This window comes from Hungatella sp. SL.1.14, from assembly GCF_024460495.1.
In the GTDB taxonomy this organism is placed as follows: Bacteria; Bacillota; Clostridia; order Lachnospirales; family Lachnospiraceae; genus Hungatella; species Hungatella hathewayi.
In genome coordinates this window covers 57,672-115,342 of sequence record NZ_JANFYJ010000007.1, presented here as the reverse complement: position 1 = coordinate 115,342, position 57,671 = coordinate 57,672, and the positions used below count along the sequence as shown (strand labels likewise).

51 protein-coding genes and 1 pseudogene (2 of these 52 cut by a window edge) are annotated in these 57,671 nt (G+C 47.3%); 19 read left to right on the top strand and 33 right to left on the bottom strand.

The features are described from left to right. From NE473_RS09755 to NE473_RS09710, 10 genes are all read right to left on the bottom strand, one after another. Window positions 1–950, bottom strand: the 5' portion of a protein-coding gene (locus tag NE473_RS09755) for a nucleoside hydrolase (protein WP_022030453.1). It extends 34 nt beyond the left edge of the window; the window shows 950 of its 984 coding nt (coding positions 1–950); the start codon lies at window positions 948–950; its stop codon lies off the left edge, out of view. A gap of 118 nt (window positions 951–1,068) precedes the next feature. Then, a complete protein-coding gene (locus NE473_RS09750; RefSeq protein ID WP_006774236.1) occupies window positions 1,069–2,001 on the bottom strand; it encodes a transketolase family protein in 933 nt (310 codons plus the stop codon). Window position 2,002: 1 nt separating this feature from the next. Next, on the bottom strand, window positions 2,003–2,797 hold the full coding sequence (locus NE473_RS09745) for a transketolase (protein WP_006774235.1): 795 nt from the start codon (window positions 2,795–2,797) through the stop codon (window positions 2,003–2,005). Between the two features lie 340 nt (window positions 2,798–3,137). Further along, window positions 3,138–3,917, bottom strand: coding sequence for a Cof-type HAD-IIB family hydrolase (locus NE473_RS09740; protein WP_305148628.1), 780 nt, complete (start codon window positions 3,915–3,917; stop codon window positions 3,138–3,140). Window positions 3,918–4,020: 103 nt separating this feature from the next. Beyond that, window positions 4,021–5,625 carry a phosphoenolpyruvate carboxykinase (ATP) gene (gene pckA / locus NE473_RS09735; RefSeq protein ID WP_006774232.1) on the bottom strand — a complete coding sequence of 535 codons (1,605 nt, stop codon included), beginning with the start codon at window positions 5,623–5,625 and terminating at the stop codon, window positions 4,021–4,023. A gap of 201 nt (window positions 5,626–5,826) precedes the next feature. Beyond that, on the bottom strand, window positions 5,827–6,636 hold the full coding sequence (locus tag NE473_RS09730) for a response regulator transcription factor (protein WP_006774231.1): 810 nt from the start codon (window positions 6,634–6,636) through the stop codon (window positions 5,827–5,829). Further along, window positions 6,636–8,237, bottom strand: coding sequence for a glycoside hydrolase family 43 protein (locus tag NE473_RS09725; RefSeq protein WP_242866152.1), 1,602 nt, complete (start codon window positions 8,235–8,237; stop codon window positions 6,636–6,638). Before NE473_RS09725 ends, NE473_RS09730 begins: the two co-directional genes overlap by 1 nt. A gap of 12 nt (window positions 8,238–8,249) precedes the next feature. Beyond that, window positions 8,250–9,080: a carbohydrate ABC transporter permease gene (locus NE473_RS09720; protein WP_006774229.1), complete on the bottom strand. Its 831-nt coding sequence runs from the start codon at window positions 9,078–9,080 to the stop codon at window positions 8,250–8,252. Between the two features lie 24 nt (window positions 9,081–9,104). Then, the gene (locus NE473_RS09715; protein ID WP_006774228.1) at window positions 9,105–9,983 is read right to left on the bottom strand and encodes a carbohydrate ABC transporter permease; all 879 of its coding nucleotides are present in this window, start codon (window positions 9,981–9,983) and stop codon (window positions 9,105–9,107) included. A 90-nt stretch (window positions 9,984–10,073) separates the two neighbouring features. Next, on the bottom strand, window positions 10,074–11,435 hold the full coding sequence (locus tag NE473_RS09710; protein ID WP_055650488.1) for an ABC transporter substrate-binding protein: 1,362 nt from the start codon (window positions 11,433–11,435) through the stop codon (window positions 10,074–10,076). 341 nt (window positions 11,436–11,776) lie between these two features. Between NE473_RS09710 and NE473_RS09705 the strand changes: the two genes are divergently transcribed. The 3 genes from NE473_RS09705 to NE473_RS09695 all read left to right on the top strand — a co-directional run bounded on the left by NE473_RS09705 (window position 11,777) and on the right by NE473_RS09695 (window position 16,055). After that, window positions 11,777–13,477, top strand: a complete 1,701-nt coding sequence (locus NE473_RS09705) for a sensor histidine kinase (RefSeq protein WP_055650487.1) — start codon at window positions 11,777–11,779, stop codon at window positions 13,475–13,477. Window positions 13,478–13,496: 19 nt separating this feature from the next. Further along, window positions 13,497–14,762, top strand: a complete 1,266-nt coding sequence (locus NE473_RS09700) for a Gfo/Idh/MocA family oxidoreductase (protein WP_256265218.1) — start codon at window positions 13,497–13,499, stop codon at window positions 14,760–14,762. Between the two features lie 393 nt (window positions 14,763–15,155). Next, window positions 15,156–16,055 carry a hypothetical protein gene (locus NE473_RS09695; protein ID WP_055650485.1) on the top strand — a complete coding sequence of 300 codons (900 nt, stop codon included), beginning with the start codon at window positions 15,156–15,158 and terminating at the stop codon, window positions 16,053–16,055. A 189-nt stretch (window positions 16,056–16,244) separates the two neighbouring features. On the opposite strand, the gene NE473_RS09690 is transcribed toward NE473_RS09695, so the two are convergent. After that, window positions 16,245–16,448, bottom strand: coding sequence for a hypothetical protein (locus tag NE473_RS09690; protein WP_055650484.1), 204 nt, complete (start codon window positions 16,446–16,448; stop codon window positions 16,245–16,247). Window positions 16,449–16,545: 97 nt separating this feature from the next. On the opposite strand from NE473_RS09690, the gene NE473_RS09685 reads away from it, so the two are divergent. From NE473_RS09685 to NE473_RS09675, 3 genes are read left to right on the top strand one after another with little or no spacing between them, the layout of a single operon-like run. Then, window positions 16,546–17,592, top strand: a complete 1,047-nt coding sequence (locus NE473_RS09685) for an ROK family transcriptional regulator (RefSeq protein ID WP_055650483.1) — start codon at window positions 16,546–16,548, stop codon at window positions 17,590–17,592. Further along, window positions 17,589–18,872, top strand: coding sequence for an MFS transporter (locus tag NE473_RS09680; protein ID WP_055650482.1), 1,284 nt, complete (start codon window positions 17,589–17,591; stop codon window positions 18,870–18,872). The genes NE473_RS09685 and NE473_RS09680 overlap by 4 nt, the downstream gene beginning before the upstream one ends. Continuing rightward, a complete protein-coding gene (locus NE473_RS09675; RefSeq protein ID WP_055650481.1) occupies window positions 18,859–19,764 on the top strand; it encodes a PHP domain-containing protein in 906 nt (301 codons plus the stop codon). The genes NE473_RS09680 and NE473_RS09675 overlap by 14 nt, the downstream gene beginning before the upstream one ends. Here the strand turns inward: NE473_RS09675 and NE473_RS09670 are convergent. The 13 genes from NE473_RS09670 to NE473_RS09610 form a co-directional block, all read right to left on the bottom strand. Continuing rightward, complete coding sequence (locus tag NE473_RS09670; RefSeq protein WP_055650480.1) at window positions 19,718–21,022, bottom strand: sensor histidine kinase; 1,305 nt, start codon at window positions 21,020–21,022, stop codon at window positions 19,718–19,720. The two genes, NE473_RS09675 and NE473_RS09670, sit on opposite strands and share 47 nt — an antisense overlap. Next, entirely contained in the window at window positions 21,019–21,744 is a 726-nt protein-coding gene (locus NE473_RS09665; RefSeq protein WP_242866151.1) for a LytR/AlgR family response regulator transcription factor, read from the bottom strand. The genes NE473_RS09670 and NE473_RS09665 overlap by 4 nt, the downstream gene beginning before the upstream one ends. Window positions 21,745–21,748: 4 nt before the next feature. Beyond that, entirely contained in the window at window positions 21,749–22,813 is a 1,065-nt protein-coding gene (locus tag NE473_RS09660) for an LCP family protein (protein ID WP_256154819.1), read from the bottom strand. 481 nt (window positions 22,814–23,294) lie between these two features. Further along, window positions 23,295–23,549 (bottom strand): Txe/YoeB family addiction module toxin, encoded by a 255-nt coding sequence (locus NE473_RS09655; protein WP_055650478.1) that lies wholly within the window; start codon window positions 23,547–23,549, stop codon window positions 23,295–23,297. 3 nt (window positions 23,550–23,552) lie between these two features. Further along, a complete protein-coding gene (locus tag NE473_RS09650) occupies window positions 23,553–23,804 on the bottom strand; it encodes a type II toxin-antitoxin system Phd/YefM family antitoxin (protein WP_055650477.1) in 252 nt (83 codons plus the stop codon). A gap of 237 nt (window positions 23,805–24,041) precedes the next feature. After that, window positions 24,042–25,226: an NAD(P)-dependent malic enzyme gene (locus NE473_RS09645; RefSeq protein ID WP_055650476.1), complete on the bottom strand. Its 1,185-nt coding sequence runs from the start codon at window positions 25,224–25,226 to the stop codon at window positions 24,042–24,044. A gap of 22 nt (window positions 25,227–25,248) precedes the next feature. Beyond that, window positions 25,249–25,884, bottom strand: coding sequence for a beta-phosphoglucomutase (pgmB, locus tag NE473_RS09640; RefSeq protein WP_055650475.1), 636 nt, complete (start codon window positions 25,882–25,884; stop codon window positions 25,249–25,251). Window positions 25,885–25,888: 4 nt separating this feature from the next. Next, complete coding sequence (locus NE473_RS09635; RefSeq protein ID WP_055650474.1) at window positions 25,889–28,228, bottom strand: glycoside hydrolase family 65 protein; 2,340 nt, start codon at window positions 28,226–28,228, stop codon at window positions 25,889–25,891. An 87-nt stretch (window positions 28,229–28,315) separates the two neighbouring features. Continuing rightward, window positions 28,316–29,953, bottom strand: coding sequence for an alpha-glucosidase (locus tag NE473_RS09630; protein ID WP_055650473.1), 1,638 nt, complete (start codon window positions 29,951–29,953; stop codon window positions 28,316–28,318). 69 nt (window positions 29,954–30,022) lie between these two features. After that, window positions 30,023–31,375, bottom strand: a complete 1,353-nt coding sequence (locus NE473_RS09625; protein WP_155560755.1) for an extracellular solute-binding protein — start codon at window positions 31,373–31,375, stop codon at window positions 30,023–30,025. Window positions 31,376–31,414: 39 nt separating this feature from the next. Further along, window positions 31,415–32,236, bottom strand: coding sequence for a carbohydrate ABC transporter permease (locus NE473_RS09620; RefSeq protein WP_055651746.1), 822 nt, complete (start codon window positions 32,234–32,236; stop codon window positions 31,415–31,417). A 13-nt stretch (window positions 32,237–32,249) separates the two neighbouring features. Beyond that, the gene (locus NE473_RS09615; RefSeq protein WP_055651747.1) at window positions 32,250–33,152 is read right to left on the bottom strand and encodes a carbohydrate ABC transporter permease; all 903 of its coding nucleotides are present in this window, start codon (window positions 33,150–33,152) and stop codon (window positions 32,250–32,252) included. A gap of 12 nt (window positions 33,153–33,164) precedes the next feature. Further along, complete coding sequence (locus tag NE473_RS09610) at window positions 33,165–34,841, bottom strand: glycoside hydrolase family 13 protein (RefSeq protein WP_055651748.1); 1,677 nt, start codon at window positions 34,839–34,841, stop codon at window positions 33,165–33,167. A 226-nt stretch (window positions 34,842–35,067) separates the two neighbouring features. On the opposite strand from NE473_RS09610, the gene NE473_RS09605 reads away from it, so the two are divergent. Next, window positions 35,068–36,075 carry a LacI family DNA-binding transcriptional regulator gene (locus tag NE473_RS09605; RefSeq protein ID WP_055651749.1) on the top strand — a complete coding sequence of 336 codons (1,008 nt, stop codon included), beginning with the start codon at window positions 35,068–35,070 and terminating at the stop codon, window positions 36,073–36,075. 441 nt (window positions 36,076–36,516) lie between these two features. Here NE473_RS09605 and NE473_RS09600 read toward each other — a convergent pair whose 3' ends face one another. Further along, on the bottom strand, window positions 36,517–37,044 hold the full coding sequence (locus NE473_RS09600; RefSeq protein ID WP_055651751.1) for a nitroreductase family protein: 528 nt from the start codon (window positions 37,042–37,044) through the stop codon (window positions 36,517–36,519). 34 nt (window positions 37,045–37,078) lie between these two features. Beyond that, window positions 37,079–37,795, bottom strand: a complete 717-nt coding sequence (locus tag NE473_RS09595) for a nitroreductase family protein (RefSeq protein WP_055651752.1) — start codon at window positions 37,793–37,795, stop codon at window positions 37,079–37,081. Between the two features lie 164 nt (window positions 37,796–37,959). Here NE473_RS09595 and NE473_RS09590 point away from each other — a divergent pair, with 164 nt between their 5' ends. Beyond that, window positions 37,960–38,538 carry a TetR/AcrR family transcriptional regulator gene (locus NE473_RS09590; protein ID WP_022031870.1) on the top strand — a complete coding sequence of 193 codons (579 nt, stop codon included), beginning with the start codon at window positions 37,960–37,962 and terminating at the stop codon, window positions 38,536–38,538. 158 nt (window positions 38,539–38,696) lie between these two features. Here NE473_RS09590 and ppdK read toward each other — a convergent pair whose 3' ends face one another. Then, window positions 38,697–41,321 (bottom strand): pyruvate, phosphate dikinase, encoded by a 2,625-nt coding sequence (gene ppdK, locus NE473_RS09585; RefSeq protein ID WP_022031869.1) that lies wholly within the window; start codon window positions 41,319–41,321, stop codon window positions 38,697–38,699. 278 nt (window positions 41,322–41,599) lie between these two features. After that, the gene (locus tag NE473_RS09580; RefSeq protein ID WP_055651753.1) at window positions 41,600–42,280 is read right to left on the bottom strand and encodes a hypothetical protein; all 681 of its coding nucleotides are present in this window, start codon (window positions 42,278–42,280) and stop codon (window positions 41,600–41,602) included. Between the two features lie 106 nt (window positions 42,281–42,386). Between NE473_RS09580 and NE473_RS09575 the strand changes: the two genes are divergently transcribed. Continuing rightward, a complete protein-coding gene (locus NE473_RS09575) occupies window positions 42,387–43,823 on the top strand; it encodes a B12-binding domain-containing radical SAM protein (RefSeq protein ID WP_055651754.1) in 1,437 nt (478 codons plus the stop codon). Here NE473_RS09575 and NE473_RS09570 read toward each other — a convergent pair. The 4 genes from NE473_RS09570 to NE473_RS09555 form a co-directional block, all read right to left on the bottom strand. After that, complete coding sequence (locus tag NE473_RS09570; protein ID WP_055651755.1) at window positions 43,801–45,144, bottom strand: MATE family efflux transporter; 1,344 nt, start codon at window positions 45,142–45,144, stop codon at window positions 43,801–43,803. The two genes, NE473_RS09575 and NE473_RS09570, sit on opposite strands and share 23 nt — an antisense overlap. Window positions 45,145–45,331: 187 nt before the next feature. Beyond that, window positions 45,332–46,525, bottom strand: a complete 1,194-nt coding sequence (locus NE473_RS09565) for a site-specific integrase (protein WP_256265217.1) — start codon at window positions 46,523–46,525, stop codon at window positions 45,332–45,334. Between the two features lie 78 nt (window positions 46,526–46,603). After that, window positions 46,604–46,807 carry an excisionase gene (locus tag NE473_RS09560; protein ID WP_002610247.1) on the bottom strand — a complete coding sequence of 68 codons (204 nt, stop codon included), beginning with the start codon at window positions 46,805–46,807 and terminating at the stop codon, window positions 46,604–46,606. Next, window positions 46,807–47,868 (bottom strand): replication initiation factor domain-containing protein, encoded by a 1,062-nt coding sequence (locus tag NE473_RS09555; RefSeq protein WP_330639025.1) that lies wholly within the window; start codon window positions 47,866–47,868, stop codon window positions 46,807–46,809. Before NE473_RS09555 ends, NE473_RS09560 begins: the two co-directional genes overlap by 1 nt. A 486-nt stretch (window positions 47,869–48,354) precedes the next feature. On the opposite strand from NE473_RS09555, the gene NE473_RS09550 reads away from it, so the two are divergent. The 10 genes and pseudogenes from NE473_RS09550 to NE473_RS09510 all read left to right on the top strand — a co-directional run bounded on the left by NE473_RS09550 (window position 48,355) and on the right by NE473_RS09510 (window position 56,207). Then, the gene (locus NE473_RS09550; RefSeq protein WP_003127055.1) at window positions 48,355–48,990 is read left to right on the top strand and encodes a helix-turn-helix domain-containing protein; all 636 of its coding nucleotides are present in this window, start codon (window positions 48,355–48,357) and stop codon (window positions 48,988–48,990) included. Window positions 48,991–49,130: 140 nt separating this feature from the next. Further along, a pseudogene (locus NE473_RS32820) lies at window positions 49,131–49,220 on the top strand (conjugal transfer protein); the annotation flags it as partial. Window positions 49,221–49,364: 144 nt separating this feature from the next. Beyond that, on the top strand, window positions 49,365–49,679 hold the full coding sequence (locus NE473_RS09545; protein WP_256265216.1) for a DUF6442 family protein: 315 nt from the start codon (window positions 49,365–49,367) through the stop codon (window positions 49,677–49,679). 1 nt (window position 49,680) lies between these two features. Further along, window positions 49,681–49,890, top strand: coding sequence for a helix-turn-helix transcriptional regulator (locus NE473_RS09540; protein WP_003127053.1), 210 nt, complete (start codon window positions 49,681–49,683; stop codon window positions 49,888–49,890). A 13-nt stretch (window positions 49,891–49,903) separates the two neighbouring features. Next, a complete protein-coding gene (locus NE473_RS09535) occupies window positions 49,904–50,233 on the top strand; it encodes a hypothetical protein (RefSeq protein WP_003127052.1) in 330 nt (109 codons plus the stop codon). 430 nt (window positions 50,234–50,663) lie between these two features. Beyond that, window positions 50,664–51,848: a BMP family lipoprotein gene (locus tag NE473_RS09530; RefSeq protein WP_006773995.1), complete on the top strand. Its 1,185-nt coding sequence runs from the start codon at window positions 50,664–50,666 to the stop codon at window positions 51,846–51,848. A 101-nt stretch (window positions 51,849–51,949) separates the two neighbouring features. Further along, a complete protein-coding gene (locus NE473_RS09525; RefSeq protein ID WP_006773996.1) occupies window positions 51,950–53,488 on the top strand; it encodes an ABC transporter ATP-binding protein in 1,539 nt (512 codons plus the stop codon). Then, a complete protein-coding gene (locus NE473_RS09520) occupies window positions 53,485–54,594 on the top strand; it encodes an ABC transporter permease (RefSeq protein WP_006773997.1) in 1,110 nt (369 codons plus the stop codon). Before NE473_RS09525 ends, NE473_RS09520 begins: the two co-directional genes overlap by 4 nt. Then, window positions 54,591–55,544, top strand: coding sequence for an ABC transporter permease (locus tag NE473_RS09515; RefSeq protein ID WP_006773998.1), 954 nt, complete (start codon window positions 54,591–54,593; stop codon window positions 55,542–55,544). Before NE473_RS09520 ends, NE473_RS09515 begins: the two co-directional genes overlap by 4 nt. A 153-nt stretch (window positions 55,545–55,697) precedes the next feature. Beyond that, window positions 55,698–56,207: a Fic family protein gene (locus NE473_RS09510; RefSeq protein ID WP_242866237.1), complete on the top strand. Its 510-nt coding sequence runs from the start codon at window positions 55,698–55,700 to the stop codon at window positions 56,205–56,207. Between the two features lie 51 nt (window positions 56,208–56,258). Here NE473_RS09510 and NE473_RS09505 read toward each other — a convergent pair whose 3' ends face one another. Then, window positions 56,259–57,671 carry the 3' portion of a DUF5054 domain-containing protein gene (locus tag NE473_RS09505; protein WP_055651757.1) on the bottom strand. It continues 651 nt past the right edge of the window, so the window shows 1,413 of its 2,064 coding nt (coding positions 652–2,064); its start codon lies off the right edge, out of view; it ends in the stop codon at window positions 56,259–56,261.

Genomic DNA, 57,671 nt, shown 5'->3' with positions numbered 1-57,671 from the left:
CATTTCAGAGCATCGAAATAGATCTTCAAAACGCCGTCTCTGTCAACGGAACTGATAAAGGTCACGTTCCTCTCTTCCTCCGGTACCTGTCTGATATTTTCGTAGTCCAGAACCGTAAATCCCAGAGTCAGCTCCCCTTCCGTCTCCACATCTCCCTGATATTTCACGGTTGTAAAAAGCTGTGGATCCGTCACGTACACCGCCGCGCAGAGGTCGTGGATACACAGGCCTTTAAACCGTTTGTCCGCGTTGTTGTTCTTATTTACGGCATCGTTATAAAAACGGCACATCTCGTAGTTCATCCGGGCAACCGGATTGCCAATCGCTCCGATGGCTTCAATGTCATCTGCGGTCAGATACACCTCTCTGGTCGTATCCAGCGGACACATATGGAAGGGAACACCGCTCTTCATCACATATCTCGCAGCTTCCGGATCCGCCAGCACATTGAAGGTGGAAACCGGTGTGGGGTTGCCGGTTCTTAAGGAACCGCCCATAAACACGATCTTATCGATCTTCTCTCCTGCCTCCGGATGGTCCATCAGCAGTCTGGCTACATTGGTCAGCGGGGCAATCGCAAGAATCACCACCTTCTCTTCCGATGCGGCCAGCAGGCGTCTCATCAGCTCCACCGCGTCCTCAGTCTCCGGCTGTTTTACCGTTTTTTCAGCGAACTGATACGTTCCCAGGCCAGTTTCGCCGTGTATGTATCCGGCATCCCGAAGCGGTCTCGACAGCGGTTTTTCCGCTCCTTTCGCTACCGGAATATCGGTTCTTCCCATGATTGCAACTCCGTTTAATGTATTCTGTGTCGTGATATCCACCGTCTGATTTCCAGCCACTGTCGTGATCCCCAGGATGTTGAGCTTATCCGAGGTGAGTGTTACGGCGAAGGATATCATATCGTCGATTCCTGTATCGCAGTCTATGATTACCGGGATCTTTTTCATTGTTCTTCCTCCTTGTTATGAGCACTTAGCGGACGTCCTTTGGCCGCTTACGTGCGATACATGTCATCTCCACTCAGCGTGCCCCGCTTTATCGGGTATAGTGAGGTCTTTCACGAACTTACGTGGAGTGACAAAGCAGTAATGCGGTCTCCATAAGATTTTCTGCCGTCAGTCCATAGCTCTCCATCAGCTCTCCCAGATCACCGGACTGTCCGAATTTATCCTGAATACCAACGCGTTTCATACGGCAGCCGCCGCATTCGGCAAGCACCTCCGCCACCGCTGATCCTAAGCCCCCGATGACGGAATGTTCCTCGGCCGTTACCATCCGTTTGCAGGATTTTCCGTAACGGATCAGGGTCTCCCGGTCAAGAGGCTTGATTGTATGTACGTTTAACACCGCGGCGTGTATTCCCTTTTCCTCCAAGGCCTCCGCCGCATGCAGCGCTTCCGCCACCATAACCCCCGTAGCTGCGAAGCATACGTCCCCGCCTTCGCGGAGCACGTCGATCTTGCCGATCTCCGTATGGCTTCCCTCAGCCGTTACCGTCTCCACCGGGTGTCTCGACATCCGGATATAAGCGGGATGATCCATATCTTTCATCTGCAGCACCATATCAAACGCCTGTCTGTAATCACACGGGCTCAAAACCGTCATACCCGGGAGCACCCGCATCAGCGCGATATCCTCGATCGTCTCATGGCTTCCTCCATCGGAATTCGGAGAAAGTCCCGCATGGGTAGCCACGATCTTCACCGGAGCCTTCGCATAACAGACCGCATTGCGGATAGGCTCATAAGCACGGCCCGCCGCAAACAGGGCAAAGGTCGATGCAAATGGCTTCAGTCCGCTGATCGCCATACCAGCCGCCGTTCCCATCAGATTCTGCTCCGCGATTCCCATATCGAAAAACCGTTCGGGATACTTCGCAGCAAATTTTCCGGAGGATGTGGCCTTCGCCAGGTCTGCATCCAGAACTACGACGCGTTCATCCTCCCCCATCTCAAGCAGGGCGTCTCCATAAGCCTCTCTCATTGCCGGTTCAGCCATCTCATCTTCCTCCTTTCAGTTCTTCCATCGCATTCTTATAATCTTCACCGCTTACCTTCTGTCCATGCCATCCGGCCTGGTTCTCCATGAAGGAAACGCCTTTTCCCTTAACCGTCTTTGCCAGTATGCAGACCGGCACACCGTTCTCTCTCACCGCAATGGCCGCGTCCAGCGCCGCAAAATCATGTCCGTCCGCTTCCACCACCTTAAAACCGTAATCCAGGAATTTTCCCTTTAGATTACCAAGTCCCATTACCTTTTCCACCGGACCGTCGATCTGAAGTCCGTTTAAATCCACAATCACCGTCATGTTATCCAGCTTATGGTGAACCGCCGCCGTCATGGCTTCCCATACGATGCCTTCCTGCAGCTCCCCGTCTCCCAGAATCGCATAGACGTGATAGTCCTTCTTTCTCACCTTTCCGGCCAGTGCGATTCCGCAGGCGGTCGATACCCCAAGTCCCAGGGAACCGGTACAGACATCGACACCCGGAGTCTTATTCATATCCGGATGGCCCTGAAGCATGCCTCCGAGTTTTCTTAAACGTTTAAATGCATCTTTTGAAAAAAAACCGTGTTCCGCGAGCACGGCATACAATGCGGGGGCTGCATGTCCCTTGCTGAGTACCACCCGGTCACGGTCTTCCATGTCCGGCTGCTTTTCATCCACGCGGATCCGGTTGTACAGGCACACCAGAATATCCGTCACCGACAGGGAACCGCCGGGATGACCGCTTCCCGCCTGGTAAAGCATTTCAATAATGTCTCTGCGCACTGCCAGAGCTTCTTCTTCCATTGCTTCATAAGATTTCAAATCACGACCTCCTCAAAAAGTATGCATTATCCACTTTCAACTAACTACTGTTATCCTATGGACACATTATAGTTCGTTTACACGTTTAAATCAATAGGCAATATTTTTTTTGTAAATTTTTGACAGCAATATGATATTTCTCAAGATGTATTCAAGGGTATTTTTATGCATTCTGTATAATTTCATTTTTATATTATTCTTATCCCGTCCAATAAAGTGTAATTTCTCCTTAAACATGTAAAGTCCTGTCCGGAGTCAAATCTCCGGAGAAAGCTTACGGGAAAATCCAGAGATTTTCCCACATCGTCGTGACAGCTTCCGTTCATATCAGGCCATGCTCCATACAATAATGATAGATCCCATCCTCTGCCGCGTCACCGCAGAGACCATACGCTGCTTCTTTCAGTCTGTCTGAGGCATTTGCCATTGCAATCCCTTTTCCAACCGCCTGAAACATTTCAATATCATTGTTTCCATCTCCAAAGGCCATCGCCTCTGATTGATTTAAATGATAATATTCCAGTACCTTTTCAATCCCAATGCCTTTTCCGCCGTCGGCAGGGATAATATCCACGGCCCGGTCCCACCAGGCTGCAATTTTGGCACGGTGCACACCGTTCAGCAGGGAAAGATGGTCTCTTTCACGGCATCCCAGCATGATCTGGTATACTTCCTCTTTTGCCACTTCCTCAAAATCATCCGCAACCTCCACTTCACGGTTTGCAAAACCATAATACTCCACTAGATCATCGTCCTTTCCATTTGCCGCCTGTCTGTCTTTTGTGGCAAGTGACAAAGGCCTGTGAATGGTCTCCGCATTTTTTATAATGGTACCAACATCATCGGTCAGCAGCGGATTGCTGAAGATGGTCTGATCACGATTATAGCAATACGATCCGTTAAAGGTCAGATACACATCAAATGCAATATCGCCAAACACGGGAAGCGCTGAAGGCGCTCTGCCCGTAGCAATGCAGATCATCACGCCCTTTTCTTTTAGCCTTTTCAGCATTTCCATGGTCTTGCCGGAAATCTGCTTTCGCTTCATATCAATCAGCGTTCCATCGATGTCAAAAAAGATAATTTTTGTGTTACTCACCATGTTTCCCCCCATCTGCTTTGTCAATTCCGCGGGGTATCCCGCCTGATTCCTATATCAAAAGCCCCCGGCAAAAACTGCCGGGGGCCAACAACTCATTTTACTCTTATAACTGAGGACCTGCAGAAACTAAAGCTTTTCCTGCTTCATTTCCCTCATATTTTGCAAAGTTCTTGATGAAACGCTGAGACAGATCTTTTGCCTTTGTCTCCCACTCAGAAACTTCTGCATAGGTATCACGAGGATCAAGGATCTTAGGATCTACGCCCGGAAGCTCTGTCGGAATCTCAAAGTTGAAGTATGGAAGCTGCTTGGTCGGTGCACTTGCGATAGAACCATCCAGGATCGCGTCGATGATTCCACGTGTATCCTTGATAGAGATACGCTTGCCGGTACCGTTCCATCCGGTATTAACAAGGTAAGCCTTAGCGCCGCTCTTCTCCATCTTCTTAACAAGCTCCTCTGCATACTTTGTCGGGTGCAGCTCTAAGAAAGCCTGGCCGAAGCAAGCGGAGAATGTAGGTGTAGGCTCTGTGATACCACGCTCTGTACCAGCAAGTTTTGCTGTAAATCCAGACAGGAAGTAGTACTGAGTCTGCTCTGGTGTCAGGATTGATACTGGAGGAAGTACGCCGAACGCATCTGCTGACAGGAAGATTACATCTTTTGCTGCAGGAGCTGCGGAAACCGGGCGAACGATCTTCTCGATATGGTCGATCGGGTAAGATACACGTGTATTCTCTGTCACGCTCTTATCGTCGAAGTCGATCTTGCCGTCTTTGTCAAGGGTAACGTTCTCTAACAGCGCGTTGCGCTTGATTGCATTGTAGATATCCGGCTCGGATTCTTTATCCAGGTTGATAACCTTAGCGTAGCAGCCGCCTTCGAAGTTGAATACGCCGTTGTCGTCCCAGCCGTGCTCGTCATCACCGATCAGGAGACGCTTCGGGTCTGTGGACAGTGTTGTCTTTCCTGTTCCGGAAAGTCCGAAGAAGATAGCGGTATTCTCGCCGTTTAAGTCTGTGTTGGCAGAACAGTGCATGGAAGCAATGCCCTTTAACGGCAGATAGTAGTTCATCATGGAGAACATACCCTTCTTCATCTCTCCGCCGTACCATGTATTTACGATTACCTGCTCGCGGCTGGTGATATTAAACATAGAGGTTGTCTCAGAATTCAGACCTAATTCTTTATAATTTTCTACTTTTGCTTTGGAAGCATTGTATACTACGAAATCCGGTGTAAAGTTCTCAAGTTCTTCGGCTGTAGGCTGAATAAACATGTTCTTTACGAAATGAGCCTGCCATGCAACCTCAACGATGAAACGGATTGCCATACGGGTATCCTTGTTTGCACCGCAGAATGCATCTACAACAAAAAGTCTTTTTCCGGAAAGCTCTTCCAGAGCGATCTTCTTAACGGTATCCCATGCTTCCTGGCTGGCCGGGTGATTATCATTCTTATACTCATCAGAAGTCCACCATACAGTGTCCTTAGAATTCTCATCCATGACTATGTACTTATCTTTAGGTGAACGTCCTGTATAAATACCGGTCATAACATTAACTGCGCCGAGTTCACTTACCTGGCCTTTTTCATAGCCTTCCAGTTCTGGTTTCGTCTCTTCTTCAAATAATGTTTCAAATGAAGGGTTGTAGACGATCTCTGTAGTTCCGTTGATACCATACTGACTTAAATCGATTTCTGCCATTTTATTCAACCTCTCTTTTCTGTAATATTGTATAGTAACCAAATAGTTTATTTGATGTTACTTATACCTTGTAAGTTACATGCCATAGGCTAATACTTACTTTATTACATTTACTCGAAATAGTCAATATTCCATTTCATTTCTTTTGTTATTTTTTTTACAATCTTCCAGATTCATCCGCAAAAACAACACTACTGCTGTTCATTCTGCCTTCCATTTCTTCCTGTAGGCCAGCGGCGTGATCCCCTCCAGTTCCTTAAACACCTTGATAAAATACTTATCGCTCTGGTACCCTACCTTCAAATAGATCTCAGATACCAGCATATCGGTCTCCAGAAGGAGCTTTTTTGCCTCTTTCATCCGCTGCTTCGTGACAAAATCCGTCACAGTGGTGTTCATCTCCCGCTTGAACAGCGTGGATAAATATGCCTTACTCACATGGAGTGCCCCGGAAATGTCATTTAATGAAGCAGCGCCGGCCAAATGACTGCCGATGTACTCCACGGCCTGGGAAATCAGAAGGTTTTCGCTGGAAGGCGGGATCTCCACCAGTTCCGGGAACTCCTTCACGATCTTCTGTGCCATCTTCATCTGACTGCGCTTCTTCAGTTCTCCGATCGCCACCTCCGTCTCCTTTAAAATTTCCTCAATCGAGAAGGGCTTTACGATGTAATTCTGAATTTGATAATGGATCAGATCACGGGCAATCGCAAAGTCTGTCAGAGCCGTCAGTATGATCACGGGCATCTCATACCCCTGTTCACGGATCCGACGGACCAGCTCGGTACCGTCAATTTCAGGCATACGGATATCGGTAATGATGATATCCGGAACCCGCTCCTCCAGAAGTTCCAGAGCCTCCCTGCCGTTTTCAGCAGTCAGAATCTCTGAAACGAGAGCATTATGGCAGAGGATGGCATTCTTCATGCCGTACAGAATATTCCGTTCATCCTCTACCAGCATTAATGTATAGGTCCGTTCCATGGTCTCCCCCTCTCCGTCAGTCTCCATCAGCCTCTTTCCATTCCGTTCCCTTCCCTGCGGTACACTGCATACTTAAAATACGCTTTTGCACTGCGGTACGCCATATCGTGACACCCCAGACCGACCATGGCTCCTGTGTACGCTCCCTCCTCCGGGTACTCGTCAGAGAGGAGCGAGGCATCCAGCGTATCTCCTGCCTGCTGCCACACGCCCTCCTCCAGACTGTAGGAAAAACAGGCCTCCGTCCGGTGCACCTCCAGCCGGAGCCGGATGCTCCGACCCTCAGGCACCGGAGTACCGCAGTCAGGTGTATACTCAGCCTTTCCCCGGTTCATCCGCATCACATCGACAATCTTCTGCCCATCCTGGCTGTACGTCACACGAAGGTAATAAAAGTCGCATTCGTCATAAAAATACAGAATCCCTGCCATCTGCCGCTCCGAGGACGGCTCAAATTCCAGCTCTGTCTCAAAACTGAAATCGAAGTCCTCCTGTCTCCGTGCAATCAGACTCTGTTCGAATCTGGAATTCGGCGAATCTTTTCCCGTCAGCCGCAGGTACCCGGGACGTTCGGTCAGCGACACAGACTCCCCCAGAGGCACTCTGAGCGAAAAGAAATCCGGGCTTAACTCTGTTTCCTGAAAGGAATACCGGATCTCCTGCTCCCTTTTTCGTTCCACCGGCCATGATACCGGGACGCGTAAACGCGGTTCATTTCCTCCGTCTGCAAGGCAGAGCCATCCATCCTCCGTCCATTTCACATGCTGGACAGCCGTCTCTCTCCCGAGAATACACCGGCGAAACGGAGGCAGCGGCCGGCCGCATAAATGCACCATATACCACTCCCCATCCGGTGCCTCCACCAGATCGGCATGGCCGGCTTTCTGTAAAGGAAGTGTCATATTATGCCTCGCTGTCAGTACCGGATTATAAGGTGATAACTCATAGGGACCGCCAATCTTCTCCGACCGGCCCATGGTAACCGCGTGACCATATTCTGTTCCGCCTTCCGCCGTCATAATATAATAACAGCCGTTTCTCCGGTAAAGGTGAGGCCCCTCCGGAGCCGTCAGCCCGCTGCCCTCGAATATCTCCCTTAAAGGCCCTGTCATTTTCTTTAAAACAGGGTCGTATTCCTGCAGGGCAATCCTCTGAACGCGGTTCTTCCGGTAATGTCTCACGATACTGACTACCCACTTTCTCCCGTCCTCATCATGAAACAGAGACGGATCGAAGCCCAGGCTGTGCAGATAAACAGGTTCTGACCATTCTCCCCGGATATCCGCGGCCGTAACCAGATAATTGTGGCAGTCCATAAAGTCGTACCAGTGGGTCCTCACATTGGTGTAGACCAGATAGAACACGCCGTCGGCATAGGAAAGGCAGGGAGCAAATACACCTCCGGAGGCGTCATTGCCCTTCATGTCCAGCTGGGAAACACGGTTTAACGGTCTGGCCGCCAGTTCCCAGTTCTGTAAATCTGTGGAATGGTAAATACAGACTCCCGGAAACCATTCAAAGGTAGACACGGCCATATAGTAATCCTCTCCCACCCGTATGACCGACGGATCCGGATGAAATCCGGGTAAAACAGGATTTTCAAGACAGTTTTTCATTTGATTATCCATTCTCTCCCCCACTTAACTCTTCACCGCGCCGGAAACCATCCCTGCCTGAATCTTTCCGGACATCAGGATATAGACTATGATAATCGGTATCGCGGAAATAGTCAACGCTGCGCTGACCGCCGCATAGTTCGTATTATACGTCCCCTTTAACGCCAGAAGTCCTACCGGCAGCGTCTTCTTCACCGGGTCCGAAATGATGATATTGGCAAATATAAATTCGTTCCACACGCTGATCGCCGTCAGGATCCCGATGGTGGAAATCACCGGCTTCGCCAGCGGAAGAAAGATGTAGAGGAACATCCGGATCACACCACATCCGTCCATTCTCGCCGCCTCCTCAAGCTCCATCGGGATCTGCTGATAGTGGCCGTAGGTCAGGAAAATGGCCAGAGGCAGTCCCGACGCCACATAGGGAAAGAGCAGGGCCCATAAGCTGTCCAGCCATCCCAGTCCGTTCATCATGCTGTAGAGCGGAACCAGGGTACAGTGGACCGGAATCATCATCCCGGCAAAAAACATTCCTACCAGAAGCCCGGCCCCTTTAAACGGAAAACGAGCGACCATAAAGGAGAACGCACAGCTTAAAATAATGACGATAAAAAGCGTTGCAATGGTGATCACAATGCTGTTTACCATATAGTCCTGGATTCCCTCTTTCCAGGCTGTCACATAATTGACAAACTGGGGATTTTTTGGAATGGACCACGGGTCTGCAAAAAAAGATACATTGTCCTTTAAGGAGGACACAATCATCCAGATTAAGGGATACATGGTAACCACAGCCTGAACCGCCAGAATGAGGTACAAAATTATTTTACCGGGTGATATACTGCGTTTATTCATATGGAAACCTCTCCTTCGGTAATATTAATCGCCGGCTGATGACGGAGCCAGGATCCTGTTATAGAGTATGATAAAGAAGATTCCCAGCACCAGCAGAAGCACTGCCACCGTGTTCGCATAGCCGATTCTCATGGAATTGAACGCGTTCTTTACCACGTAGGAAGCCAGAACCTCGCTGGCATGGTTAGGTCCTCCGTTTGACATGATATAGACCAGGTCGAAATATTTTAAGGAATTAACCGTAGCCAGAATCAGGGTCAGACGGATCACCGGCCACATCAGAGGCAGTTCGATGTAGCGGAACAGCTTCCACACCCCGGCACCATCCAGCCTGGCGGACTCCAGCACATCCTCGGAAATATTGTGCAGAGCCGTATAGTAAATCAGAATATAGTTGCCGATAAACTGCCAGACCACAACGGCGATAATACAGCCCAGCGCCAGTTTCATATCTCCCAGCCAGATCTGCTGCAGCTGTTTCAATCCCACCGCCTCCAGAAGACCGTTTAAAAGGCCGAAGTTGGGATCGTAGATCTGCCCCCATAAAATACCGATCATGGAGGAGGACAGCACTACGGGAAGGAAGTACACGGTTCGGAAAAATCCCCGTCCCTTTAGCTTCCGGTTAAACAGAATGACAGAAAACGCCATGCCGATGGGCAGCTGAAGCAGTACGCACCAGAAGGCCATCTTCAGGGAGTTGGTAAGGGACTTCCAGACGACCGGGTCCCGAAACAGTTCCCTGTAATTATCGAAGCGGATAAACACCCTGGCAGTCACGCCATCCCAGCTGAAAAAGCTGTAATAGACCGCCATCAAGACCGGCACGATCACCGCCGCAAAAAACCACAGGACCGCAGGCAATATAAAGAGGCACCGCACCGCAGGATGTATTTTTCTCATACTCTGCACCTATTCCTTTCGGGGCCGCGCAACCGGTTCATGCACCGTGCGCAGCCCCACTTCCTATTTGATAATTTCACTCTGTAATTTCTATTTGATCTTTGCAAGCTCTGCCTTCACATCGGCGTTGTCTTCTGCTACAATGGCCGTTAATGCATTCAATAAATTCTCCGCCTGTTCCGGAGGCAGGGCCTGATCCGTATACGGAATGAAGCCCTCCACACCGTCGGATACGTACTGGCTGAACTGGTAAGCCAGCGGATCCATGTTCTCTTCCTTCGGTGATACCTTTACGGTTGAGAAGGTTCCTGTACGCTCTACGTTTACGGTCTGTTCTTCCTCGCTCATCATATATTTTAAGAATTTTACGACCGCATCCTTATTCTTTGCAGATTTGCTCACTGCCAGCGTATTGGCGACACCGCCGTATAAGTAACCGGCCTCATCCTCTTTTCCGCCCTCCACCATCGGGAATGGAAAATAGGAGAAATCCTTTGCGCGCTCCGGGTCTTCCGTAAATGTCGGAATCGACCAGGAACCGGTGATCAGAATCGCGCCCTTGCCGGCCGCAAACAGTGCTTCCGCCGTCGTAGCGTCTACGGACATACAGCCATTGATAAAGCCCTTCTTTGCCAGAGTCTTGATTTCCTCGCCGGCCTGTACATATGCGTCTTCCGTAAAGTTTTTATCTCCGGTGCACACCTTATTGTACAGATCGACGCCGCCGATTCTCTGTGCAAGGTAGGAGTACCAGCCGAGAAGCGGCCAGCGGTCCTTGGCTCCCACGATAATCGGAGTCACTCCCTTGTCGGACAGTGTGTCAATTACGCCCTTCAGTTCCTCATAGGTCTTCGGCACTTCCACTCCGTTCTCCTCAAAGATGGCTTTGTTGTACCAGACTGCCATACAGGTAATGGAGGTCGGCGCGCCGTAAACCTTACCGTCATAGGAGACTGCGTCTAAGCTGCCCGGTACGAATGTATCACGGAATGCCGTATCTTCCTCAAAGACAGAGGATAAATCTTCCACATTCCCGGAGTTCACAAGAGTCTTGAACTGTTCTCCCACCCAGTATCCAAAGATATCAGGCAGGTTGTTGGCGCTTACCACAGTCTTAATCTTTGTCTTGTAGGCCTCTCCTTCCATTCCCTCATACTTTACCGTAATTCCCGGATTCTGTGCTTCGAACCGCTCGATCATGGCCAGCTTGGCCTCGCGGTCCGACACGCTGCCGACCGTATCCCAGTATGTAATCTCTGCTGCCTCCTGCCCGGCCGCTGTTTCCCCGGCCGTCTCACTCTTACTCTCTTCTGCTGCCGGCTTCTCCCCGGACACTGCTGCGGTCGTCTCTGTACCTGCTGCTGTAGTCTCCTGCTTTCCTGCTGCACATCCGGTGAGTGATGTAATCCCCAGTGCCGCTACGCAGAATAATGCTGCTGCTCTTTTTTTCATCTGTTAAATTCCTCCTTTTTGTGAGCACTCAGCGATCCCCGTTTCGTCGTGCATAGCGGACGTCCCGGGGCCGTTTCCGTGCGATCCATGTAATCTCCGCTCCATGTGCTTCGTATCATCGGGCATGACAAGGTATTTCACAAGCTTAATGGAACGGTGTTTGAAGATATATTTAGTATATAATAGACAACAAAGAAAGAAACCACACTATTTTTTTGTAAAATTCCACTATTTTCTCCTCTTGCTGCATATCTTTTGATTTTACCATATGAATTTGATATGATGAAGCTGTACGAAAGTTATTCCATGTAATTTACCATTCTGATCATACCGGAGGCGTCATGAAACAAAAGCTGAAATTATTGGGGAACACCACGTCGGGGCAGATTTTTATTTCATCCATGCTGGTTATGGCTATCGCCTTTCTCTGTATCGGCGGTTACTTATATAAGAATATGTCCGGTTACATTCTGCAGCAGTCTTCCAAATACATTGAGACTACTGTCAAACAGGCTCAGGAGCGTTTTAACTCCTCACTGACTGAGATGGATTCCGGCATTCAGCGGTTCTGCAATGATCTGGCAGTTCAGACCATTTTAAACGACTACAATCACAATGCTTCGTTTTCCTCAGAAAATTTTTCCACGCTTCGTTTAAAGACCATGAATACAATCAACTACGCAGATAATCTGGAATCCATCGAGCTCTACAGCAAAAAAGCACAGATCTATCCGTACACAAAAGAACCGTTAACCACCGCCATCCCGGAATCCGCTCTCGCCATGGCCGACGAATACAATGGAAAGGCCGTATGGCTGCTGTCCGATTCTGAATCAGAAGGCGGTCATACCATCATGGCCGTCAAACGAATCCTTCTGGCGGACTACGCGTTTGAGCACGGCGGATACGTTGTGGTTTATTTAAAACCGGATCTCATGGATTCTATTGCCCAGGACCTAAACGCCCTGGGCGACTGCACACTGGAATTGACCGACTGCGCCGGCACCCGCGTCTCCTACGGGAAGACCTTAAAGGACATGAATCCGGATTCCTTCGACCGGAATTATCAGCTGGCCGACTCCACATCGCCGTATTCCGGCTGGACCTTTTCCATCTATATTCCGAAGGAACTGACCTCCAATGATATCTCCTGGATGAGCGGCATTGTGATCTGCGGTTTTCTTATTGGCACCGGAGTATTTTTAATCTGCAGCCTCTTTATTGCACGTATGATTTCAAAGCCGCTGTCCGACATGAGAAAATCCATGGTAATCGCAGACGGAAAGCTGCAGGCCAATGACAGACATTACTCCAACTCCGACATCAATGAACTGAATATCCACTACAATGCTCTGGTGGAAAAGAATAATCGTTTAATCGAGCAGGTATTTGAAAAAGAACTTTTGCGGACCAAGGCGGAAATCACCGCGCTTCAGTCCCAGGTCAACCCTCATTTCATCATCAATGCCCTGGAATCGGTCTACTGGAGTCTGATCCAGAAAAACGATATGGACAATGCCGGTATTCTCATGGCCATGGCCAAGCTGTTCCAGTACATTTTAAAGGAGAGCGACCGTATCACCATTGAACAGGAGCTGACCTTTGTAGAACAGTACCTGCAGGTGGAAAAGTTCCGCTTCGGAGACCGTCTGACCTGGGAATACCAGGTGGAACCGGAAGTCCGCTCCATGCAGATTCCCAAGCTGCTAATTCACCCGCTGGTGGAAAATTCCATGAAATACGCGGTAGAAACCACCTCGTCGCCGGTTCACATCGTCGTACGCATTGCGGAAAGCGGCGACGGCTGTGTCATATCCGTCACAGACAACGGACCGGGTATCGACAGAGCAACCATGGAACGAATCCAGGAATCATTTAAAAATACGAATCCGGTAGGCTCCGTCTCCAAAAGCTACGGGCTGGCCAATCTCTACAAGCGGATCAAGCTCTATTTTGAAAAGTCGTCGGAGCTTACGATTGAATCGGAACCGGAAAATCACCGCACCACCGTAACCATGAGGATTCATACAATCAATTCATAAGAAAACAGGAGGACATCACATGAAAACAACCGTAGCCATCGCCGGCCTTGGAAGCCGGGGAAGAATCACCTATGCGCCGTTTGCGTCGCTCCATCCGGACAAAATGGAGATTACCGCAGCCGCAGATATCGATCCCGGAGCCCTCCGGGAGACCGCGAAGACGTACCACATTCCGGAGGAGCGCTGTTTTACCAGCGCAGAGGAGCTGCTGGCCCAGCCTAAGATGGCTGACGCCGTCTTTATCTGCACTCAGGACCGCGACCACGTCTCCCAGGCGCTTACCGCCCTGGAAAGAGGATACCACATATTAATGGAAAAAACCATCTCCCCCGATCCCTCTGAATGCCGCCGGCTGCTGGAGGCTTCCAAAAAATATGACCGGAAAATCGTTGTCTGTCACGTACTCCGCTATACGCCGTTCTTTTCCAGGATGAAGGAGTTAATTGCCTCCGGCATCATCGGAGATGTGGTCACGATCCAGGCCATTGAAAATGTTGGCTACTGGCATCAGGCCCACAGCTTTGTCCGCGGTAACTGGAGAAACAGTGAGACGACCAGCCCCATGTGCCTTCAGAAGACATGCCACGATTTCGACCTCTATCTATGGCTGGCTGACAAGACGCCGCTCCGTGTTTCTTCCATGGGAAACACCTGGCTCTTTAAAGAATCCTGCGCCCCCGAAGGCTCCGCGCTCCGCTGTCTCGACGGCTGCGCCGCAAAGGACTCCTGCCCCTTCGACGCAGAAAAGATCTACGTTACAAACGAAAAGACCGGCATTGCCTGCGGCCACACCGAATGGCCGGTGGATGTATTGGCTCTCCATCCGACTCCGGAGACGATCTATGATGCCATAAAGACAGGCCCGTACGGCCGCTGTGTCTACCACTGTGACAACAACGTGGTGGACCACCAGGTGACCAACATCGAAAACACCGACGGAAGCACCATAAACTTCACCATGAGCGGCTTCACCAGCGACGGCGCTTCCCGTTACTGCAAGATCATGGGGACAAAAGGCGATCTCACAGGTGACATGTACAAGAATACCATCGAGGTTGGACTCTTCGGAAAGCCTCGCCAGATCATCGATATCTCCCAGTTGGCCGAGGACTTCAGCGGCCACGCAGGAGGCGACAACCGCATGGTGGAAGAATTCCTTGACATGCTTCAGACAGGAAAGGAACCGGAGGGGATTACCTCGCTGGAGCAGTCGATTAACAGCCATCTTGTAGCATTTGCCGCGGAAGAGTCCAGGCTTTCTAATGGGAAGGTAATTGAAATTTAGAACGTAATATCCCAGTGTTTCCAGTAATGGGAGGGGAACAGAAACCATTTGGAGTTTCCCTCCCATTTTTTATGATCTCCTAATATAAATTTACTACAAGACATTACCAAAAATTTATGTTATAATTACTACATCTGTATTCATATTCTGTCAATCTCCTGACAGTACTGATTTCTCATAGTCCTTCGGACAATCTCTCGTACATGAAGTACGACAACAGACCGTTTCGGTCAAACTTCCAGATAACCGGTCAAGTATATGCCGTTCACCCCTGGCAGCGGCCAGGTTGTAATCTTGAGCCAAAAACTCAAAAAACAATGCAGAAGGGAGGAAATGCCTATGAATGCCTATTGCTGTTCACTCAAACATTTTATATAATAAAAGGAGAACTGTATGGAGCACAAACCATTACAATGGCATCCGGCATTTCAGGCCGTGCTGCAGATTGAATTGGAGACTGAGAAAGAGTATCTGCAGTTTCATGAGGAGTTTAATCTGACAAAAAAACCTCTTCAGATTGATACTTTAATCATCAAGGAATCCGGTAGAAAAATCGAAAAAAATTTCGGACGCATTTTCAGCCGGTATAATATCGTAGAATATAAGAATCCTGAAGTTTCGTTCGGGATCAATGATTTTTTCAAAGTAAATGGTTACGCCTGTCTTTATCAGGCAGCTGCGGAACGGGAAGTGAAAATCCTGCCTTCCGAGATCACCATAACGCTGGTTGTCAATCAGTATCCGGGTAAGCTGATTAAGTTTTTAAGGGAGACATATGGCAGTGTAATTACAGAAGAATTCCCCGGAATCTATTACATATCCAAACTGCTGTTCAAAGTTCAGCTGTTAATTATCCATCAGCTTTCACCTGAGGAAACCATATGGCTCAGCCGTCTGCGCTCTGATTTAGAGATACAAAAGGATATCGAACCTCTGGCAAAAGCTTATAAAGGGAAGGAACAGGACCCGGTCTATGAGGCCGCCATGGATTTAGTCATAAGAGCAAATTGGAAAAAATATAAGGAGGGATGCGATTTGTGTAACGCACTGGAAGAACTTTTTGCTGACAAACTGGAACAGAGAGAGCAATTGGGGATTGAACGAGGCATTGAAAGGGGCATCGAAAGAAGCATTATAGAACTGCTTTCTGAATTAGGCCCTGTTCCTGACGCACTTCGTGAGAGAATCATTTTACAAAAAGACGTAAATGTCCTGACAGCCTGGCTGAAGTTAGCCGCCCGATCGAAAAGTATTGCAGATTTTCAAAAAGATACCGGCAGTTCCACATCATAGAATGAAACAAATCCTTTCCGCCATTTATGTGGTAATTCGTTACCATTCACGGCCCGCTGAAAGTTTCCGCCGGCGTTCCGGTGCGTGGGAGGGGCAGCAGAAGGTAGCGTTTCCTTTTCCAAGGTTCGCAGGAGCTTAAGCAGAAAGACGGGAAAAAGAGGTGGTGAAATCTGGCCTCCAAGCCAGATTTCAAGTGGACACGGAGGTGAAGTCCTTCAGGAGTTCACCGTAGTTTGCACGATCCGCCCCTTTTTCCCGTCTTTCTGCTTTAGTTCCTGCCACCGAGGAAACAAGAAACGCTTCCTTCTGCTGCCCCTCCCACGCACCGGAACGCCGGCGGAAACTTTCAGCGGAGCCGTGAATGGTAACGGTAATTCGGAAGGGATTTGTCATTCTGTCTTCTCCTCTATTGACATTTCTGTCATTCTCGTATATACTTTTGTTATAAACTTATAAAAGTTTCCAACAAAAGTGACAAGGAGGCGTTTTTATGGACACATTAACCGCCAGACCACGGCTTTTAAAGCAGGCGAATCTCTCACAGATCCGCAGAGTAATCAAACGCAGGGGCACCGCAACCAGGGCGGAAATCGCCGGTGAGACACAGATCAGTTCTACGACAGTCCGCTCTCTCCTTGCAGAGATGATGGAAAACGGCGAGATCGAAAGCATTGGACACGATGAATCCAGCGGAGGCCGTAAAGCAGAACGCTACCGCTTCAAGCCGGATAAGTACTATGGCGCGGCGATCTGCATCTCGGGCAGTGACATGCACGGACTGCTTGTTGGAATCTGCGGGGAGATTTTAGAGACTGTCAGACTGGAGTTTACAGGCAGCGATTACGAACCGGCCATCTGTGCATTTCTCGACGAACTTATGGCGCGCAAGGATATAAAGTCCATAGGGATCGGCGTTCCGGGCATCGTGGAAGGCGGCGCTTTCTGGCAGGGAACCGGAGGCAGCGACGAATTATGCCGTTATGACTTAGGTGACCGCCTCGCCGAACGGTATCACATACCTGTTGTCATGGAGAACGACTTAAATGCCACAGCCATCGGCTTCGGGCGCTGTTATGCAAAGGAATTCCCCTGCGAGTCCCCGGAGCATACGAATATGGCGTATCTCCATCTGGAAAAAACGTGTGTCAGCGCCGGTTTTATCGTAGGAGGACGGATCGTCCGCGGCTTTCGCAACTTTGCTGGAGAGCTGGGGCTGATTCCCATGGAGGATGGACGAATTCTGGATGAATGGCTGATGAGTGCACTGGACGATAAGGATTACACCGATCTGATGATCCGGATCATCAGCTGGATCTGCGGCATCTTAAACCCACAGTATGTCGTTCTGGGCGGTCCGGACCTGCGAACAGACTGCATCGGCCCCATAAGCGACGGATTTTCTGCGCTTCTTCCAAAACATATGACCGCGGAGATCCTGTACTCGGCCGATATGTGGCATGACTACCACGACGGCATGGCGTCTTTGACAGCCGGTAAGATCTTTGACGACGTTCAGTTTATAAAGGAGCAGCCATGAGCTCCGGGCCCGCAGGACCGGGTCTGCCTGGCAGAAGTGGCCGGACCTGCTTTTTCATTCAGGCCGGATTCGGCACGGCGTTTACGTATCTGACCAGCGGCGTTTTCTTAAGCGGCCTCGCGATTCTTATGGGAGCCGGTGATATTCTGGTCAGTTATTTAAGTGTAATCGTCAATATCTGCGGCGTGCTGATTCTCGCGTTTCCGGCATTTCTGGAGCGGTTTACCAGCCGGAAAAAACTGACCATAGCACTTACAATCCTCTCCCGCCTGGCAACGCTTTTTATCGTGACCATACCGGTGCTCTTTCCGGCCGGAATCCGGCTTTATGTGTTTGTCCCCACCGTCGTCGCTGCCTTCGCACTTCAGGCACAGACCACGGTGGTGCTTAACCAGTGGATGCTTGGATTTATCGAAGAGAAAAAGAGCGGACGGTACATTTCCTTAAGACAGACACTGACGCTGACCGTCACCGTGGTGCTTTCTCTGGCCGGGGGCCGGTTCATGGATCTCATGGAAGGAAAATACGCCGGCTTCGCCCTCCTGTTTGCCGCCGCAGCCCTGATGGGACTCCTGGAAGTGATTCTGCTGGCTGCAACACCAGACGGGGAACCGTACCAGTCCTCAGGCAGAAGCTGCCGATTTTTGGACATTGCCCGGCTGCCTCTCAAAAACCGCTGTTTTACAGGCTTTGTCGCTTACATATTTATCTTTTATCTGCTGCTTACCATTTCCGACAGCTATACCATGGTCTTCATGATGAAATATCTGGCGCTGCCCTATCAGATTGTGACCGGCTTATACATGATGATCTCTCTGCCTCAGATCATTCTGCTCAGTTTCTGGGGAAGGTTGAGTGACCGTTACGGCCATGAATTCACCTTAAAAATGTCTATCTGGTTCTTTGCCGGTGAAACCCTGTTTCTGTCCTTTGCCTCCGCTCAGAACTGGTTCATTTTCATTCCGGCTGCATTTCTCATATCCTCGGCCGCAAATGCCGGTTTTGTGATATCCGTATTTAACCGGAGATATGAGCTGATGCCCGAGGATAACCGCATTGTCTACGACAATTTTTATACGGCCGCCATCGGCCTCGGTTCCATTCTCGGCCCTCTGACAGGAGGCGCCGTCAAAGGCATGATCGATGCCCGCACCGCGGCAGCAGGTACCGCAGGATTTACCGGCATCCGGATTCTTTACCTGATATCCACCACGGGAATCCTGCTTTTACAGTTCATTTACTTCTATTCCCGAAAGGAGACTAACCATGTCAAAGATTGATTTACATATCCACTCAGCCGCCAGTGACGACGGGGAATATACACCGCAGGAACTTGTGGCAATGTGCACGGCCCAGGGCATGGAGCTGATCGCAGTTACAGACCACAACTCGGTTCGCAGCGTCACGGCAGCCCAGTCCACAGCTTCCTCCTGCGGTCTTCACGTCCTCTCCGGAGTGGAGTTAGACTGCACTCATAAAGGCCGGAATTTCCATCTTCTCGGATACGGCTTCGATCATACACGCAAAGAATTTGCACAGATCGAGCAGGAAATTCTGGATCAGGAAAAAACCGCGGCCAGAGAAAAAATCCGCTTATTCCAGAGCGCAACCGGCATACCGGTAGACGAGGGGGAAGTCATGGCCGCCGCTGCAGACGGCGTTGTTCCCGGCGAATTGATTGCGGAAATTCTCCTCTCAAAAGAAGAGGCTGGACAATATGAACTGCTCCGCCCCTATCTGGCCGGCGGAGCAAAAAGCGATATGCCGAATGTGCGGTTTTACTGGGATTTTTTCTCAGAAGGAAAGCCCGCTTACGTGCCTGTCCGCTATATATCCCTGGCTGATGCGGTATCGCTGATCCATGACGCCGGAGGCATCGCCGTACTGGCCCATCCCGGTCAGAACCTGGACCTCAGTGAGACAGAACTGCTGAACAGCATCCTTTTCCGGGAGGTTGACGGAATAGAAGCATTCTCCTCGTATCACAATGAGGAAACCTCTGCTCACTATGTGAATGTCGCAGTGAAAAATCGTCTGCTCATCACCTGCGGCAGTGATTTTCACGGAAAACACAAGCCCTCCATTAAACTCGGCGGCCACGGTGCCTCCTGGGAAGACAGCCGGATCATGGAAGTTCTGGAAAACCACCTAAAAAGCTTACTAATACAGTAAAAACGTCATCCCCATACTCGCAGACCAGGCTTCCACCGTATTTTTCCACCACCCGCTCTGCGCTCTTTAATCCCAGCCCGTGGCCGGTTCCCTGCCGTTTCGTTGTAACCAGACGGTTATCCTTTACGGAAGGCGAACCGGCCATGGAATTGGACAGCTCAATGAATACCATTTCTCCCGTTCTCCGTATCTTAACGGCAATCCAGCGTTCCCCCGCCTCCACTTGATCAGCCGCCTCCACAGCGTTATCCAGCAGGTTGGAAAATAAGCTGCACTTCTCCCGGTCTTCCATATCTCCCAGCGTCAGGGCGTCCGCCTGAATGGTAAAACGGATTTTCTTTTTTACCGCGCTGCTTCTGGCATTATTCAGCAGCACATCCATAACGGGATCGCCAGTCCACACCATCATCTCCAACTGGCGCAGCGGCTCTCCCATCTGCTCCAGATACATCTCCGCTTCTTCAAGCTTTCCCTCACCAATCATGGAAGAAAGCACAAGCAGATGATTTTTCATATCGTGGGACAGTTCCTCCTGCTCCCTCTGCTGCCGCACCATCAAATCGTACTCCCTGTCGATCATCTGCTCTTTCATCTCCAGCGCAAGACGCTGCTTCTGTTCCTCTACATATTTCGAGTAAAACAGCAGGAGAAAATAGATGAGAAACAGCAGAATAATACACATACTCCACCCAAACAGCGCATGGAGGCTCGTCTCCTGAATGGTAAGCCACGACAGGAACCCGACGCCGCATAATCCCAGTCCGGATGTCAAAAACAGCATTCCCGGATTGTAGGCCAGTTTCCTGCGAAATGCCTTCCTCGCCAGAAAATACGCTGCAGTCAGCAGCAGTTTATCCGCCGCCTGATACACCAGCCGCCACTGCGACAGCTGGGCGATCACCATCCGGGCAAACTGCTGGTTCTTTAAAAATACGCCCATCACGGAGATACAGAAAAAATCAATAATATAGACGCACAGAATATAGAAGCTCACCAGGGAAACGGCGTAAAACACATCTACATGGAAGATAAGCACCGTCGTCATGCAGATATAGAATACAAACCACAGGGTAACGAGAAACGGGAAGACATGCAGGGAATCCGCAATGAAAACAGTCACCAGCAGCACGCCGGACAGCAGAAAAAAGCGGATCTTCCCTTTAGCCTTTTCAGGAAAAAACAGCTGGATAAAAAAGTAACAGATCAGGGCCTCGAAAAAATAGGCAGCCAGTTCGCAAAGCTTGAATATGGTATTCATAAATGCCTCCGGAAGAAACCGGTGATGGTCTCTCTCACTTCTTTCGCATGATTCTGGCTCACCGGGAGCACGGTTTTATTGTCAAGAACCACCGATGTGCCCTCCATTTTCCATACATGATACAAGTTGATCACATAGCCCCTCTCGATCATCAGGAATTCCTCCCTGTCCAGCTCCTCTTTCAGCTGCCCAAGAGCTTTCCGCACCGGGATCTCCTCGTCCTCCAGAACCATAACAGAGTACTTCTGTTTTTTATAAATATAAAGGATATCGCTCACCGCCACCTTTATGATCTGGCGCGGCGTCTCCACCACGTAGCACTCCTTCACTTTCCAGGAGAGCAGCCGAATCCCATCCGAAACCGCCATGGGGAGGCAGCTTTCCACCTCCGCCTTGGGAATATACCGGAAAATAGAGAGTTCAAAAGACTTCACCGCATACTTTGTATGGGAGGTTATAAAGGAAACGAGTGCCTGCGGCAGTGAATCTTTGATGAGATCCGCCAGCTCCATGCCGGAAAGCCCCGGCATCTCAATATCGAGAAAAAGCATGTCAAAATACCGCTTTTCTCCGATATCATATGCCAGCATACCACTGTCTGTATAGAGGGAAACCTCCGCCGAAACGCCCAGTCCGCAGCATTCCGCTTCAATCAGTATTTTTACCCGCTCCGCAAATGCGGGCTCGTCATCACAAACCGCTATCCGTACCAACTGTATCATCACCTCACTCTCCCACTGCCTGTTTCACAATTTCCCTGCCGATTTCTCTCACCCGGTCCGATATCTGGTAATCCTCATCCTCATACAGGAATTTATGAAGCCCGGCCACATTGGTCTCCAGTGTATTGGGAATCACACAGTGGCCCAGTTTTCCAATGGTGGCCGTTCCATACTCCTGTGGGAATCCCTCCGTTTCTACCATATGGTACTTCCCGGCGTTCTTACCCAGAGAGAGGCCGTCCGCCATGGTTATGCTTGTGGAAACCTGCGGCAGCACCGTCTCAAGCAGACGGTTGATCGTGGCCAAATCCGCGGTTTTCAGTTTTTCCAGAACCGCCTCCATCACCTTTCTCTGCCTCTCCGTCCTCTGCATATCCGTGTCCATCAGGCGCAGCCTGCAGTAGGCCACCGCCTGGACTCCGTCTAAATGGGTCAGTCCGGGGCCGGTTAAATGGACCGAAGGGATTCCGGTACGTTCCACGGTCTCTGTAATAAACGAGTTGATGTAGGCATATTCCGCCTTTGTAATATCCATGTCGATCCCGCCCAGAAGGTTGACTGCATCCGCCGCCGCCGACCAGGAGAATGATACGTAGTCCATGATATCTAAATCCAGATTCTCATTCAGTGCCGTGACTGCCTGCTCCGGTCCGCCCTCTGCATAGCTGGAGTTAATCTTTCTGCATTTGCCTTCGGCCACGTTGCTCATCAGCAGCGTATCCCGGTAAACCGACGCCAGCCGGATTTCTCCGCTGTCCCGTTTTACAGTCAGGACCATCTGTGTATCAGCGTTGGTTCCCCTGCCTAAGTTTCCGTCACGGCTGTCCACGCCGAAAATGGCCACGGTCCAATAGCCGCCCATCTTTTCTTCCGTCTCTTCTTTCAGATTATCATTTTTGATTTCCTTGATATCCGCATCCGGGATCTTCTGTATGGTGGAAGCCAGCTTCGTCACATAAAGCATGGCAGAACAGATGAAAAACAGGATCAGCGCCATGACACACGCCGCCGCTTTCTTCCATATGGGCTTTCGGGTTCCTTCTTTTTTCTTATCTTTGAGTTCGTACATATACCGCAGTTCCTTTCTGGATTCTGATCCTGTTGCTTTCTTATTTGATGGTTTTATTATAGCAGTATGCGTCCGGAACGGGGTAATGAGGCCGCAAATGCGCCTTTTTTTGCCGCGATATTAGAAAAACGCAAAACCTCAGGACCGGCCTGAGGTTTTGTTATCCTACTTTTCCAAATTAATAAACATATCATCATTTCTATCCACATTTTGAACGATATATGGGTTCAAAATGACACAGCAGCTTTGCTGCCTTTTATCCGGTTCCGGATAGTCTTGACCTCATGTCAGTGGGGGAATCCTCACTTTTTTTGTTGAAATCCTGCATTTTTAAATGCCAGTTACATTGCTCCAAATTCTGCTGCCAAAATAACAACTGTCCTCTCTGTACTTTCCATTCAATCTTCCAGAAACTATCATTTCTCAAACCAGTTTACCAGTTTTTCTGTCAATTGACAATGATAGAAAACAGCTTTTATGTTTAGTAATGATACCGACATGTATATATAATAATACTTTCGCCTTCAACCATATATACAAGCCTGTGCTCATCATTTATTCTTCTGCTCCACTTTCCCGCCAAATCATACTTCAAACTTTCCGGTTTTCCTATACCCTCAAATGGATTCCTTTTAATATCTTTAACTAAATCGTTTATTCTCTTTACAAGTTTTTTATCTGCTTTTTGCCAATAGAGATAGTCATTCCATGCATTCTCAGTGAAAGATACCATCATTTCCTAATCCTCCACATCGAACTTAATAGTCTTTCCATTTTCCGCTTGCCTGATAGATTCTTTTAACCATTCATAATTAGCTTTACTGTCTCTGATATAGATATTTTCCATCATATTGTCGTATTGTGCCTGTGACATAAGAACCACGTTTTCATCATTTTTTCTTGTGATGATTGCGATTTCAGAATCCTGAACAACACGGTCACATACTTCTTTGAAATTATTTCTTACATTTGAAAAGTTAGTTGCTATCATAAAATCACACTCCTTTCTTAATTAATTATATGATGCAAATAAGTTATTGTCAATATATTGTACATTTTTTTGTACAACGCAGACAAAAAATGTTACTGCTTGCGCCCTATCCTTTCTTCAGATTCCACCTCGTGATGGACCCCCTTGGTCTTGGCTGTATCCGTCCCACTACCGGGCGGATTTAGGACTTTTACCCTTTAGAGTGTGCGCCTGCCAGGCGCATAAAAAGCAAAAACCTCAGAACGCTTCTGAGGTTTTTGCTGCTCCGCTTACCACAGCAGCCTTCGCCACCGCCTGGGCCACAGCATCTTTTATCCGTGGATCAAACGGTTCCGGCAATATATATTCTGGTTTCAGTTCCTTATCTGAGACCAGTTCTGCCAACGCATATGCGGCTGCCATCTTCATCGCATCATTGACAGTTCTGGCCCTCACATCCAATACCCCCCGAAAGATTCCCGGAAATGCAAGCACATTATTAATCTGGTTTGGAAAATCACTTCTTCCTGTTCCCACTACGGCCGCACCGGCCTCCAATGCCAAATCCGGCATAATTTCCGGTGTAGGGTTTGCCATTGGAAAAGCAATCGCTTTCGGAGCCATGGAACGGATCATTTCCTGACTGACAACGCCAGGAGCGGACACACCGATCAATACGTCGGCTCCTGCAAGCACATCGGAAAGACTCCCCTGCTTTTTTTCTAAATTCGTAACCCTTGAAATCTCTGTCTGTTCTTCATTCAAACCATCAGCACCCTCATAAACAGCCCCCAGTCTGTCACACAGAATCAGGTTCTCTGCCCCCATGGCAAGCAGCAGCCTGGCAATTGCGATACCTGCTGACCCGGCTCCGTTTATTACGATTCTGATATCCTTCATTTCTTTTTCGACAATTTTTAGTGCGTTAATTAATGCAGCTGCCACTACAATGGCAGTACCATGCTGATCGTCATGAAAGACCGGAATATCACAGCATTCCTTTAACTTCCGTTCAATTTCAAAGCAGCGCGGCGCAGCAATATCTTCCAGATTAATTCCGCCAAAACTTCCTGCAAGCAGTGAAACAGTATGTACAATCTCGTCCACATCTTTAGAACGGATACAGAGCGGAACTGCGTCCACATCACCAAAAGCTTTAAACAATACGCATTTTCCCTCCATAACCGGCATAGCGGCTTCCGGCCCTATATCTCCAAGTCCCAGCACTGCCGTTCCATCCGTAACAACCGCTACCGTGTTCCAGCGTCCGGTCAATTCATAGCTCTTCTCAATGTCGCTTTGTATTTCAAGACATGGCCTGGCAACTCCCGGCGTATAGGCCATTGATAAGTCCAATTTTGTTTTCACCTGCATCTTGGGAACCACACTTAATTTTCCCTTCCACTGTTGATGTAATTTTAACGATTCCTCCGCGTAATCCATATGTCAATCCTCCAGATTTTTTTTAACCGATATTCAGCAAATCTCCGAATGTCTTCAATTTATAATTTGCAAGTTCAGAATTTACTGCATCTCCAATTGCCGCACAGTCCATGTTTCCATTCACTGCAGCCATAAGCCCGGCCCTGGCATCTTCTACTACCAGACAAGCTTCCGGTTCCAACCCTAAAAACCGGGCTGCTTTTAAAAACACCTCAGGATCCGGCTTGGAATTGGTAATATTGTTTCCATCTGATACCGCGTCAAAAAAGCCCTTCAGTCCGATCCTTTCCAGAATAAAGCCTGCATTTTTACTGGAAGATCCGATCGCCAGCTTATATCCCCGCTCTCTTAACTGGTTTAAAGTATCCCTTACCTCATCACTTAAATCACCGGTGTTCATTTCTTTCAGCAATTCCCTGTAATATCGATTCTTCTCATCCGCACAGTGCAGTTTCTCCTCATCTGTCAAGTCCCTGCCATACTTTTCCAGAATAATATCGAGACTCTCCATACGGCTCACACCTCTGAGCCTGTTATTGATGGTTTCATCAAAATAGACACCTAATTGGTCCGCCAGCTTCTTCCACGCCTGATAATGATATTTGTCAGTGTGACAGATCACTCCATCTAAATCAAATATAATACCCTGATATTTCATGCTCTCACTCCTTTATCTCTATTCTTACCACAGTACCCGGTTCAATCAGAACCCGTTTTCCGTTTAACACTAAAACGGATTCCCGCTGTCCCATATTTTCAACAGACAAATCATCATGAGACGCCGTTATTTTCAGCTGACATCCCTTTACGCACAACGGAAAAACAAGCTTATTCCACTTTTGGGGGAGTCTGGGAGCAATATGCATATCCTCTCCCTTCATCCGCACCCCTCCAAATCCCATTACCGTACTCTCCCAGATTCCACCGATCGCAGCACTGTGAATCCCTTCGTCCGAGGATTTCATCTGCGGGCCCAAATCAATCATGAGCGATTTTTTATAAAAATCATAAGCCATATCCTTAATATTCAAATCGTTGGCCATAATGGAATGAATACACTTACTTAAGGATGAATCATGAAGCGTTTTATCTTCGTAAAAGGTGAAGTTTTTCCTTCGTATATCTTCGTCAAACAAATCAGGAAAAAGGAACATCAGCATCACTGTATCCGCCTGTTTCGAGATCATAAATCCATTAATCTGTTCTGCATTAAAATCTCTGTAAATGATTTTTGCTTCCTCAGAATTCTTATATTTTGTAAGATCCATTTTCGTCAATTGCAGATACTGATCCGTTTGGGGAATAATTCCGGCCTCATCAGGTCCCGGCAAATACAGCCTGTCAATACAGGAATCTATTTTTTCTTTGATATGGGAGAGGTTTAACTTTTGATCCAGTTTTTTAAACAGTTCTGTGTTTTCTCCCAATATATTTTCCATAATAAACAGAGCCAGGTGCATATTATAGTTTGCCATATAATTTGTATAGGCATTATTATCCACATGCTCCTTATATTCATCCGGCCCAATGACATCTAAAATCTCATACCTGCCCTTTTCTTCCCTGTACTGTACCCGGCAGGCCCAGAATAATGCAGTATCCATAATCATCTCATAGCCGCAGTTTTCCATAAAACCACGGTCTCCTGTCACCAGATAATACTGCCATACCGCATAGGCAATATCTGCGGAAATATGATGCTCAATCAGGCCGGTCAATACCTTTTTTACTTTCCCGGTCACAACATCCGCACCTTTATAGAGAGGTGTCGCCTCCCCGTCATCCACCCAGGCACATTCCCATGGATACATGGCTCCCTCATATCCATTTTCTTTTGCTTTTCTGCGGGCTCCCAATAAATTTTTATATCGGTATTCCAGCAGAGTTTTCGCTGTATCCGGTCTGGTGAATGTAAAGTACGGAAGGATGAATAATTCCGTATCCCAGAAAGAATGGCCTTTATACCCTTCGCCTGTCAGCGCTTTTGCACCAATTCCCACCCGGCAGTCATCCTGTTTTGCCATAATATTTAAATGGTACAGGGAAAAACGCACGGCCAGCTGTTCAAAATCTGCATCTCCATCTATGGTAATTCCGCTCTCCTGCCAGTATTTTTCCCATTGTAAGGCACTGGCTTCTCTTAGACCGTAATATCCGGCAGAACAGCCTCTCTGCAAAGCTTTCAGACCGTCTGTCATCAGCCTTTCTTCTATTCCTTCCGTTTGAATATCTGCATATTCTAAATCTCGCGATGAATGAATTGCAGAAATTTTTTCAAAGTGAATATTCTGCCCTGCTTTTGCCATAAAGGTATAGCGGTTCTTTAACGTGCGTCTTCCCATGACCGGCAGAATATCGGCCTTCAAATTCAGATTGCAGGCGGCATGCTGGGCGATCCAGACATCAGACTCTGTGGTTCTTGATAAGTACTGCATATCTCTGCCATCATAAACTCTTCGCCGCAAATCCTTAAAATGCTGTGCACCGCTATTGGTCACACTGCCGTCAATTCCAGTTTCTATGATAATCTGTGCATCTCTGTCCACGGTCAGATCCAGGGCTGCCGCAAGCATATGCTCGTCTGCCAGAGATACGATCCGCTTAAATACAGCAGTCATACAAATCCCGGCAGGACTTTTCCATTTGATTTCGCGGACGGTCTCCCCATTTTTCAGATTCATGGTTCTCGTATACTCTTTTAACTCTCCCTGCAGAAGATTGAACCTATGGCCGTCAATGAGAATCGTCATCCCTGTCATATCAGGCACATTGGGGAGTTCTGTCACTTCCTCGTCGGACGCTTTATTAAAGGTTCCCGCAACAAATGTGTTTCTCACCTCTCCCGTATAAGCTTCCTCCAGTGCATTTCTAACTCCCATATAACCATTGCCCTGTGCAAAAATCGCCTCACACTTTCCTAAAAACCTGGAATCAAAGGTACTCTCCTGTATCAGCCAGTTTTTCAGTTCGCCTGTACCTCCATCATAGTTCAAATGGTTCATAGTCTGCCCCCTCCTTCGGCCTGTCATTTTTTATTCCGTATCCTTATCATATTTCCGGTCTTCTCTATTTCGAACCAATGTGTCTTTTCATACTTGCCGCATACCAAACAGAAGTGCTTCATACGGACGAAGAATAACATTACTTTCCACGATGCAGGAGTCCTCATAATTAGAGAGGAGCAGTTCTGACACGGAAACCGGTAATTCGATCGCCCGCTCAGTCTCATGGAAATTGCCGACTATAAACAGTCCCTTTCCGTCCTTCTCCCGTTTGTAAGCAAACACATCCGGATCTTTCTCAAAAAATGGCTTATAACTGCCATATACCATGACATCCTTCCATTCGGAATCGCGCCTGAGACGAATTAATCTTCGGTAATGCTGAAGAATTGAGTGATCATCTTCTGCACATTCCTGTACATTCACCGTCAGATAATTGGGATTTAATAAAAGCCATGGTTTCCCCTCTGTGAAACCTGCATTCTCTGTATTATCCCACTGCATTGGAGTTCTCGCATTATCCCTTCCTTTCGCATAGACCGACTGCATGATTTTATCATGATCCCAGCCCGCTTCTCTGTACTCCTGATATAAATTCAGCGTTTCAATATCCCTGTAATCTTCGATCTTTGCAAACCTTACATTGGTCATTCCGATTTCTTCTCCCTGATAGATATAGGGAGTCCCCTGCATCCCATGCAGAAAGGTGGCAAACATCCTGGCACACTCTTTCCGGTATCTGCCGTCATTGCCCCATCTCGACACGATGCGGGGCACATCATGGTTATTCCAGAACAGGCTGTTCCAGCCTCTGCCCTCCAGTTCACACTGCCATTTTGACAGTATTTCCTTCAGATTTATAAAATCCAGCTTTCCCAATTCCCATTTTGCTTTTCCTTCCGCCTTATCTAACTTTATGTACTCAAACTGAAATACCATACTGAGTTCAGAACCATCCGGATTACTGTACTGCTTTGCATTCTCGGTGGTCGCCGCCCAGGATTCCCCCACAGTAAGCACGTCCCGCCGGCAGAGCACCTCGCTATTCATTTCCTTAATATAGTCATGCAGTTTCGGCCCATTGGCAACAATCAGCTGATCCGGTACTTTTCCAATTTTATCGATGACGTCCATCCGGAATCCGCCGATCCCCTTGTCGAGCCACCAGTTCATCATCTTATAAATCTCCTGGCGCATCTCCCCGTTTTCCCAGTTTAAGTCAGGCTGCCTTTTGGAATAAAGATGCAGATAATACCGTCCGGCTTCTTCACACCATTCCCATGCAGAACCGCCGAAAGAGGATTTCAGCTGATTCGGCAATTCATCCGGAGACCCATCCCGCCACACGTAATAGTCATGGAACTTACTGGTCTTTCCCTTCTTTGCTTCCAGAAACCATGGATGCTCATCGGATGTATGATTGACTACTAAATCCATAACAAGCTTTATCCCCCGGTTACCGGCTTCTTCAATCAATTGGTCCATATCCTTCATCGAACCGAATTCCGGTGCTATATCATAGTAATCGCTGATATCATATCCGTTATCAGCCTGAGGCGACGCATACACCGGAGACAGCCAGATAACATCAATCCCCAAATATTTCAGATAATCCAGTCTTCTTATAATTCCCTGCAGATCACCGATTCCATCACCGTTAGTATCCTGAAAGCTCCGGGGATAAATCTGATAAACGACGGATTCCTGCCACCATTTCTTTTTCATATTTCCTCCTGGTACTGCAGGAGGCGGACAGAATCTAATCCGCCCGCCCCCAAAGTTTTATATCCCGCTTTATTCAAATTCTGACCAGAATTCGTCCAGGCTTTCCTGTACCTTTGCATTGACTGTATCGAGTGTCTGTCCCGGATCACCGTCGCCTAACAGACTGGTTTCAAAAATTTCCTTGCAGGCGTCATCTACGCTGTATCTTTTTGTACTAAAAGAGGTAAATGCGTAGGGAAGCGCCTCAATAAACGGCGCCATATACGGATCAGACAGCAGATCCTGATCCTCTGCAAATACCATCCGGGCACCTATTTCGCCGGTAGCTAACGACCAGCGCTTCATAACATCTTCACTGGTAAGAAATTGCAGGAATTTTACACTGGCATCAAGCTCCGGGCCCTTGGTAAAAGAGGTGATGGAATTACACCAGTAATCACCATACGTAGCCTTTTCCCCGTTTTCCCATGTTGGAAGTTCTGCCACTCCCCATTCAAAGCTGTCTCCCACTTTCTCTTTAATGGTAGCAATACGGAACGATCCATCAATGTGGAGTGCGGCGACACCGGTAGCAAACGACACCTGATCGCTCGTTGTAAATCCACTGACTGATACCTTACGGTTTTTATACATATCAATCAAATAATCCAGAGACTTTTTAGCGGTATCCGAATTATACTCGGCAGTCTTATTATCCTGACCATAGAGATCGCCGCCCAGCCCCTTATTCAGAATACGGAACCAGTGGCTCAGACGTCCATCTTTATCCATCGTCGATCCGGCAATCTTTAAATTATTGCCCTCCCAGACAGTCATCTTCTCTGCCATATCCGCATACTCTTCCCAGGTTTTCGGAAGATCTGCTTCCGTATAACCATTTTCTTCTAATAATTTCTCATTGTAAAACATGGCGTACGTTCTGACGGCTGTAGGCAATGAATAATAAACGTCATTTATCTTCCCCATCTGCACTAAGGGAGAGAACTCCTGATCAATCACTGCCGGATCAAAAACATCGGTCGGAAGCGGCTGTAAAACTCCCTGCGCATAATAATTTGAGGTATCCACACAGTTATAGTTTATGATATTCGGCCCCACGCCGGAGGACTGTGCTGTCACAATAGAGGCTGCCATCTTCTCAAAATAGCTGTCATATGGATAAGTGATATGCTCAATCTTAATTGTTGGATTCGCTGCCTCAAATTCTTTGATCAGCTCATCCATCATGGCGACTTTGGAATCGTACGCATACTGCCAGTATTGAATCGTTACGGTATCAGCCCCACTTCCGGCCTCCTGATTCGCCGCGTTCCCCGCCTGGGAGCTTCCCTCCGCTCCCGAAGTACCATTTCCGCCGCAGCCGCTCAAGCTGCCTGCAGCCAGCGCCGCAGTAAGTAATAATGCATAAATATTCTTTTTCATATTGTCTCCTTTTTTATTATTAAAAATATCAGTTGTTTTTTATCCTTTTATCCCCGACAGTGCCACACCTTCCACAATCTTACGCTGGAATATAATAAACACGATCAGAACTGGTATCGTTGCAATGGATGCTGCCGATAAAATCAATTCCCAGCTGGTGGAAACTTCCCCGGAAAACATGGCAAGACCGACCGGAATGGTAAATTTAGTGTAACCATCGACGGCAATGACCGGCCACAAAAACGAGTTCCAGCTGCCAAGAAATGTAAAGATTGCCAGTGCAGATATGGCTGGGCCGATCAGTGGCAGCGCAACCTTCATATAGATCTGCAGTTCATTCATCCCGTCAATCCGGGCTGCTTCCAATAGTTCTTCCGGAACCCCGTCAAAGAACTGTCTGGTCAGAAATATTCCAAATGCAGAGCTTAAGCTGGGAAATACAAGCGCCCAGTATGTATTATTCCATTTCATTGCATTCACCATAAGATACCACGGAATAACCAGCATCTCAGTCGGAATCATCATTGTAGACAGAATAATCATAAAAATTATATTTTTCCCTTTAAATTTATACTTGCTGAAGGCAAAGCCAACCATCGGGTCAAACACAAGTACGGACAGTGTTGTAATGCCTCCCACAAGCAGACTGTTTCTAAACCAGAGCGGGAAATTTGATTTATTCGCTACCGTGATGTAATTTTCCAGTGAAAAATGTTTTGGCAGCAGGTCAATGGAATAAACCTCAGCTCCGCTTTTGAAACTGGTACAGATCATCCAGATAAACGGGAAGATGACAATAAATCCGACAAGAAGCAGGATAACCGTCAACAGAATCTGATCTATTTTTTTCTTTGCACTCATGATTTTTTCCCCCTTAACTCTCTTCTTTGTTAAGAACTTTCATCTGGAATATGGTTATCACCAGTATAATGGCAAAAAGCACGACTGTCATGGCGCTGGCTCTTCCCATATTATACTTTGAAAATGCCTCTAAGTAAATTTCGACAACGATACTTGTTGTTGATTTTAAAGGACCGCCCCACGCATTGATATTCAGGATCTGAGTGAATACCTGCAGCGTGGATATGGTGTTCATAATAATAATGTAGACGAGCGACGCCTTAAGCTGAGGCAGCGTAATGCTCCAAAAAGTCTGCCATTTATTTGCCCCGTCTATACTGGCTGCCTCGTAATAAGAGGAGGATATCTGAGTTAAACCTGCCAGCAGAATAATGGAGTTAAATCCAATCTTCGACCAGATCAGCAGAGACATCACAACATAGATCGCCTGATTCGGACTGTTTAGAAATGGTTGGTTGGCAATCCCCAGCGTCTGCAGCAGAGCATTGATCACCCCTCCCTGCTCCATGAACATCCATTTCCAGATAAAGGCTACGGCTACCGCACTGGTTACATAAGGGATGAATATCAGTGTACGAAAAAATCCTTTTCCCTTTCGTACACCATTCAGCATCAGCGAAATACCAAGACTGACTATCACCATCAGAGGAACTGTAATGATGATATAGTAGAAGGTATTTCTGATTGCCTTTAGAAACGTTTCATCCTGAAATATCCGGATAAAGTTGCCAAGCCCGATAAAATCACGTTTACCGGACAGCAGCTGCCAGTTTGTCACGCTTAAATACAAGGAAAATACGGTAGGCGCTATTTTAAATATGAGGAAATAAATACAAGGAACTGCGATAAACAAATATGCGGTCCTCTGCTGCCTTCCTTCCATCGTCAGAGCCTTTTTTTTACTGTTACTGCTCATTTGCCTCCTCCTTTACACGTTCAGCTTTACATTTTGATTGCAGTAAATTCTCACCTCATATGGTTTTAATGTGTTCCTGTCTTCTGATTCTGTATAATTACAGAGACAGGAAGTAAAATCAGTAATCATGCTGTCAAGATCAGCCGCCGCATTCACTTCACTCCAGTTTGCAATCACAAAAAGTTTCTGATTTTGGTATTCACGGACATATGCAACTATTTTCTCATCTTCCTCTAATACCGGAGTGTAATCTCCGTAAACCAGAACTTCATTTTCCCTGCGAAGCCGTATCAATGTCTGATAATACTTAAATATGGAATCATCCGACTGTAAATCTTCTGTCACATTAATGGCCCGGTAATTCGGATTGACACTGATCCAGGGAGTATTCCGGCTGAATCCTGCATTGTCTGAGCCATCCCACTGCATGGGTGTGCGTACATTGTCTCTGCTTATATGTTTCAGAGAGGCCAACGCCTCTTCCGGATCTGCACCGGCCTCCACCATGGTGTAATACTTCCCCACAGTATACTTTTCGTCATAATAATCAATACTCGGGAAGTCTACATTGGTCATTCCGATTTCTTCTCCCTGGTAGACATAAGGGGTACCGGGAAGCGTATGGATCAGTGCTGCCAGCATTTTAGCCGATTCCACTCTGTAGGCAGTATCATTCCCAAAGAAAGAAACCTGGCGCGGTGTATCATGATTACTTAAGTATTGTGTGATCCAGCCATTCTGCTCCACAATCCCATACCAGCGTTTTTGTACATCTTTAAACTGCGAAACGGATACCAGATCCGGCCTTTTGGCAACCTCAAAATGGAAAACCATATTGATCTGCTGCTGTTCCTCCTGGACATATTCAAGGGCCTTATCCGACTTAAGATTTCCGGTCTCACCGACGGTAAGAATATCATACCGGCTGAAAACCTCCTGATTGATCTCCCTTAACAGTTCATGGATACCCGGTTGGTTCGCACACATCTCCCGGTCCACCACGTAACCGTATACGCCTACCGGAGGAGTTGGTTCCCTTGGGGAATCCGGAAGTCCGGCCGGCTTCATCAGACGGTTGACCGCATCAAGCCGGAATCCGTCAACCCCCATATCCAGCCACCACCTAAGCATATCGAACATATCAGCTTTTAGTTTTTCACAATTCCAGTTTAAATCCGGCATTTTCACAGAATAGTTATGTAAATAGTACTCACCTGTTTTTTCATCCAGCTCCCATGCCGATCCTCTGCCTTCATAAAAATAATTCCCCCAGTTGTTGGGCTCCTTACCATCTTTTCCCGGTCTCCATATATAATAATCGCGGTAAGGATTATCTTTGGATTTACGTGATTCCTGAAACCATGGATGCTCATCAGAGGTATGGTTAAGCACCATGTCCAGGATTACCCTGATATCTCTGTCGTGAGCCTGCTTAAGCAGTTCCTTAAAGTCGTCCAGCGTACCAAAATCCGGATTAATCTCCCGGTAATCAGAAATATCATAACCGTTATCTACCTGCGGAGATTTAAATATTGGCGTCAGCCAGATAACATTTGCCCCTAAATCTTTAATGTAATCAAGCTTCTCCGTAATTCCCGGGATATCACCTATCCCATCCCCATTCGAATCCCGGAAGCTTTTAGGATATATTTCATATACTACAGCTTCCTTCCACCACTTTCTCGTCATATTTTACCTCCATATATTAAAGCCGCTTTTTATTTAAAGCGCTTTAAATAACTTTAAACATATATTATCACAATTTAAAGCGCTTTACAAGCTATTTTTTATAGTGTTTATGCACAAATATATTTTAAGTAATTTGTGTATTTTTTAAATTATTATTTTTTTATTGTAAAGCGCTTTAAATTGGTATATAATAGATGATATGGAAAATATAATATCGAGGTGAATTATGGGAGTAAGCTTAAAAGAAATAGCAAAAGCCGCAGGTGTCTCAGAGGCAACGGCCTCTCTTGCACTGAATAACAAACCGCAGGTGAATGCTGAAACAAAAAAGCGAATTTGTAATATTGCCGCCGAAATGGGATATATCCCCTCTATAAACGCGCAAAATCTAACCAATAAAAAAAGTAAGCTGGTCGGCGTTATCGTTCCTAATATATCCAATCTGGTTTACAGCACATTTGTCCGCGGACTTGAAGCAGAGTTAAGAAAACATGATTATAAAATGATTATGGCAACCAGTGAAAGTAATATTGATTATGAAGAAGAGATGATTAAACACTTTATATCATTTCGCGTCGAAGGTGCCATCATCTATCCTTTAATAAAGGAAAATCCCAATCCAAAATATTTAGATATGCTTACCGCCTATAACATTCCATTCGTCTTTATCGGAAGTTACTATCGCGGGATTAACGCCCCCCATGTCATGTCAGATATTTACGGAGCCATATCCAACGCTACAGAATATCTTTACCGTACAGGTGCAAGAGATTTCTATTATTTTGGAGGCTGTAAAACGATTGTCAGCAATGACTTGAAATTCCGTGCAATTCGCGACACGCTTTCTAATAAAGGAATTAACTTTGAAGACAGCCATTACATTGAACTGCAAAAGACCAATTATCAATGCGCATATGAGCAGGCTGTAAAACTATTATCTCAACATCAGAAAATTGACGCAGCGCTGGCCGGTGACGTATACACTTCCATGGCAGTATATAATGCTTTACGTGAATTTGGATTTCTTGTTCCAGACGACGTATCTCTGATAAGCTTTGATAATTTATTACCTCCTGAGGTCTGCAAAGTCCCCTTAACCTGCATTGAGCAAAATTCAAGTGAGATTGTACATGATACTGTAGATATATTACTCCAGAAGATGGCCGGTAATCACATAAATAAAAATATCTTAGTTAATACAAAGCTGATTATTCGTGATACAACCAAAAATTGATCCTATACAAATCCTTTGTTCCAATAACCACTGCCAGGTAGCATTTGCCAAACTGAATCTCAAAAACCCCAGAGCCGGAACTCTGGGGTTTTCGCTTTACGCATGTATCTGTGAAGCAGATAGGCTTCCTGTTCCGGTTACTTCCATAGCCGAAATGTCTTTCCATACGCGCATTCAGGCGGCAGCGAGGGATGAAACAGAGCCCGAAACAAATTTACCTTCTGGCAGGTCGGGCATCTGCGGAAACGGCTTTCATATACGCGGCACAAATGCGTTTTCTCATCGAGGAACTCGCAGGGAGAGGCAAAATTAATTCTGACCTCTCCCCTGCGTGTGACGGAACGGGTATAGCAGCACAGCCCGCATTGGCTGCATAACTCATCCCAGTTTCCATGCCATTTCCTGTATTCTCTCCATATGCGAAGCGGCAGAAAGCCGCGGTCACGGCGCATAATTGATAGCGAGCGTAATCTCCAGTTTCTTTTCAGCCTGACTGTCTTCTGCCGCATATCCGAGGGCCGCACCTGAAATCGGAGTAAATCCCCCGGGAATTCCAAGTTCTTTTTGCAGCTCCGGAATGTTTGCGATCACGTTGACCGCTCCCCAGAGATAGATGTTATCTACGCCTAAATCCGTGGCAGCCAGCAGCATATTCTCCATAACACAGCCCACGTTTGCATACTGGATATTGGGAAACTTCGGTTCCGAAGACGATACCAGTACAAGGACAGGCGCACCGTACAGAACGTCGCGGTCCATATGGAAGGCCTCTTTGACTGCCTCACTGATTTTACTGAGAGTTTCAGGGTTCTGGACGACTGTCAGGTGAAGTGACGAATAATCGCCAGCTCCTACAGGGGCCGCGCACCCGGCTGCAAGAATCGCATCCAGCTCTGGTTTTGCAACTGCCTGATCCGGCATAAACGCTCTGGTTGACTTTCTCTTTGCAATCGCTTTCATGGTTTCCATCTTAAATCTCCTTCTCTGTCATTATTTTTATTTGCTATTCCACCGTCCCCACATAGGCAAACCCTTTCGGAGGCGTTGGAGCACTGCTTTGGTTTACCGTAAAGCGGAATGATTTTCCCTCATGGTCCCCTGCTGCTTTCAAATGGGCAAGCGCAATTCCTACATCTAAATCGGTAAGGTGATAGAGTCTTCCCTTAATCCCCCCGAGACTCGGCCTGTAATAGACGTGAATCACGCCTCCGGATGCGGCAAAATACCACGGCTGTCCGTTCATACCCGACGGGGCCAGGCGGGCTGCCTCAAGCCGTGAGTCTGTGCCACTGGAAATATCCTCCAGCGGCCTGCGGTCAAAGTCGCCCGGCTTTCTCACTGCCGGCTCAGACGGCTTTCCCAGAGCGATGCCGATGATAAAATTCGGGTCAGGCTGACGGGGGCTGACGCTGTTAAGCCAGCGAGTGGCATACCCCCTGGAATAGAGGTACAGTTCCGCCTGCTGGAAGCAGAAGCCCGCCGCTGTATTCCGCAGCGGATGTTCCCTCCCTGATATAAGCAGGTAATGGGGTGCTTTAGGAAGCGCCAATCCTTTCACGCCGTCTGCCCCCACAATTTTATGGGTGAGCTTCACTTCAGGAACCAGCGGCTTCACACCTGTGATAAATGTCTCAAAGTCTTCCAGTGCCTGGGCGGAAAGCGGTGCCGAGTCAAATTTACGGGTTGATGCACGGGTGAAAATGCTTGAATACGTATCCATCCTTTTTTCCTTCCTTTTCCCCGGTTTGAGGAATGTGTGATTGGAGTTCATATAAACATTGATATATTCCGACAACTGTTGTATGATTAAAATATACCATTTTTCCGCCGCCCAATCAACCAACAGATAAGGCGTTATTGTCGGATTGTAAAGGAGTTACCTATATGAAAAAACAGCCTGAAATTACATCTGCCACCAGAAAAACCTTTGTTGATGCCTTTTGCTCTCTCTATCTGCATACCCCGATTGAAAAAATAACCGTTCAGGAAATCGTCAGGAGAGCCGGATATAACAGAAGCACCTTTTACCAGTATTTCAGGGATGTAAATGATCTGCTCACATATCTTGAGGACGAGATAATTGAGAACATCAGAGAGAAGGTAGACATGAATTTTGACCAGATCGACTTTGCTGATTCTTTTATTCGCTCTTTCTCCAGTCTTCACGAGGAGACAGAAAAGTATGTGGCCATGCTGCTTACCAATCCCGACAGCACAAAGTTTACCCAACGGGTGAAAACAGCGATGATGCCGGTTCTTCTTCGGCATTTCAATATTTCGGAAAATGATGAGAAAGCGGTTTATGTGCTGGAATTCTATCTGGCCGGAGTCATTGCTATTGCCAGCCATTGGCTGGCTGAGGGAAGAAAAGTTCCGATCATCGAAGTCGGAAGGCTGATACACACCCTGCTGACAGAGGGCGTGTTGAGTGCACTGGGACGTGAACATGCAGATTGTGACTGAACAGGAATCAGGCAATTTGCTGTCTGTGAAACGGCTGTAATCCAAATGAAAACCCCAGGACTTGCCTTCCTGGGGTTTTCTCTTGATGCCTGCATAAAAGATTTGCTCTCTTTTTTGCTTAGTAACAGTAAATCGCGTATTTAAAGCAGTTTCAACTACTATTTATTATTAAGCGCCGCCTGAGCCGCAGCCAGTCTTGCGATCGGCACACGGAACGGAGAACAGGATACGTAGTTTAAGCCTACCTTGTGGCAGAACTCGATGGAGGACGGATCGCCGCCATGCTCGCCGCAGATACCAAGCTTGATGTCAGGTCTTGTCTTTCTGCCCTTTTCAGCAGCCATCTGCACAAGCTGTCCAACGCCGGTCTGGTCAAGTCTTGCGAATGGATCAGACTCGTAGATCTTAGCTTTGTAGTAGGAGTCTAAGAACTTGCCTGCATCATCACGGGAGAATCCGAATGTCATCTGTGTTAAGTCGTTGGTACCGAAGGAGAAGAACTCTGCTTCCTCAGCAACAGCGTCAGCGGTCAGTGCAGCTCTCGGGATCTCGATCATGGTACCGATATGGTACTGGATATCAGAGCCTTTCTCTGCCTTAACTGCTTCTGCAGTCTCAACTACAATATCTTTTACAAACTTTAATTCCTTCTTCTCGCCTACCAGCGGGATCATGATCTCAGGAATGATGTCGTATCCGTCTTCTTCTTTTACTTCGATGGCAGCTTCCATAACGGCTCTTGTCTGCATCTTCGCAATCTCAGGATAAGTAACTGCCAGACGGCATCCTCTGTGGCCCATCATCGGGTTGAACTCGTGTAAGTCCGCACACTTCTCTTTAATCGCTTCTACGGTTAATCCCATGTCAGCAGCTAAAGCTTCGATGTCCTCTTCCTTTGTCGGAAGGAACTCATGTAACGGCGGATCTAAGTAACGAACGGTCATTGGTCTGCCTTCCAGAGCCTTGTACATTGCCTTGAAATCGCCCTTCTGGAACGGAATCAGTTCATTTAATGCTTCTTCTCTTGCTTCAACCGTATCGGAAAGGATCATCTTTCTGATCTTCGGAATTCTGTCTTCTTCGAAGAACATATGCTCGGTACGGCAGAGGCCGATACCTTCTGCGCCTAACTTCACTGCGTTTAATGTATCTGCAGGAGTATCCGCGTTTGTTCTTACATGGAGTGTTCTGAACTCATCAGCCCAGCCCATGATTCTGCCGAAGTCACCGCTTACGGTAGCTTCTACAGTAGCGATATCGCCAAGGTAAATCTTACCTGTGGAACCGTCTAAGGAGATGTAATCGCCTTCCTTGATGGTATGTCCGCCAAGCTCGAAGTACTTAGCTGCTTCATCAATCTTGATCTCGCCGCAGCCGGATACGCATGCGGTACCCATACCACGTGCAACTACTGCTGCATGGGAGGTCATGCCGCCGCGAACGGTTAAGATACCTTCTGCTGCGTGCATTCCTTCGATATCCTCAGGAGAAGTCTCAAGACGAACAAGGATTACTCTCTCGCCTGCCTCATGATGAGCCTTTGCGTCCTCAGCTGTGAAGTAAACCTTACCAGCCGCAGCACCAGGAGATGCCGGAAGAGCGGAACCGATCACTTCGCCTGCCTTTAATGCAGCGGTGTCGAATGTCGGATGCAGTAACTGATCGAGGGATTTTGCTTCGATTCTTAAAACTGCTTCCTGTGGTGTAATCTTTCCTTCGTCTACTAAATCGCAGGCAATCTTGATGGCTGCCGGAGCAGTTCTCTTGCCGTTACGTGTCTGTAAGAAGTATAATTTGCCTTCCTGGATTGTGAATTCCATATCCTGCATATCGCGGTAATGGTCTTCCAGCTTGTGAGCGATTGCCATGAATTCTTTGTAGCATTCCGGTAAATCCTCAGCCAGCTTCGTGATCGGCTGCGGTGTACGGATACCGGCAACAACGTCCTCGCCCTGAGCGTTGATTAAGTACTCGCCGTAGATGCCGTTCTCACCAGTCGATGGGTTACGTGTAAATGCAACGCCTGTACCGGAGGTATTGCCCATGTTGCCGAATACCATGGCCTGTACGTTTACAGCGGTACCCCAGTCGCCGGGGATATCGTTCATACGTCTGTAAACGATCGCACGAGGGTTGTCCCAGGAACGGAAAACAGCCTTAACAGCTTCCATTAACTGAACCTTCGGATCCTGCGGGAATTCCTCGCCCATCTTCTCTTTATAAATAGATTTGTATTTTGCGATAACTTCCTTTAAATCATCAGCAGTTAAGTCTGTATCGTACTTAGCTCCCTTAGATTCCTTAACTTCATCAAGGATGCCCTCGAAGAAAGTCTTGCTCATCTCCATAACAACATCGGAGAACATCTGGATAAATCTTCTGTAAGAATCGTATGCAAATCTTGGGTTGCCTGTCTTCTTGGCAAATCCTTCCACTGCAACGTCGTTCAGTCCCAGGTTTAAGATGGTATCCATCATACCAGGCATGGATGCTCTTGCGCCGGAACGTACAGATACTAATAACGGATCTTCGGTATCACCGAATTTCTTGCCCTGGATTTCCTCTAATGTCTTCAGAGCATCAAAAATCTGTCCCTGAATCTCATCCGTAATCTTCTTGCCGCTGTTATAATAGTCTGTACAAGCCTCTGTCGTTACAGTAAAGCCCTGTGGAATCGGCAGGCCTAAATTAGTCATCTCTGCTAAGTTAGCTCCCTTACCGCCTAACAGGTTCTTCATGTCGGCTCTGCCTTCTTTGAACAAATAAACCCATTTTGTTGCCATAAGTATTTCCTCCTCAAATAAAGTTATCGGTTCGCTTTCACGCCGTAAGAAAAAAGCGCGCGAAAGACCTGTCAATATTATAGCATAATTCAATTTCTAGTAAAGGGGTTTTCTTGATTTACTGGCAAAAATTCGCTCTTTTTTCAGTACAATTTTATGAAAGTGCTTTCAAATTCTGTCATTTTCTGATATGCGATTTTCATTCGTATATACGATTTTCCATTATCTGACAGGTTCCGGCTATTATCAGAAATCCCGTTTCTTCCTTCTGTATAATCTCACAGTTTGCCGCTGCCGGAAAAGCGGACTTTTTCAGGCTGAAACCGTTTCGATGCACGGTGAAAGACCTGGCGGAAAAGCAGCTCCCGGATAATATATAAAGTCTTTGCAAGATACTCTTTTTTGGGAGTTTCCCGGAAAAAATCGTCTTCCAGACCCTCACGGCTGGAGTTATCCAAAGTTCCTTCAAACAGAACATACGGCTCCAGCAGTTCGGAAAAGAGTTTGGGTGTATACCGGTAATACGGCTTGTGGAGCGTGATCCCCGCCTCCTCCAGCACTCTGGCAACAAACTCCCCGCAGTTGTATGCCTTATAAAGCGGATGGCCGCCGAAAAGGGGGATCAGCAGCATATGGATCAGATTATACATGATCTCAGGATCATGCTTCACGTCTTCCATGAATCGTATGGCGTTTTCATATCCCGCCCTCGAGACTGGTACCCGGAAAATCTTTGTGTAGATGGGCACATCCTCTCCCAGCGTATAATAGATCCTCTTCTCCTCGATATATCCGGATATGGGCGGCGTCCTGGCCCGCAGCCTGGAAAATGCGTAAAAATGAGTATACGTATCATCCAGCGATACCGCCACATGGGTGTACCGGTACCCCGTCGCCTTCTGTGTCAGGCGGCCAAAACCGGAAGGGAGGTAGAGGAGCAGAACATATAAGTATTCCATCACGGTTCCTTTCTTGCCTTTTTTCTTATTCTACCATATAATTTTATCAGATAACAGCGCATTTGAACGCAGCGAACGCTGGCTGCTCATAACAGGGAGGTGTCATATGATTCTGCTGGTAAAACCGGAAGCCGCAGGCAGCGGATTCAGCCTGGATATGGCTCTTAAGACGGAGCCTCTGGAACTGGAGTATATAAAAGCCATGCTGAAGGAATTTGATGTGGAGAGCATCATCTATGAGGCATCCTTCGACAGGCGCAGTTTTGATGAAGTTTTCAGGGAGTACACCCCCGATGCGGTTGCTGTCACCGGTTATATCACTCAGGAAAACATTATGCTCTCCTACGTCCGGCGCTCAAAGGAGCTGTGTCCCGGCTGCATCACCATGGTGGGCGGCTCACATGCACAGCTGAATCCGGAGCGTTTCTTCGATCCGGCGGTGTCATACATATGCCGTTCCGACAATATCTACGCGATTGCTGATGTTTTGATGGCAGAAGGGATCATTCCGCTCAAAAATGGCTCCTGTCCCCCGGAACTGTCCTCCATTGACGGACTCTGCTATCAGGAACAAAGCTGCCTTACGGAAAACGGCACGGTACAAAATGGCGCAGTCTCACGGAATAAGAGCCTCTGGTGCAAAAATCCCATGAAACCGTTTGATATCAACAAACTGCCAATTCCGGACCGCACGACATTTTCCCTTTATCAGAGCCATTACCGCTACTTAGACGTCTCCCCTGTCGCCCTCTTAAAGACCTCATCGTCCTGTCCCTTCCACTGTGCCTTCTGCTACGGCCGCCAGCTCAACTGCGGTACCTACTGCCAGAGGGATTTAGAAGCGGTCATTGAGGAGCTGGAGACCATCCCCTGCGATCACATCCAGATTGCCGATGACGACTTTTTATTCGATGTTCCAAGGCTCAAAACCTTTATCCGGCTGCTCCGGGAACGGAATATCAAAAAAACCTTTATCTGCTACGGACGATCCGATTTCATTGCCGCCCACGAATCCCTGATCCGGGAGCTGGCAGAAGCCGGCTTCCGCTACATCATGGTCGGTTTGGAGGCGGTTTCCGACAGCTTTCTGGATTCCTACCAGAAGCATTCCTCGCAGGCTCTCAATATACAGACCATCCGGATTCTTCATAAATACGGCATCAATCTGGTGGGGCTTTTTATCATCGACAGCCGTTTTAAAAAAGAGGATTTTCGCAATATGCGGCGGTTTATTCATGCACACCGGATCACTTATACGGGAGTTTCCATCTTTACCCCCATACCGGGGACGCCGCTCTTTAATGAATACCGCGACCGGCTCACCACGGAAAATTATGAAAAATGGGACTTCATGCACCTGGTGGTCAAACCGGAATGCATGAGCCGCTTCCATTTTTATTTTGAATACTATCTTCTCATCATGGATTTATTTCGAATTGCGCAGAAAGCTGGAATATACAGCTTTCTGCGGCTGAAAGACTATAAGAATATTTTTTTGAAGCTGCTCTTTACAGACAGCTTTAAACTGCGGCCGGACCGTTAGAAGGAAGTTTTTTATTCTGCGCTGTCAGAAGAAAACGGCAGACAAAAAGCGTTAAAAACTCGGTCACAGGCATAACGGACCAGATTCCGGTAACGCCGAATGCAATCGGCAGCAGGAACACAAGAACAGCATTTAATACCATCCCTCTCATCATACAGATAAACAGGGAGTATCCCGGCTTCATCACGGACTGGAAATACGTGCTGTAAAGAATATTAAAGCCCATGGCGAAGAACGACAGGAAATAGATCCGCACGGCCGGGATGGACATGGCCAGAATCTCCGCCGTAGGCTTTACAAAGGCTGCCGTCACCAGAGCCGGCAGCAAAAGGCCGATTCCCGTAAAGAGAACGCCCGACACGGTCACCGCCATTTCACCCAAATGGCGTGTCTCCTTTAACCGTTCCTTCCTGCCTGCGCCGTAATTGGTCGCAAGAATCGGCTGAACCGCCTGGGATATGCCGTTGCTGATGGAAGCCACGATCAGGGCGCTGTTGGAAATGATTCCATACACCACGACGCCCAGATCCCCGACGTAGACAAGAAGCTGGCGGTTGAATAAAAATGTCACCACGCCATTGCACATCTCCAGCAGGAAGCTGGCAAAGCCGGCTGTCACCACTTCCCATGCCTTCCTCCAGTTCGGGCGGGCCACCGTCTTAAGCGTGCTCTCCGGTGAGAAAAAATGAGTCAGCAGGATTCCCACCGTCAGGAGGGAGCCGATCACCGAGGCGACAGCTGCCCCTGCCATCCCCATCTTCATTGGAAATATAAAGATATAATCCAGAATCACATTGGTCACGCCGCCTGCCACCACCGCGGCCATGGACACCTTCGGCGCCCGGTCGTTTCTGACAAAGGCCTGCAAAAAGGCTGAGAATAAGAACACCGGGGCTCCCGTAACCAGGACGCGTCCGTATTCATCCACGTAATTCCCCATGGTATCATTTCTGCCCAGAAATTCTGTCACCGGCCGGAAAAGCAGATGTCCGCCTGCAATGTAAAAGACGGCAAAGGCCGCGGCCAGCCAGAGGGCCACCGTAAAATACTCTCTGGCCGCCCGTTCATCCCGCCGTCCCTTCGAGATGGAGAGCAGAACGCCTCCTCCGACGCCGAAGAGCATCCCTGTTCCAAAAAACAGGCTGAATAAGGGAAGCAGCAGGTTTAACGCCGCAATTCCCACGGCTCCCACTCCGCGGCCGATCATCAGCGTGTCGGCCAAAATATAAATAGAAGTAACCAGCGTTGCACTGATGGACGGCATCAGATACTTGATAAACAGCTTTGGAACCGGTTCTTCTAAGAGATTTAGTTTCTGCACAATATACCTCCTTTTGTTTAAATTATATATGTCTTTTTGACTATCTTTTTATATCTTCTTAAATGTCCGCAAAGCCTTATTTTATCGGCTCTACGGGCATTTTGCTTTTGTGATAAACCTCACATATCTAGGTCTATCTTCTTATATTTTCGCTATCAAACGTGGTTAAAATCGTGGTAAATACCTCTTATGCGATTAGACGCTGAACCTCTGATTTTGCGGTATCTATGGACGCATGAGCGTACCAGTTCATTGTGATACTGATATTTGAATGCCCCATGATATACTGTAAATCTTTCGGGTTCATGTTCTTGCTTGCCAGCCTTGTGCAGAACGTATGGCGTAGCGTATGCGGTGTGATATGTGGCAAGGGATTGTCCTTGTGTTGCTTGTTGTATTTCTTTACCATACGGACGAATAAGGCGTTATAATCAATCGCAACTTTGGGCTTGCCTTTATGATTGACAAATAGGAAATTGCTCCGTCCGTCTATCACAAATGGTTCTGTCTTTGGGCGTTTCTTCATAACCCGTTGAAATGCCTGTATTGTTTCTCTGCTTAATGGCACTTGCCTTATTCCGCTCTTTGTTTTAGGCGTTTCAATATAATAGCCTTGTTCCTTGCTCTTTAGTAACTGGTGGTCGATTATCACAACTTCATTCTTGAAATCAATATCGGCTACTGTCAGTCCGCACAGTTCCGAGATACGAAGTCCTGTCTTTAACAGTATCAGCACATCATCATAATACTTGTGATACACATTGTCCGTCTTGATGAATGAGAGTAGGGATTGTTCCTGTTCCTCTGTCAATGCGACTTTCTCTTTGGTATCATTTTCTAGGACTTCACTCAACTTGAAATCAAAAGGGTTTTTCCTTACACAATCGTCTTGTATGGCGATATAGAATGACGCTTTTAACGAGCGTTTATGGTTGTTAATGGTGTTATAGGAAAAGCCTTTGTCTTTCATGCGTAACGCCCATTCCCTAGCGTCAGAGGGTTTTATCGTATCAATGCTCCTAGCACCTAACTTGTCCTCTTTCAATAACCGCATGAGCTGTTCCCGTTGTTTCTGTGTGCTTTTCTTCACGTTTGCCCTCTGTGCGTTCTGTTTGGCGTAGAGTTGGCAAAGCGTCATTTTCTTGCCTGTGCTGTCGATACCGTCCTCAATATCCCGTCTTATCTGCTGTTCCAGTTCACGAAGTGAGGGTTTTTCCCGTTTTCCCTTTGGTGTCGGGTCTGTGGGTGTCAATCTCCAAGCATACACATATTTTGTGTTTCCAAATGCGTCCACATATTTATATAAGTATTTTCCGTCTGTTCGTTGGCTCTCTCCAGTATGCAGGATACGTCCTTTGCTATCCCGTCTTTTTTCTTTCATGGTGTCTGCTCCTTTCCTTATTGGAAAGAGCCTTGATATGACTTGTGTTTATCATAACACATACAAGGCTCATTTGCATTAGATTGCGTCCAATTTGTCAATGACCTTTTCAAACTGTCGGCGTTTAATCTGTATGCGGTTGCCATTCATAATGAGCCAGCCAGCGTCCTTGTTTTCCTCTGCCAAGCGTCTTAACTTGTTTTCTCCGATACGGAAATACTTTGACGCTTCTTCAATGGTAAGGGTGTATTTTTCCCATACAGGAATATCGTTGTTATTCATCAGATACCCCCTTTCCCATGTTTCGTGTCATACTGGATATAGGGGATAAGGTCGGTGCGGTCTATCCTCTGTAAGTGGGCGGTTAGTTTGCTGGAAAGGGAATTGCTGTATCTTGCCTTATCAAGCATAGTTCCCACTTTTTCCAGTCCACCTAATGCGTCATGTTCTTCCAAGAAGTAAAAACTTTTCACAGCGGAAATCACGCCACCCTCTGTGAGCCATTGCTGTGTTTCCTCAAGAGAATTATGTAGTTTCGGTACTTGCAGTTTTAAGACTTCCACAGCCCCTAAAAAGCGTTCCCAAAACCGACACGTTTTCCATCTGCTCTTATTACTTTCATTTCTGTTTGGCACGACAAAGCGTAGGTTGTTTGCCAATAGCCCGAAAGCCAGTTCCCCAAGTTCCAGCGGTCTGTCCTTGAATGTCATGGCAAAAGCATGAGCCTTATCATCACGCAGTTGCATTTCTGTCCGTTTCCAACTGCCGACTTCATCAAGTGTCTTATTATGTTTTGAACAGACTTCCTTATCTTTATCATAAAAGCGGTAGGACAATCCCGATTTACCAGCACCGATATAAACAGTCTTTGCGGTGTCGAAATCATCAAACTTGCTTTCGTCAAAGTGGTAACCCTCACTATTCGAGATAAATTCTTCTTTTTCGCATTTCTTCTTTATCTGCTCTATGGTAAAGAATGGCTTTTCGTTTTTATCATCAATGGCAATATCAAGTCTTGTGAAATGGAAGTTATCCAGTCCGTATCTTCGCTCGCAACGTCGGAACATATCCCCAAAGGTATAATTCCTATTGTTGAGAATACGGGAAATATCATCACAACCTCTGCCAGTCATAACAAGATAACAGCCTAGCCCCTGTGGGTTATCCTCTGTCTTTCTTGCGTCTCCCGATACATAAATATCTCCAATCTGCCAGCGTGCTTGATAAGTCTTGAATTTTATCATTGCTGGATAAACATTGAAAATGTCAGTCGGTAAATCTAAAATGTGCATGATTACATCTTCAGCGGTTGCCGTTTCAAATACAATGCTGATGTAATCAATCTTAACGGATAAATTTTTGTGTGTAGTTATAGTGCATTTCTCCTTTCGTATGCCCCGTTTTTTTGCGGGGTAAAAATTGTGTTTTTTCCTTTATTTATTACAGTTTCTAGGTACTATGACATGTATACGCAGGGCGGTGTTACATATACGCCCTTTACGAACGCCTAAAGGCGTTCCCTTTCCAAAAGGAACTGTCTGTCCGAACACGTCTGGGGGACGTGCCCCTTCCAGCCAGCCCCTTTTGGAAACCACTATTTTCGGTCTGACAGTCCATGCTTATTCATGCTATCAAAGTGAAAATATATCTTCTCTATGCTTACTCAAGCGTGTGATTGACCCTAGCGTGCTTAATCACTCCATCTGATACGATAATAACGCCATTAGAATTACTTGTCAAGAAGTTTTTGTTGACTTTTCAATATAAATTAAGTATGATATGCTTACAAACACCAAGAAAAGCAACGAAAGGAGCGGTTATACTAAGTTATGGAGCATTATGAAAAGAAAATCAGTTTCTTAGGAGAGAACATACAGACCATAAGAAAACACAGAGGAATGAAGCAACAAGAACTTGCGGACAAAATCGGTATCAATATGCAGAGCCTTTCCAAGATTGAACGTGGCGTGAATTATCCTACCTTTGATACACTAGAAAAGATAATGGACGTGCTGGGTGTAACGCCCAATGAATTATTATCGGGAGAATGGAAGTATGTTAATCAAGCCGAAAAGGAAGTCTGTCAGTTTTTAAGAATTGAAGAAAGACTAAATGCAGAACTGAAACATGGGCATTATGACAATTTCTTTGACAGCGAGGAAGAATGGCTGGAATATGAGTTAGAGAAGTTACGGGAATATATTACCGACTACATCAACGGGAAAAGCATTGTAGCGTCCGACCTTTACCCAATCAAAGAATTTATCCAGCATTTGAAATTTCAAAAACTGTTAGACCGCTATGATGATTTATACAGCATGGATATGTTCGGGGAAAGCATAGAGGGGCATAAATATAGGACACCATATCAAGTCGTAAAAATGATAAACCCCAATTCAAAAGAAGATATGGAATTATTACGGGAAGTATTGAAAAATAACCATTTTGATGATGAGGACGAATAGCTTTTTTCCTCTTTGTAGAAGATACAGCAAACAAAAAGCCCAGTAAAGAGTGCAAAGCACCACCAATGGTGGCAAGGCTCTTGACAGGGCTTTTTCTTTTCTGTTTCTGGCAGACAAGAGGAAACAAGGTGTAGTGTCATGAGTTTATCGACAATCAGACAAAGGCGACGCAAGTATCACAGTATGAGCTTATGCTCCATAAGGATAGTAACTGGAAAATTGTAACATAATTATTGACGGCGTATAATCTCATGGAAAAAAATACGCCGTCATAAAATAATAAGAAAACAGTATAAAAACATTGACTTTTAGAGATTGAGTATTATAATAAAAATGACAAGTATACTTGGTATTTTTGGAAAGGGGTAATATAAATGGATAAAGAAAAAATACTGTCACAAAACAAAAAAGATAACTTATATCTTGATGAGTATGAAAAACACATTAAACTTAAAGGGAAATCTTTTGGGCTAATATTTGTGTTGCTTGTCTGCATTTTAATCTTTGTTATTAAGGTTATTTGTAAAGAACCTTACAATGACATAATGACAATTATTTGGTCGGTAGCATTTGGATATATGAGTTATGAAGCATATCTTTCAAGAAGTAAACCTAAATTTGTTACTGCCCTATTCTTTGTCCTATTTATGTTGTATTACTTTTATAAATTTTTGACAGCAGGTTTGTAATATGAACGAACATTTAATTTTAAAAAATAGATTAAAAGAGGTGCGAAAAGAAAAAAAATTATCGCAAACGGAATTAGCAGAAATGGTTGGAGTTTCCCGTAACACAATAAGTTCTATTGAAACAGGACAGTTCAATCCAACAGCAAAATTAGCATTAGTGCTTTGTATAGCTTTAGATAAAAAATTTGAGGAATTATTTTATTTTGATTAAGGAGTGTATGATTATGGAAATAGAAGAAGTGGTTGTTGAAATAGTTATGGGATTGTTTTTATTATTTTTATCTTATCAAGTGGGTATAAAAGAAAATATTACTTTCTTACATAGTTATCATTATACACATCTCAACCCAAAAGATAAAAAAGCGTTTACAAAAAGAATAGGAATAGGTTCTCTGCTGGTTAGCATTGGCGTTATTGCTATGCCGATTATCAATTTAATCTCTCATTCTGAATTAGGCTACTACATAGGGCTTACTTTGATTGTTGTAGGAGTGTTTTATATCATATTCATCATTGTAAAATACAACGGAAAACTTATTAGCTTTAAAAAGTAGAATTGAGGTATGAATATAATAGGAATAAAAAAACGAGATATAAAAAGGCGTTAAAGTTTGAAATCAAATGAAGTAATCAACGGAATAAACAAAGAAAATATAGGGAGAGGCACAGTTATTTGTGCTATCTCCCTTAGTCGTTTTATCATCATATCAAGGCTCATTCAATCGTGGTAAATTCGTGGTAAAATGAATGGTTTTCTATACTTCAAAATACTTGAAAGTATAGTGTTTATGCGGATAATCGAAAATTAGATATAAAATTTCATTTAAATCCTTTATCAGTTTACCATTTTTTCTTTAAATGACAAGCTCCTTTATAATAATTCTGTAAAATCGCGCCCGATAACGTTGTTTCTATCGACAAAATATGGTAAAGTAATAGTAGCTCTAATAACAATCTTTCAAACGATAGGAGGAATTACGTATTATGAAAAAGAGAGCATTAGCAGTAACACTGGCGGTCCTGATGGCGGCATCCTTAAGCGCATGCGGTTCTTCGAATTCCGGTTCCGGCAGCACAACAGCTGCTCCCGCGGAGACGACAACTGCCGCGGAAACAAAAGCGGCAGAAGCAGAGACAACAGCCGGTACCGCAGTAAAATCGGAATCTTCCGACGGTTATGAACTGGCTCTTGTTACCGATTTAGGTACCATCGACGACAAGTCCTTCAACCAGGGCGCCTGGGAGGGCATGAAAAAGTACGCCGAAGAAAACGGTATTTCCTACAAGTACTATCAGCCTCAGGAAGGAACGACAGACTCTTACTTAGAGACCATTGGTCTGGCCATTGAAGGCGGCGCGAAACTGGTTGTATGCCCTGGATTCTTATTTGAAGAGCCTGTTTATCTGGCACAGGACCAGTACAAGGACGTACATTTCATCCTTCTGGATGGCGAGCCTCACAGCGGCGACTACTCTGAATACAGAACGGAAGCCAATACCATGCCGATTCTGTTCCAGGAAGACGAGCCCGGCTTCCTCGCCGGATACGCAGCAGTAAAAGACGGCTATACCAAGCTGGGATTCTTAGGCGGTATGGCAGTTCCGGCCGTTATCCGTTACGGCTACGGCTTTGCGGAAGGCGCTGACTACGCAGCCAAAGAGATGGGCGTGGACGGCATCGAGATCATGTATAACTACACAGGCGCATTTGCGGCGACACCGGAAGCACAGTCCATGGCTGCATCCTGGTATCAGAACGGCACGGAAGTCATCTTCGGATGCGGCGGCGCAGTAGGCAACTCCGTTATGGCTGCTGCTGAAGAAAAGAGCGCCAAGGTCATCGGCGTTGACGTTGACCAGAGTTATGAATCCGACACAGTAATCACTTCCGCTATGAAACAGCTTTCCGTATCTGTTTACGACGGCGTAAGAGATTTCTATGCAGGCAGCTTCCCGGGCGGCAAGACCAGCATCTTCTCTGCAAAGAACGACGGTATCGGTCTTCCAATGGAGACCTCCAAGTTTACGAACTTCACACAGGCAGATTACGACGCGGTCTACTCTCAGTTAAAGGATGGCAAGATCACTCTCGTACAGCCTTCTGAAGACAACAACGACCCAACCAAGGATTTAACGCTTGAAAAGACAACTATCAACTTCGTAGAATAATCGAGTCTGCATAAGAAAGGAGATGGCGTTTGATTTCCCAGTCACAACTGAAGACGGGTATCTTACGCCATCTCCTTTTTTTGCACTGCAAGGGGGTTCCCATGGATGATTATATTATCGAGATGCTGAATATTACGAAAGAATTTCCCGGCATCATCGCCAACGACAACATCACTCTGCAGCTGAAAAAGGGCGAGATTCACGCTCTTCTCGGCGAAAACGGAGCAGGAAAATCGACACTCATGAGCGTTCTGTTCGGCCTCTATCAGCCCGAAGCAGGCGTCATTAAGGTCAGAGGAAAAGAAGAAAAGATTACTGGACCGCTGGATGCCAACGCGCTGGGCATCGGCATGGTTCACCAGCATTTTAAGCTGGTACATAATTTTACCGTTCTCCAGAACATCGTCCTCGGTATGGAGACTACCAGACACGGCTTTTTGAAAATGGACGACGCCCGGAAAAAAATCATGGATTTAAGTGAGAAATACCAGCTCACCATCGATCCCGACGCGCTGATCTCCGACATCACGGTCGGCATGCAGCAGAGAGTCGAGATCTTAAAAATGCTTTACCGTGACAATGAAATCATGATCTTCGATGAGCCCACCGCCGTCTTAACCCCACAGGAAATTGACGAACTGATGCAGATCATGAGGGACTTAGTGAAAGAGGGAAAGTCCATCCTCTTCATCACTCATAAGCTGAACGAAATCAAGGCGGTTGCCGACCGGTGCACGGTCCTGCGCCGTGGAAAATATATCGGAACCGTAGACGTAAAAGACACCACGCCGGAGGAAATGTCCGAGATGATGGTGGGCCGCAAGGTGAATCTGACTGTGGAAAAGGGCCCCGCCTCCCCGAAAGACGTGGTTCTGGAAGTAAAGAATTTATCCGTCAGAGCCAACAAAGAGGGGCACACCAAGAATCTGGTGAGCAACGTCACCTTCCAGGTTCGAAAAGGTGAAATCGTCTGTATCGCGGGTATCGACGGCAACGGCCAGACGGAGCTGATCCACGCCATCACCGGACTGGCTGAGATGAGTGAGGGAACGGTGCTGTTAAACGGCCAGGATGTGACGAAAAAGAGCATCCGCTATAAAAATACCCACGGCCTCTCCCATATCCCGGAGGACCGCCACAAACACGGTCTCGTCCTGGACTATAATCTGGGCTATAACCTGGTGCTCCAGCAGTATTTTGAGAAGGATTTTCAGAAGTACTCTTTTTTAAAGAATGACAGCATCTACGGTTACTCGGAAAAGCTGATTGAAAGTTACGATATCCGGAGCAGCGAAGGCCCCTACACCAGCGCCCGAAGCATGTCCGGTGGCAACCAGCAGAAGGCGATCGTGGCCAGGGAGGTTACCAGGGACCACGACATCCTGCTGGCGGTACAGCCTACGAGAGGTCTTGACGTGGGCGCCATCGAATATATCCACAAGGAGTTAATCAAGCAGCGTGACGCGGGCGCCGCGATTCTGCTGGTATCCCTGGAGCTGGACGAGGTCATGAACTTAAGCGACCGGATTCTCGTCATGTTCGAGGGCTCTGTTGTGGCTGATTTAGATCCCAAGAAAGTTACAGTACAGGAATTAGGCCTCTACATGGCCGGTTCAAAGAAAGAAGGTGGCCAATCATGAAACAGAAGCAACCACGGGATTACACTGGCGTACTATCTTCCATCTTTGCCATCGTGCTGGGACTGATCGTCGGCCTGATCATCCTGTTCCTCTGCAATCCGGCCCAGGCACTGCCCGGATTTGCAACGATTCTGACGGGGGCGTTTACCCACGGGGCCAAGGGCGTCGGGCAGGTATTCTACTATGCGACTCCCATCATTTTAACCGGTCTCTCCGTTGGCTTTGCCTTTAAAACGGGACTCTTCAACATCGGAACGCCGGGCCAGTTTATCATGGGCGGCTTTGGAGCCGTCTACGTAGGGATTCTGTGGACCTCCTTAGGGCCGGCACACTGGTTTGTGGCTCTGCTTGCCAGCGTTGTCATGGGCGCCGTATGGGGCCTCGTTCCGGGTCTGTTAAAGGCCTATTATAACGTCAATGAGGTAATCGCCTCCATTATGATGAACTATATCGGCATGTATCTCGTCAACTGGATTGTAAAGAGCAGCAAGCCACTGTTTAACAATCTGAGGAATGAATCGAGAAACGTGGCGGCTACCGCAAATATTCCGAAGATGGGGCTGGATAAGATATTCCCCGGCTCCAGTGTCAACGGAGGCATCATCATTGCCATTATCGTGGTCATCCTGATTTATCTGCTGTTAAACAAGACCACATTCGGTTATGAGCTGAAAGCGGTCGGCTTCAACCGCGATGCCAGCAAATACGCCGGCATCAATGAGAAGAAAAGCATCATCATGTCCATGATGATCGCAGGCGCCATCGCCGGACTGGCCGGCGGCCTCCTCTATCTGGCCGGAACCGGAAAACACATCGAGATCAAGGATGTTCTGGCTTCCGAAGGCTTTACCGGAATCTCCGTCGCCCTGCTGGGACTCAGCAATCCGATCGGCGTTCTGTTCTCCGGCATCTTTATCGCCTACTTAACGGCAGGAGGATTTTATCTGCAGCTGTTTGAATTTTCAACGGAAATCATCGATATTATTGTGGCGGTTATCATCTATTTCAGCGCCTTTGCCCTTATGGTGAAGATGCTGATCGGAAGGGTGCAGAAGGCGCGCCATGAAAAAGAAGAGGCCCAGGCGAAAGGAGGAGGAGACGCATGAGTGTTATTTATTTCATCTTTCAGCAGACCATGTATTTTATGATTCCTCTTATGATCGTGGCTTTGGGTGCCATGTTCTCGGAGCGCAGCGGTATCATCAATATCGCTCTCGAAGGAATTATGACCATGGGTGCGTTTACCGGAATCCTGTTCATCCATTTTACGGGAGGTACCATGAGCGGCCAGATGCAGCTGATTCTGGCAGTCTTAATCTCCATGGCGACTGGCATGTTTTTCTCCCTGTTCCATGGATATGCCTCTATCAACATGAAGGCGAACCAGGTTATCAGCGGTACCGCCTTAAACATGTTCGCCCCCGCGTTCGCCATCTTCGTGGCCCGCGTCATCCAGGGCGTGCAGCAGGTACAGTTTACCAATACCTTCCGTATCACCTCCGTTCCCGTGCTGGGTAAGATACCGTTTATCGGACCGCTGCTGTTCCAGAACGCCTATATCACCACCTACATTGGAATCGGAATTTTTGTAATTTCCACGATTGTACTTTATAAGACGCGGTTTGGCCTGCGCCTGCGCTCCTGCGGCGAGCATCCCCAGGCGGCCGATGCGGCGGGCATCAACGTCTACCACATGCAGTATGCGGGCGTCCTGATCTCAGGCGCGCTCGGAGGCTTAGGCGGCCTGGTATTCGTCGTTCCGACCTCCACCAACTTTAACGCCGATGTAGCCGGGTACGGCTTCCTGGCTCTGGCTGTACTGATCTTCGGTCAGTGGAAGCCGGTCAAGATCATGTTCGCTTCCCTGTTCTTCGGACTGATGAAGGCAGTGGCGGCTGCATACTCCGGAATTCCGTTCTTAAGCAGCCTCGGAATTCCCAGCTATTTTTACAAGATGGTGCCGTATATCATCACGCTGATCGTGCTGGTATTTACATCGAAAAATTCCCAGGCTCCGAAGGCGGAAGGCGTGCCTTACGACAAGGGACAGAGATAAAAAGCATACTGAAATCAAAGAAATCCTCCCAGCCGCAGCGTTTACTGATACAGCCGCGGCCGGGAGGACTTCTTGCTGTCCGGCAGATAAAGCAGATCCCGTTGCACCTTTTTCTTTCCGTGTGGTATAATGTGCCCTGAGGAGGTAATCATCATGACACCATTAAAAGAACTGTTACAGAAGGCGGATCAATTAAAAACCGGCCGCCAACAGGATATAGCCATTACGGAAGAAACCATAAGGGAACTCCACAGAACAGCCGCAGCCGAAAGCGGCTCCACTCCGTCAGATTCCTACCGCACCGGCATGCCGGCCGATGCAGACAGCGGATATCAGCCGCCTCAGCCGGAGGATGTTCCAAGGCTGACCGGCCATCTGGCGGATCAGATCCGCTCCTCAAAGTCCTCGCTCCACCCCATCGAACTGGCAGCCATGGCCGGGAAACGGCTGATTGATATTCAGCCGTTTGACCGCGGGAATGAAGAGACTGCGTTTCTTCTCATGAACCTGATTCTGGCTTCTGCAGGTTACTGTCCCGTTACTGTCGGTATCGAACGCCGGGAAGCATACCGGCAGGCCCTCTCCGCTTCCGGAAAGGAGTACGACATGGAGCCGTTCACCCGCCTGATTGCCGGATGGATACTGGAAAGGGCGAAAACCTGAGTACACAGCCGCTCTCTTAACGGAAAAACGGCCGATCCCCTCCGGTATCTCTTACCGTTTTTCCGAAATATCAAGTTTGAACTCAAATCTGCAGTCATCCTCGCACCACATGCAGAAGTTGGTTCCCCATTTATTGTTAAACAGATTGAACGAAAATCCCTTTCTCAAATCCGGCAGCCTGCGATAATCATCGTAGAGATTCCGTCCGCCTGCGCTGACTAACGGGGCATGCACGGTCTCAATTGCCATTTTTCCGTCGGAACCATCATAGACCAGCCGTTCCACACAGTGCTGGAGGCGGTTGCCGCCTCTCAAGACGTTAAGCGGCGAGACGGGGACTCCCATTTTTTCCATCAGCCAGCGGTTCGGGTTCTCCGTATCAGGGATAAAGTCGAACCAAAGGGCTTCCGGCATGCGGTTTGCGTCTTTGCCAAACCAGGACACGCTGCAGGTGATCTGCGGGCCAAACACGTATTTTATCTGAGCCGCCCGCGGACAGCCGTATTTTTCTGCCGCTTCGGCGTCCCCCGCCAGGTCAATAAGAAGTTCCTCTCCGCAGACCCTCAAATCCCTGACGCTGAATTCATAATACCGGTTCTCCAAATCTTCTACAAACTCCAGCCCCGGTTTGGAGAAATCGCCCTCCGACCAGCAGCCATTTTCATAGAATGCCCGGTTGTAGCGGTAGTAGTTCTGGACACAGTTCAGCGCATTGAAGGTCTCATATCCCAGCCGGCCGATGGCTCCGTCCTTTGCCCAGTCTCTGCCTCCCCGTTCCAGTTTTCTTATGGCTCCGCTTCCATCGACTGCCGCTTTCCAGCCGCCGATTTCCAGGATTTCTCCCACGCAGACCCTGCGGCCTTCGGACTCTTCCTTTACCGGTATGCAGCCTGTGAGCGCACGTTCCGCCTCCGCTTTTAAATCGGCAGGCAGTTCTTCCAACGCCTTCTTTAAATATTCCCTCTGCTCCTCATGAGAGCTCTCATAATACCGGTAAGATCCGGTAAAGACACCGCCGCGGTACCGTTTGAAATCAATGTCCAGTACTTCGCGCATCTGTGCATTTCTGTTTGTTAAGAATTCCAGAGTCGTCTCGTCCGCCGTCCTGGCCTTCTGAAAGTCTTCCTTGGTCCAGTTCTTAAAGTCGGCCAGATATTTCTTGTAATCCAGCCCCCAGGTATGCTCTGCGATCAGCATCAGATTCATCATAAATGCATCATAGCCTTCACAATCCCTGGAAAACCGGCCTTCCCTCTGCCATTGATCTTTAAGCCGGATTAATTCGCGGTAGCGGCTGACCTTCCACGGATCAGAACCAATGCCGTGAATCCAGGTGTCCCCAATCTCTTCCTCGATCACAGGCAGCGTCTCTTCCACTGCCAGAAGGCTTTCGGCATACGCATCCAGGGTGGAGGCTTCCACAACGGCGTTGGGATACAGCTTTCTAATCCGCTCGTATTCCGC

Bases quoted from the DNA above. Each gene is read 5' to 3' on its own strand.
- NE473_RS09635 (WP_055650474.1), bottom strand. From the start codon at position 28,228: ATGAACCATTTGAACTATGATGGAGGTACAGGCGAACTGAAAAACTGG.
- NE473_RS09535 (WP_003127052.1), top strand. From the start codon at position 49,904: ATGGAAATAGAAGAAGTGGTTGTTGAAATAGTTATGGGATTGTTTTTA.
- NE473_RS09580 (WP_055651753.1), bottom strand. From the start codon at position 42,280: ATGGAATACTTATATGTTCTGCTCCTCTACCTCCCTTCCGGTTTTGGC.
- NE473_RS09515 (WP_006773998.1), top strand. From the start codon at position 54,591: ATGAGTGTTATTTATTTCATCTTTCAGCAGACCATGTATTTTATGATT.
- NE473_RS09660 (WP_256154819.1), bottom strand. From the start codon at position 22,813: ATGTACGAACTCAAAGATAAGAAAAAAGAAGGAACCCGAAAGCCCATA.
- NE473_RS09720 (WP_006774229.1), bottom strand. From the start codon at position 9,080: ATGAATAAACGCAGTATATCACCCGGTAAAATAATTTTGTACCTCATT.
- NE473_RS09605 (WP_055651749.1), top strand. From the start codon at position 35,068: ATGGGAGTAAGCTTAAAAGAAATAGCAAAAGCCGCAGGTGTCTCAGAG.
- NE473_RS09575 (WP_055651754.1), top strand. From the start codon at position 42,387: ATGATTCTGCTGGTAAAACCGGAAGCCGCAGGCAGCGGATTCAGCCTG.
- NE473_RS09520 (WP_006773997.1), top strand. From the start codon at position 53,485: ATGAAACAGAAGCAACCACGGGATTACACTGGCGTACTATCTTCCATC.
- NE473_RS09645 (WP_055650476.1), bottom strand. From the start codon at position 25,226: ATGGATTACGCGGAGGAATCGTTAAAATTACATCAACAGTGGAAGGGA.
- NE473_RS09705 (WP_055650487.1), top strand. From the start codon at position 11,777: ATGAAACAAAAGCTGAAATTATTGGGGAACACCACGTCGGGGCAGATT.
- NE473_RS09530 (WP_006773995.1), top strand. From the start codon at position 50,664: ATGAAAAAGAGAGCATTAGCAGTAACACTGGCGGTCCTGATGGCGGCA.
- pgmB (WP_055650475.1), bottom strand. From the start codon at position 25,884: ATGAAATATCAGGGTATTATATTTGATTTAGATGGAGTGATCTGTCAC.
- NE473_RS09565 (WP_256265217.1), bottom strand. From the start codon at position 46,525: ATGAAAGAAAAAAGACGGGATAGCAAAGGACGTATCCTGCATACTGGA.
- NE473_RS09550 (WP_003127055.1), top strand. From the start codon at position 48,355: ATGGAGCATTATGAAAAGAAAATCAGTTTCTTAGGAGAGAACATACAG.
- NE473_RS09600 (WP_055651751.1), bottom strand. From the start codon at position 37,044: ATGGAAACCATGAAAGCGATTGCAAAGAGAAAGTCAACCAGAGCGTTT.
- NE473_RS09540 (WP_003127053.1), top strand. From the start codon at position 49,681: ATGAACGAACATTTAATTTTAAAAAATAGATTAAAAGAGGTGCGAAAA.
- NE473_RS09665 (WP_242866151.1), bottom strand. From the start codon at position 21,744: ATGATACAGTTGGTACGGATAGCGGTTTGTGATGACGAGCCCGCATTT.
- NE473_RS09545 (WP_256265216.1), top strand. From the start codon at position 49,365: ATGGATAAAGAAAAAATACTGTCACAAAACAAAAAAGATAACTTATAT.
- NE473_RS09595 (WP_055651752.1), bottom strand. From the start codon at position 37,795: ATGGATACGTATTCAAGCATTTTCACCCGTGCATCAACCCGTAAATTT.
- NE473_RS09675 (WP_055650481.1), top strand. From the start codon at position 18,859: ATGTCAAAGATTGATTTACATATCCACTCAGCCGCCAGTGACGACGGG.
- NE473_RS09725 (WP_242866152.1), bottom strand. From the start codon at position 8,237: ATGGATAATCAAATGAAAAACTGTCTTGAAAATCCTGTTTTACCCGGA.
- NE473_RS09690 (WP_055650484.1), bottom strand. From the start codon at position 16,448: ATGACAAATCCCTTCCGAATTACCGTTACCATTCACGGCTCCGCTGAA.
- NE473_RS09625 (WP_155560755.1), bottom strand. From the start codon at position 31,375: ATGAAAAAGAATATTTATGCATTATTACTTACTGCGGCGCTGGCTGCA.
- NE473_RS09715 (WP_006774228.1), bottom strand. From the start codon at position 9,983: ATGAGAAAAATACATCCTGCGGTGCGGTGCCTCTTTATATTGCCTGCG.
- ppdK (WP_022031869.1), bottom strand. From the start codon at position 41,321: ATGGCAACAAAATGGGTTTATTTGTTCAAAGAAGGCAGAGCCGACATG.
- NE473_RS09610 (WP_055651748.1), bottom strand. From the start codon at position 34,841: ATGACGAGAAAGTGGTGGAAGGAAGCTGTAGTATATGAAATATATCCT.
- NE473_RS09710 (WP_055650488.1), bottom strand. From the start codon at position 11,435: ATGAAAAAAAGAGCAGCAGCATTATTCTGCGTAGCGGCACTGGGGATT.
- NE473_RS09650 (WP_055650477.1), bottom strand. From the start codon at position 23,804: ATGATAGCAACTAACTTTTCAAATGTAAGAAATAATTTCAAAGAAGTA.
- NE473_RS09615 (WP_055651747.1), bottom strand. From the start codon at position 33,152: ATGAGCAGTAACAGTAAAAAAAAGGCTCTGACGATGGAAGGAAGGCAG.
- NE473_RS09745 (WP_006774235.1), bottom strand. From the start codon at position 2,797: ATGGAAGAAGAAGCTCTGGCAGTGCGCAGAGACATTATTGAAATGCTT.
- NE473_RS09730 (WP_006774231.1), bottom strand. From the start codon at position 6,636: ATGGAGACTGACGGAGAGGGGGAGACCATGGAACGGACCTATACATTA.
- NE473_RS09655 (WP_055650478.1), bottom strand. From the start codon at position 23,549: ATGATGGTATCTTTCACTGAGAATGCATGGAATGACTATCTCTATTGG.
- NE473_RS09680 (WP_055650482.1), top strand. From the start codon at position 17,589: ATGAGCTCCGGGCCCGCAGGACCGGGTCTGCCTGGCAGAAGTGGCCGG.
- NE473_RS09750 (WP_006774236.1), bottom strand. From the start codon at position 2,001: ATGGCTGAACCGGCAATGAGAGAGGCTTATGGAGACGCCCTGCTTGAG.
- NE473_RS09620 (WP_055651746.1), bottom strand. From the start codon at position 32,236: ATGAGTGCAAAGAAAAAAATAGATCAGATTCTGTTGACGGTTATCCTG.
- NE473_RS09670 (WP_055650480.1), bottom strand. From the start codon at position 21,022: ATGAATACCATATTCAAGCTTTGCGAACTGGCTGCCTATTTTTTCGAG.
- NE473_RS09700 (WP_256265218.1), top strand. From the start codon at position 13,497: ATGAAAACAACCGTAGCCATCGCCGGCCTTGGAAGCCGGGGAAGAATC.
- NE473_RS09685 (WP_055650483.1), top strand. From the start codon at position 16,546: ATGGACACATTAACCGCCAGACCACGGCTTTTAAAGCAGGCGAATCTC.
- NE473_RS09740 (WP_305148628.1), bottom strand. From the start codon at position 3,917: ATGGTGAGTAACACAAAAATTATCTTTTTTGACATCGATGGAACGCTG.
- NE473_RS09695 (WP_055650485.1), top strand. From the start codon at position 15,156: ATGGAGCACAAACCATTACAATGGCATCCGGCATTTCAGGCCGTGCTG.
- NE473_RS09630 (WP_055650473.1), bottom strand. From the start codon at position 29,953: ATGAAAAAGAAATGGTGGCAGGAATCCGTCGTTTATCAGATTTATCCC.
- NE473_RS09560 (WP_002610247.1), bottom strand. From the start codon at position 46,807: ATGAATAACAACGATATTCCTGTATGGGAAAAATACACCCTTACCATT.
- NE473_RS09525 (WP_006773996.1), top strand. From the start codon at position 51,950: ATGGATGATTATATTATCGAGATGCTGAATATTACGAAAGAATTTCCC.
- pckA (WP_006774232.1), bottom strand. From the start codon at position 5,625: ATGGCAGAAATCGATTTAAGTCAGTATGGTATCAACGGAACTACAGAG.
- NE473_RS09510 (WP_242866237.1), top strand. From the start codon at position 55,698: ATGACACCATTAAAAGAACTGTTACAGAAGGCGGATCAATTAAAAACC.
- NE473_RS09590 (WP_022031870.1), top strand. From the start codon at position 37,960: ATGAAAAAACAGCCTGAAATTACATCTGCCACCAGAAAAACCTTTGTT.